The following is a 57,671-nucleotide window of genomic DNA, read 5'->3' as shown; positions in this document are numbered from 1 at the left end:
AGAGGTGACCGCCTATAGAGGTACACTTACGGAACCGGGGAAGGACAGCCCTTACAGGGAACGGTCCGTGGAGGAGAATCTCCGGTTATTCAGCGGGATGAGAGAAGGGATGTACCCCACCGGCTCCCGGGTGCTGCGGGCCAAAATCAATATGGCTTCACCTAATATCAATCTGCGTGATCCGGTGCTGTACAGAATTATTCATGCGGAGCATTACCGTACAGGGGATGCGTGGTGTATTTATCCGATGTATGATTTCGCCCACCCGATTCAGGATGCCATTGAAGGTATTACCCATTCCTTATGCTCGCTTGAGTTCAAGGATCACCGGCCGCTCTATGATTGGGTGCTGGAGGAATTGGGTGTTGAAGAAGCGCCCCGGCAAAGGGAGTTCGGCAGGGTCAACCTGACGGGTGTCGTCACCAGCAAGAGATATCTCAGAGCACTGGTGGCGGGGAACTATGTGGACGGCTGGGATGATCCGCGGCTGCCCACTTTGCGGGGGCTGCGGAGACGGGGCTTCACCCCCGGGAGCATCAAGGGCTTTGTCCATGAGATCGGGATGGTTAGGAACCAGACGATGGTGGATTTCTCCATGCTGGAGCACTGCCTGAGACAAGATCTAAAGGCCACTGTGCCGAGTATTATGGCCGTGCTCGAGCCGCTTAAGGTCGTAATTACCAATTATGAAGCGGAGGAGACAGAGTGGCTGACCCTTGCCAATAATAGCGAAAATGCGGAGCTGGGCGAGAGAGCGGTGCCGTTCTCCGGTGTGATCTACATGGAGCGTGAAGATTTCATGGAGGAACCTTCTCCGGGTTTCCGCAGGCTGACTTTGGGCGGCGAAGTGCGGCTGAAGGGGGCCTATATCATTAGATGTAATGAAGTGATTCGAAATGAAGCTACCGGTGAGATCAGCGAGCTCCGCGGTACCTACGATCCGCTGACTAGAAGCGGCGGAGCCCTTAGCGGACGCAAGGTGAAAGGCACCATCCATTGGGTCTCGGCCTGTCACGGTATACCGGCGGAAGTGTATCTGTATGAAAAGCTGCTGGAGGACAACGATGGCCCCAAGGCAGAAGGTGAAACCTGGGAGGCGTACTTGAATCCCGATTCTATGAAGCTTATGAAGAATTGCCTGCTGGAGCCTTATGCGGCTAATGCTAAGTCTGAGGACAAATTCCAATTTATGCGCCAAGGCTACTTTTGCGTAGACAACAAGCTGACCTGTGAAGATCGGCTGGTGTTCAACCGCATCGTTCCGCTGAAGGATACGTGGAAGGGCGGGAAATAAGCGGCAACACATGCGGTAATTCACGCAGCAACACAGTTTCTTCACAACCCCTCTTTATAATGAACTCAGCACCCTGAATTCTGGAGGAGGTAGAGCGATGAACTGGTCCTGGTTAGTTACACTGGTCTGTCCACTAATGATGATCTTCATGATGTTCGGCATGCGTGGAGGACATGGGCACGGCATGCATTCACGGCGGCAGCCAAAGGTTGAGGAGCTGCAGCAGGAACTGAATGAGCTGAAGGCGCAAAATGAAAAAATGCGGGCAGATCTTAACAGTATTATTTCTTAACGGCATGAAGAAACAGGCATAAAGTAACAGCGGGCGAGTGTCAGGGTAATCCTGAACCTCGCCTGTTTCCTTTTGAGAGAATGCTTTTTCGCCAAAGCCTCACTATCCGGGGCTTTTTTTCATATGAATAACGTAGCCTAATTTTACTTGTTAAGCATGAATGGTAGGCAGATTGGGTTAATAATAGGGTATGGAAATGATGCCAAGCATTTGTTTGCGTAAATGCATTTACATTTTTCACAACGCAGATTATAATAAAATTAAATTAAATGTTGCATCAGGGAAACTTTCGTGTGTATAGACAACTTTTCCGGGCAAGAGGAGGGATTGAAAATGATGGAGCAAAACTTAGCAGAAACACCTCCAATGATACACAGACGTAAAAACAAACTCACTGCACAGGCAGTGCTAGACGGGGATGTCAAAGGACTTAAAAGACTCCTTCCTTTCCTGGGCCCGGCTTTTATCGCTTCCGTAGCCTATCTGGACCCCGGGAATTTCGCCACCAATATTACGGCAGGTTCAAAATACGGTTATCTGCTGTTATGGGTAATATTTGCATCCAATCTGATGGCTGTTCTTATTCAGTCTTTATCTGCCAAGCTTGGCATTGCTACTGGTAAAAACCTGCCCGAGGTGGCACGGGAGAAATTCCCGAAGGGTGTATCGATTTTCTTGTGGATTCAGAGTGAGCTGGTGATTATTGCTACGGACCTGGCAGAGTTTATCGGCGCGGCTCTCGGACTGTACTTATTATTCGGTATTCCGATGCTGCCAGCTGCACTTATCACCGCTGTCGGTTCATTCGCCATACTTGAACTGCAGCGGCGCGGGTATCGTACACTTGAGGCGGGAATCGCCAGCATGGTGCTTATCGTCGTTCTGGCTTTTGCGTTCCAGGTAATCATGGCAAAGCCGGACGCCGGGGCGGTTGTCGCCGGGATCTTTACTCCGCAATTCCAGGGTGTGGACAGTATTCTGCTGGCTGCGGGTATCCTTGGTGCCACGGTAATGCCGCATGCGATTTATCTGCACTCCTCGTTGACACAGAGCCGCGTGGTCGGAATCGATGACAAGGAGAAGAAACAAATCTTCAAGCTGGAGTTCATCGATATTCTGATTGCCATGCTGATTGCGGGTGCGGTCAATATGGCGATGGTGATCGTGGCTGCCGCGTTATTCTTCAAAAACGGCTTAGTGGTCGAGGATTTGGATATTGCCTTCGAGCAGTTCCGCCATTTAGCCGGACCGGTTACTGCGGTATCCTTCGGATTGGGCCTGCTGATTGCCGGACTCTCCAGCTCCTCGGTAGGGACAATGGCCGGTGATGTGGTCATGCAGGGCTTCATTAACAAAAGAATCAATCTCTACCTGCGGCGGGCGATTACGATTATTCCTCCGCTGGCCATCATTGCCTTCGGCATCAATGCTACAAGCGCGCTGGTCATGAGTCAGGTCGTTCTCTCATTCGGGATTGCTTTTGCCCTAATTCCGTTGGTGATCTTCACGAGCGACCGCAAGATCATGAACGGACTGGTGAATCACCGGATCACTACAATCCTGGGCTGGATTATCTGTGCGCTGGTTGTATCGCTGAATCTGTTCCTGATTGTGGAGATGGTTATCTGAGAGGGTTGACGGAGCATGGAGCATTCATTTCGGTAATGCTAAGTGGAAAAAATACCACTGATTGAGTATTCCTAGTGGCACTTATTGAAACAAGTGGAAAAAGTCCAACTAAAATTTCTGATTCGGCTGGATAAAGGCCCTTTTGGAGATATCCCGCTAAAGTAATTGGATTTTTTCCACCTAAAGCTGGGAAAAGAATAATATTTATATTAATAGGTGGACAAATTCCACTTAAGCTTCATCACTCGCTTTGGTGAGGGTCTTGAGGCTAATTCTGTACAGATTTCCGCCCTTGTAAGTACCCATTTTGAATAGCTGCAAGCAAATAACGGGGGCCTCCTGAGTAGGAGGACCCCGTTATTTATGTTTGAGCAAGGATTACCCTGTCTTGTTATTGTTATTGCTTCACGATATCTTGTACAGCTTTGTCGAGCTTTTCCAGAAGCTGATCACGATTCAGCTGTCCGCCCAGGTATTCCTGCATGGCTGCACCGAAACCTTGGGTTACACCGTCAGGGAACATATCCCAGTTCCAGCCGAGTGCGGAGGCGGATTGTTTCTGCACAGCAACGGCAACCTGACCGATGTCTGCGGCATCGGCTTCCACATTCGTTTCGGCCGGAATGAATTTGAATTCCTTGGTCAGATACTTTTTACCCGTTTCCGAAGTTACAAGCCAGTTGAGGAAGGCTTTGGCTTCTTCCGGATGCGCAGACTTGCTGTTCACCACATAGTTGTTAGGCACACCTACGAGGATTGTTCCTTCTTTGTCGCTGATCGGAAGCGGCAGGAGGCCGAGGTGCATCGCTGGGTCAATTTTGTCGATATCCCCTTGTGTCCAGTTGCCCTGCAGCATCATAGCCGCTTTGCCGGATGCAAATTCAGCAACCTGGGTAGCATAGTCTGTAGTCATTTTGTTATCCTGTGCGTTGTCGAAAATAACATCTACCAGGTTGAGCCATTGCTCGAAGACCGGGTTGCCTTTGATAGTTGCCTTGCCGGCTTTGACATCTTCGATGAATTTCTTAGGATCCGGCTGGTGAGCCAGGCCAACGTTAACCAAGTGAATCCCCATAGACCACCATTCATTAGTAGCTTCAAAAGGCGTGATGCCTGCAGCTTTCAATTTGGCCACTGCATCTTTCAGCTGGGGAAGTGTTTTGGGTTCTTCGGTAATCCCTGCTTTAGTGAACAGGTCCTTGTTATAGATCAGTCCGTAGCCTTCAACGTTCATCGGCATGCCGTACAGCTTGCCGTCCACGGTTGCCGGCGTTTTGGAGGTTGGAATCAGATTGGCTGCCCAAGGCTCATTCGACAAATCAGTGGCACGGTCCATATAAGGAACCAAGGCTGTGTAGCCGCCGTTATTGAAAATCTCAGGTTCGGAGCCGGAAGCAATCTCCGCTTTGAGCAGTGCGCCGTAATCTTCACCGCCGCCATGCGTTTCCACTTCAACCTTAACGCCGGTTTCTTTCTCATATTCTTCAGCGAGTGCGTTCAGCTGCTCGGCAATTTCAACCTTGAACTGGAACATTTTGATCGTTACATTTTTGGCCGGAGCTGCGGTCGCCGCTGGTGCCGCTGTCTCTGTTCCTGAATTGACAGCGTTCCCATTACTTGCTGAATTATTATTGCCGCCATTACCGCAACCTGCGATAATAAGTGTGCAAACGGTTGCGATAACAAATGCGAACTTTCTTTTCATAGTATAACCTCCCTGGTCTAGTGTTTCCTGCAACTTGATCGTAATGGATATACGTTTGGACTTACACTTAATATTTTGCTCGAAAAGGTGGATATTGTTGCAAAGGAGTTATCCCTTAATGGAGCCGGCGGTCACACCTTCAACAATATAACGCTGCAGCGACAGGAAGAACAAGAGAATTGGCGTAATCGCCATAACCAGACCCGCGAGGGCAAGATCCCACTTCTTGGTGTACTGGCCGAAGAACTTGGTCACTGCCACCGGCAATGTGGTCAGATCCTTATTGCCTCCAATCACTAGCACCGGAAGCAGGTAGTCATTCCAGATCCACAGTGTGTTCAGGATAATAACAGTTACGATAATAGGCATCAGCAGCGGGAAGACGATTTTGAAGAATACTCCATACGGGCTTGAGCCGTCGACCCGGGCCGCTTCCTCCAGCTCAATGGGCACGCTCTTGATGAAGCCGTGGAACAGGAACACGGACAATGGCATCCCGAAGCCGAGATAGCAGGCGACAATGCCGTACAATTCACCGCGCAGCTCCAGTATGCTGGTTACCCGGACCAATTGCAGCATCAGGGACTGGAACGGGATGATCATGGCCGATACGAGCAGCAGGAATACAAAGGAATTGAAACGTGAAGGCTTCCGGACAATCTGGTAAGCAGCCATGGCGCTGAACATCACGATGAAGATCACACTCAGGACCGTAATTTGCAGCGAGTTCCAGAATGCCTGCGGAAAGTTGATGGCGTCCCATACCTTTGAATAATTATCCCACTGGTAGACCTGGGGGAAGGATGCGGCATCCGTCAGGATTTCCTTCAATCCCTTCACCGAGTTGCTCAGCACCAGGTAGAACGGAGACAGGAACACAAGAGCCAGAAGAATGGCGGCGATTTCCAGAATGAAGTTACTGAGACGGTATCTGCTGTTCTGCATTATGCCGACACCTCCTTACGTTTAGTGATCCAGACCTGAGTGACAGTGATTAGGGAGACGGCGAAGAAGAAGAGCAGGGCTTTGGCGGTGCCGAGTCCATAACGGTTGTTGATCAGCGCTTCTGCATAGATGTTATAGGCGAGCGACTGGGTGGAGGTACCTGGTCCGCCTTTGGTCAGTGACAAGTTGAGATCGAACATTTTGAAGGCATTCGAAGTGGTCAGGAACAGACAAATGGTGATGGCGGGCATAATCAGCGGGACATAGACGCTCTTGAACAGCTGTGGAGCTCGTGCACCGTCGATTTTGGCCGCTTCGATCAGGTCCTTTGGAATTCCGGCCAATCCGGCGATGTAAATGACCATCATATACCCGGCAGTCTGCCAGACGAACACGATGACCAGACCCCAGAATCCGGTGCCCGGTGTACCCAGCCAAGGGAGCTTAAAGAAGGAAATGCCGGTGATGTCGCCAATCGTGGCGAAACCTTTGGTGAAAATAAACTGCCAGATGTACCCCAGCAGAATACCGCCGATCACATTGGGCATAAAGAAGATGGTACGCAGTACCTTCTTGGTCTTCAGCGTCGTCATCAGCAGGAATGCGAGCAGGAGTGCCAGCACATTAGCTGCGATCACGGATACGAGGGTGAAGCGCAAGGTGAACAGCAGGGATTCCCAGAATTTGTCGTCATTCGTAAAAATCCGTTTCCAGTTGGCTGCACCCGTCCAGACCGCTTTGTCCAGATCCAGCCCGTTCCAGTCGGTGGAGGAGTAATAGAAACCAAGGATGAAGGGTGTGACCACAATGGTCAGGAAAAAGAGCAGGGCGGGCCAGAGGAAAATAATTTGCTGTCCCCAGCCTCGTTGCAGGCGCAGAGCTTTTCTCATATGGAGTCTCCTTTGTAAGTTAATCTACGGGTTCACACCTTCATTATAGGAACAGGCAGGAATGATCAACACTCAATTTGATGATGATAAAAGTGGATTATATTGCAGCGGATGCTAACCAAATTTCCAGGAGGCCTAATCATGTTCAAAAACAGCATCCGGACCCGGCTGATGGCGCTTGTGCTGCTGGCCTCGGTGATTCCGTCGGCCATTTCAGTTACATTTTCTTATCTGTATACCAAGCAATCGGTTACCGAGCAGTCGGTGAAGCAGAACACGAAGCTGCTGACCCTCGGGGAGGCTAATCTGAGCAGCTACTTCAGCGGTATGAATCAGCGGGCCCTGTCGCTATATAGCGGGATCAATGTGCCCAGCTCTTTTTATACCACACTGCTCACCTCCAAAAGCCAGAAAGATGTTCCGCCCGGCACCGCTGTTCCCGATACCCGGGCAGTGATCTCCACCCAGATGTATAACCTGTTCCTCTCCGACCGGAACACCTTTCAGATTCATCTGTACGTGCGGGCGGCCCAACAGTCCAATCTGCTGCTTGGCGGGTATTTCCGCCGGGAGGTAAACAGCCGCTATGCCCTGGAGAAGCACCTGGAAGGAACGTACCGTCCTTACATTGAGGTTACACATATGGATCATCAATACGGCATGAAGTCCGGGTTCCCTAATTTGAAGCCGGGGATTGAACCGGTATTTACTGCCCATTTCCCCATATACAAAACCCCAAGTGCGGAGGTTCTGGCGGATCTGTCGGTCGATTACCGCCTTACAGAGCTGGAGGGGATCGTCAAATCCATGTACAATTCCGATACGGAACGTCTTTATGTGCTGAATGATCAGGGTCAGGCACTGTTCGCCTCCGACTCTGAATGGATTGGCAAGTCGTTCAAGGCAGGCTGGAGCCAGCTTCCCGGAAGCAAGGGCAGCGGCCATTTTACCTGGAAGAAGGATGGATTTGAGGGGATTGTCATGTATCGGCATATAGAGGACCCTCTGTTCAAGGGCAGTATTATCAAGCTGGTTCCCTACGAGGATCTGTATGGCGATGCCAGAATCATCACCCGGTTCAATGCCGGAATTGGCGTATTGTTTCTGTTCGTGGGCGGAATCAGCGCGGTGCTTATCTCCATTGGCTTCACCAGACCCATCAAGAAGCTGATCTCTTTTACCCAGAAGGTGCAGATTGGGCAGCTCGATGCGCATATGGATGTGGAACGGGAAGATGAATTCGGCCTGCTGACGCGCAAAATCACCGGCATGACCCGGACGATCAATGATCTGATTCTCAAGGAATACAAGCTGGAGCTGGCGAATAAGACCAACCAGCTGAAGGCCCTGCAGGCCCAGGTCAATCCGCATTTTCTGTATAATGCCCTGCAGTCTATCGCCAGTTTGTCCTTGCGGTACAATGCGCCGAAGGTATATGATCTCATCTATTCACTTGGCAGTATGATGCGTTATTCCATGAATACAGAACGCACGCAGGTGCCGCTCCGCGACGAAGTTGAGCATGTACAGAACTATGTTATTCTGCAGACAGAGCGGTTCGGGGAAGAGAACCTGCGCCTTGATGTGGATGCTGAAGAGGAAGCACTGGAGGTAGTGGTGCCCAAAATGATTTTGCAGCCTATCGTGGAGAATATCTTCAAGCATGGCTTCGCGGACGGCATCCAGGGCGGGCTCATATCCATCGCCTGCGCGGTGGATACGCAGGGCCGGTTAGTGCTTGCCGTCAAGGATAACGGCAAAGGGATTGCAACGGAGCGGCTGGAGGAAATCAATGCCTTACTTGCAGGCAATAGAGGAACAGAGCAGGAAGAGATTGGACTGTACAATGTGCTGGCCCGGCTCCGTTTGCAGATGAGCAACGGGGCGGAGCTGCTGCTGCGCGACAATGTGGACGGAGGCCTAACGGTCACGCTCATGATTCCGCTGGACAGCATATAAATCACTTACACAAAGGAGCGGCGGGTAATGAAGGTGCTGATAGTCGATGATGAGAAGCATGTTAGAGAGGCAATCCGCTATTTTGTACCGTGGGAGAAACATCATATTACCCATATCTATGAGGCTACCAACGGGCAGGAAGCGATGCGGATCATGCAGGAGCATCAGCCTGCAATTGTCTTCACGGATATGCGGATGCCGCTCATGGATGGAGCGGAGCTGCTGGAATGGCTGCACACCCACTATCCGCATACGAAGACCATTGTGATCAGCGGTTATCAGGACTTTAACTATGTGAAGCCTGCGATTGTCTTCGGCGGAACCGATTATTTGCTGAAGCCGCTGAACAGCAAACAGCTGATTGCTGCGGCCGAACATGCCTTCAAGCTGTGGCTGGAGGAGGAGGAGGGCCGGCAGCAGGCGCAGCGCCAGAATATGCAGTTAAATGTGCTGCGTCCGCTCTACTGGGATAAGGTACTCTCGGACCTGGTGGCTGGGCAGGCTTCCTTTCAGGAGCTGAAGCATTCACTGAGCGAAGAACTCGGCATGCCGCTGTTTGTGGCAGAGTGCAGAATTGCGGTCATCTCGCTCCAGGGAGCGGACTGCCGGCTACTGCAGCGATTTCACGGCGATGTGGGACTGACTTCTTTTGTACTGGCAAATGTCTGCAATGAGGTGCTTGCTCCGAAGCAGATCGGCTTCGCCTTCCGCAGCTGGCAAAGGGGGGCGAACCTTGTCCTTCTGTTCTGGGCGGCGGTTAAGGAAATGGAGGTAGAGCTGGACCGCATTAATGAGTCCATCAGGCAGACCTATGGTGTGCAAATGGATATCGGGCTCAGCCTTCCTGCAGCCTTTCCGGAAGGGTTGCAAACCGCATTCTACCAGGCAGGGCAGGGTCTGAACGAGCGGAATCTGCTGCAGAGGGAAGGACGGATTCACCTGTACCGGGAGCATTTGGAGGAGAGTGGGCCTGTAAGGGACTACGCCTCCGAGGCTCAGCTGGACAAGCTGAGAGTAGCGGTGCTCTCTGGAGACTTGGACAAAATAGGGCGGGTTGTAGAGGAATGGTCTGACCTGTTGTCGGGACTGCCTCTCCTGACGGAGAGCCGGTTCCTGCAGCTTCAGCAAGAGATTGCGGAGGTCCTGAAACGCTGGCGTCCGGATGAAGAGATTTCGTTAGACATTTGCTATGACAGCGAGGGTCTCTTCTCTGTGGAGAATTGGAGGGATCAGCTCAAGGCGGTGATTCAGCGTTTGTCCAAGGGGAACACCCAGGCGCCGGATAGCCAGCTTGTGGAGGAGATCAGGCATTATCTTCATCAGAACTATGCCCGGGATATGACGCTGCAGCATATTGCGGAGCGGTTTTTTATCAGCAGGGAGAATGTATCACGGAAGTTCAAACAGATCACCGGGGAGAATCTGTCAGATTATTTGACCAACCTCCGGGTAGACAAAGCCAAAACGCTGCTGCAGAATACGAATCTCCGGCTGTCACAGATTTCGGAGCTGGTCGGGTATGAGGATGAGAAATATTTTAGCCGTGTCTTCAAAAAGTCAACCGGGCAAACGCCCAGGGAATACCGTAAGCAGGGAGAGTCCTTCTAGCAAACATTTCAGGCTGGGCCTTTCAGCTTTTTTCAGCTTTTAACCGATAGTATAGGTATAGCAAATATACATATTTATTCGGTCGATTCGGGAGGACGGGGCATGGAAAGGTATTTAGGCAAAAAAATAAAAAATGACTTGATCAATGCCTATGGGGTAACAGTAATCCCTGCGAACAGTGTTCTGAATCCAGAGCACCTGGAGCTTATCCGCAAGCAGAAGATTAATGTACTTGACATCATCTTTGCAGGTGAGGCGGGGCAGGCACCTTCCTGCAAGGAGATGGCATATAACGTAGTGAACGTATCCAAGAATTTGTTCGAATCCGTTAGAATCTCGCGCAAGGTTCCTCTGGCAGATATCCGCAAGGAGGTCGTGCCTGTTGTTCAGGAAATCTCCCGGAATTCCGATATTTTTGCGCTGTTCAGTGCGATTCAGGGCAAAGATGACTATACATACCAGCATAATATTGGAGTAGGTGTATTATCTACACTTATCGGCAGATGGCTTAACATGAGCGAAGCAGAGCTGTCTGTACTGTCATTGGCCGCGACTCTTCATGACATCGGCAAGCTGAAGATTCCCACGGAGATATTGGACAAACCGGGCAAGCTGTCTCCTGATGAATATGAAATCGTCAAAAAACATACCATTCTGGGTTATGAAATGCTAAAGGAGACTACTGGGGCCAATTCCCATATTACACTGACAGCACTTCAGCACCATGAGCGGAATGACGGCAGAGGCTATCCGTTAGGTCTAAAGGAAGAGCAGATTGACTCCTACAGCAAGATCGTAGCTGTTGCTGATATTTTTCACGCCATGTCCTCCAGACGCCCTTATCATGAACCGGTTCCTTTCCATATCATTGTCGATCAAATGAGAAGGGGAAGCTTTGGTGCGCTTGACCCGAATATTGTATCCGTATTTCTTGAGAATATCGTGAAGCGCACCGTGGGCCGCGAGGTGGTACTGACAGACGGGCGGATCGGTGAGATAGTCTACTTGAACCCCCATGATATTGAAACCCCTTTAGTGAAGGTTGATGACGAGTATATAGACTTGAGTAAGCTGAATACCCTTAAGATTAAAGAGATCAGCATCGAGTAACGCGTAAGATTGCTGTGTTTTTAGTCAAAATAGTCTGCCAGCCCATCGGCAATCGCCTTGGCAGCCTTTTTCTGATAAGACGCTTTGCGGACGATGGACTCGTCGGAACGGTTGGTCAGAAAACCAAGCTCCACCAGCGTTGCCGGGAGGCTGTTCTCCCGCAGAATATGATAATCCCCGAAGGATAGCCCATTGCTCTTCAGGCCAATCCCTTGCCTTAGCCGGTTCTCAATGGAACGGGCCAGCCGCAGATCATTATTCTCCGAGTAGAAAAAAGTGAGGGTCCCCGATACCTTCTTCGGAGAAGAATTGTAATGAATGCTGACAAAAGCATCTGCCCGCAGCTGCTGCCCGATCTGTACCCGCCTGGCGAGGGAAGGTTTCTGGTCTCCCCGTGTACGGGTCAGCTCCACCTGTGCTCCTTTGGCTGTCAGATAATCCCGCACATAAAAAGCGGTCTGCAGCGTCAAGTCCTTCTCCATTGTGTCAAAGCTTGTGCCCAGCATACCGGGATCACTTCCGCCGTGTCCGGGGTCAATGACGATAAGCTTTCCGCGGATGCTCCCGGAACTCCTGGCATTATTGCTCCCTCTGCCCCAGCTTGTACTTCCTCCGGCAATATATTGACCGGATACCCAGCCAATCTCTCCGCTCGTGGTACGAATGCGTGCCCAATCTCCTTGACGAAGCAATACAGTAATAGAATCCCCTTCTTTCAAAGATCCCAGCACGTGATACCCGGTTCCCGGACCTCCCCTGATCCGTAGGGAAGAGGCGGTGACGTGCGCACTTCCGCCGGCACTGCCAGAGGGTTTGGCCGAGGTCTTCACGGAAGCTGCTGCTGCAGTGGTCCCCGCAGCAGCGGAACTTGTTCCGCCGGTTCGTTTGAGATAATATCCGGCGACCCAGCCGGACACGGAACCCGCCCGTACTTTGAGCCAGCCGTGCTGCTCTTCTGTTACGGTGACCAGCGCTCCGCTTTTTAGGGAGCCGGTCACAGATGCGCTTGCGGCCGGCTCACTGCGCACGTTCAGGGAAGAAGCGTAGACCTTTGCCGTATAGGTTCCGGCAGCATGGACTGATTCAGTCTGCAAAGTAGTGGATAGTAATAAGGTGACAGCCAGCATGGATGCAGATATTGTTTTTTTGAAATGATTTGAATTTATCTGTATTGGTTTCACGCTATAAATTTCCCTTTCTTGTTTCAGGAATAGATTAAAGGTTTATTACCCGCTCCGAAGGAAGAGAAACCGCAGATAGTCAAAATTTAAATTGAAAACTGTCTCTGTTCCAGGTCCGCAATCACCTGTATAATTATTACATATCGGGGAAGACGACAAAGGAGTGCCGACGTGACCAGACCGAAATTATTTATTGGATCTTCCAGAGAATCCATCCGTTACGCACGGGCGATACATGAGCAGCTGAAACGGGAAGCCCAGGTCAATCCGTGGTATGCCAATGCTTTCCGGGCAAATGAATATACCATGGAAGCGCTGGAACGAAATCTTGATGAGAGTGATTTTGCCGTATTTGTGTTCTCGCCGGATGATGTAGCCAGGATCCGCGGTAAATATTATTATGTGACCCGTGATAATACTCAGTTCGAAATGGGCTTGTTCTGGGCCCGGCTGCGCCGGAGCCGCGTGTTCTGTCTGCTTCCGGACCAGGTGCCTGTCCGCAAGGATTTAGTTCCGGGAGAGAATATTGAGGAGTATCACTTGCTGTCGGATCTATCCGGCCTCACCCCGCTGGAATACGAATGGCAGCATGAGAACCCGGTGGCAGCCGTAGATGTCAGCTGCGGCAAGATTATCGACAGCATTCAGGAGCTGGGAAGCTTCCGTGATCCGCAGAGGGAGCTGGAGCATCTGAAGCTGGAACTTAGGCGGAAAGAAAGTATCCTTCACTTTTTCTGGCAATATAATAGTAATGTGTCTACTCCCGATGACAGGGAGAAATATCAGGCGCTCAGCGAGGCGGTCCGCAATTCCTTTCTGCCGCCCAAGCATTGCCGGGTGATTGGGGCAGCTATGTGGCAGGTCCGAGAGCAGGAGGGACTGGTGCAGGTGGGCGGTAATGTGGGGCGCGGACATTCCTATCCTTTTTCAATGACTGAAGAAAAGGGCTCCCGTCCGGGTGTGGTGGATGCTTTTTTGGCCAAAGAATGGACCTTTTTGCAGCGTACCGAAGTTGCTGAGGTATATATCCTATGCTATCCTTTAGGTGAGAGGCATGTCCTTTCTGTTCATTTTTCCGGAAACGACGGATTGTCTGCGGATGATCTGACCGAGGTTGTATCGTACAACCGGGATTTGTTCCGTACCGTCAATCATTTAGTGGGAGGGGACTGACACGATGAAGAATATGAAGAATGCAGTCAGTTTATCCAGTGCTGTCCGCCGAACCGCGAACAGCAGCACCGGCAGTGAAGGCGGCAAAGGCCGCATGAAGCGAAAGACAGGAGCGGGAAGGCCCACTAAGCTGTCACCTTCGACCATGAACGTATATATTGCGCCTTCTCTTGAAGGCGGAGACGACGAATACAAGAAGCTCATCAGCGGGAAGGTTGACAATACCAAGCCTTCGTTTGCTTAACCGGTGCTTCACCAGGATAGGTCCCCAGTACATACTGGGGGCTTTTTTTATTTTTCTTTCATAATTTCGTCATGTTCCCTTTAGGATTCGATTCTAGAATAGGGTTTATAGAAAACAGATAGGGAGTGTTCAAATGGCGAAGATATTGATTACAGATGACGCAGCTTTTATGCGGTTGATGGTGCGTTCGGCACTGGAGGGCAAGGGACACGAGATTGTGGGTGAAGCTGTGAATGGAGCGGAAGCAATTAAGCTCTACCAGCAGCTCAAACCGGATGTGGTCACGATGGATATTACCATGCCGGACATGGATGGCGTTACTGCAGTCAAGAATATTATTGCTATAGATCCCGCAGCCAAAATTATTATGTGCAGTGCCATGGGACAGACGGTGATGGTTATGGATGCCATGAAGTCCGGGGCGAAGGATTTTGTGGTCAAGCCTTTCCAGGCAGATCGTCTGTTACTGGCGGTAGAAAATCAACTGTAAAAAAAGGGGGGGAATTCCGATATGAAACATATAGAAGCAAATCATCTGAATACGGTTCTTGCGGGTATTGAGAAGGTGCTGGTTACACATCTTGGGACTACATTTCGTGCGGGTGTTCCATCGATCGAGCAGCCATATGTGAATACGGAGAATGTATCTGTAATGGTTGGAATGACCGGGGATCTTCGGGGAGAGATCATTCTCAGCATGGACGATGAGGTACTCAAAGGCATAGTCAGCACTATGTTCGGCTTCAGAGTAGATGTGATGGATGATATGGGATGGAGTGCTTTTTCTGAGTTTGGCAATTGGGTGGGGGCCGCGTGCTGTACGGCTTTTCATGAACAAGAGCTGAACACCAATATTACACCACCCGTTATCCATGAAGGAAAAGGAAGCCTGCGGACAAGCAGCAAATTTGTCAGCATCCCTGTATATACGGGAGAACTGACGATCATGGCACACATAAGTCTGGGTGAATGATGAGCGGGCACAAGTCGGTCCATAAATGGGGAGAGCTGTTCATGAATCAATTAAAGATGATGCGCCTGTACATAGGGCTGTCATTAATATGTGTCCTGGTGATGGGACAGCTTGCGAACTGGATGAATCCCTCTGATGCCGCTATGGATATAGTGGAAGTGACTGTTCTGACCATCGGTGCATTGCTTTTGGCCGCCACCTTCTTCTCGAAGAAGGTGCAGTCGAACCCGGAACCACTCCTGTTTGGATATTTGTGGTTTATATCTGCCGCTGCCTTTGTATCCTTACTGCAGAACCAATATGACTCGATGCTGTTAATTACGATCCTGATGATGTATTTCGTGGTAAGTCAGACGATCTCTTCCCTGAGACGGCTGCAAATCTATATGGTTTTGATTTTACTTGAACTGATCTTGTTCTTCTTCTTCACAGGGGATATCAAAAAGACGAGTTTTGCACTCGTCATCTTTCTTACAGCAAGCATTGTGATCTATCTTTCTACGGGAAAGCGCTTGCAGATAATTAGGGAATATGAAGTTACAGAGCAGGCGCTGCGTGAGACCGTTGCTGAGAAAAACTTATATGAACGGGCTATGCATGACGTGGGAACGGGAGTCATTATTGCGGAAGCTTTGGCGCACACACCGGTCATTTACACCAATGAGGCATTTTCACAGATAACCGGTTATTCGGCGGATGAAGTTCTGGGACGCAACTGCAATTTCTTGCAGGGTAAAGATACGAAGGAAGAACATATTGAGCAAATCCGCAGTGCGCTTCATCAGCAGAACCGGATCCAGCTGGAAATCCTGAATTACCGCAAGAATCATGAGCCCTTTTGGAATGAGCTGTCGATTACCCCGCTCCGGGATGAGACGGGGACGGTCACCCATTTTATCGGCATCCAGACAGATGTCACGGTCCGCAAGCAGCTGATGCTCAGTGAGCAGCAGTCGCGCACGATGCTGGAACAGGTGATGCGTTATTTGAAGGATCCCGTATTGGTGATGCGTGTCGAGCAGTTCAATCTGCATCCCGTGATGATGAATGATGCAGCCCGTGAGCTATATGAATCGCTGGATCGCACAGATGTTGCCAAGCTGTTGGCGTATCAAGAGCAAATTTTAGCCTCGTTATATGGGCATGAGACTGTTGAGCGGGAAATGGAACTCACAATTGCCGGGGATATAAGAGCCTACCGGGTCAGCATCAGCAAGCTTGAAGATATGGTCATGCTTACCTTTACCGATATAACGTCCCATCGGGAGAGTGAACGCCAGCTTCTGCTGAATAAGGAGGCCCTGGAGCATACCAACCGTGCAAAGGACCAGTTCCTGGCGATGATCAGCCATGAGTTCCGGACGCCGCTCAATGCGATTCTTGGCATCGTACAGCTCCAGGAGCAGGGGCATCTTCCATCGGAAGAGCTTCTTACCTTGAAGCATTCCTCAGAGCACCTTTTATTTTTAGTGGAGCGGGTGCTGGACTATTCTGCTATGGAGAATGGGGCAGTGCATATAGACCAGCGGCCCTTCAATCTTCAAGAGCTTATTGTGGACCTGTCTGCGAAATATGAGGAAAAGCTGGGCAAGAAGGGACTGGAGTTCCGCCTGACCGCTGATCAGCTTCCGAATGTGCCGGTGATCGGTGATGCCCGCCGTACTGCACAGATTATTCAGACCCTTCTCGATAATGCCGTGAAGTTCACACCTTTTGGAGTGGTCGAACTGTCCGCGCATGTCCGGCCAATGCTTGACCCGGCGAAGCTTCTCCTGATGATCAAAGTCAAGGATACCGGAATTGGCATTTCAGAGGAAGCGGGAGATGACATATTCAAGCCGTTCTTCCAATCAGACCTGTCCTCCACCAGAACATATGGCGGTCTGGGAATCGGACTGGCGTTCTCCCATAAACTCACAGAACTTTTGGGGGGGAGATTGTCGTATCAGAGCAAAAAAGGAGAAGGCACGGTGTTTACAGTAGAGCTGCCTTTTAACCTGTTGTCAGCTGATCATTCGGAAATAGAGTTTGCGGGGAAGCCGCGTCTGCTATTGGCAGAGGACAATATAGATAATCAGCATTTGTTCATTGCGTTTGTGAAAAAGATAGGCTGCCGTGTTGATGTGGCCGTAAATGGGCTGGAGGCCGTGCGCATGTTCACCGAAGGGTATTATCATATGGTCTTTATGGATATTCAAATGCCTGTCATGGATGGATATGAAGCCACTAGGCAAATCCGCCAGTGGGAGAGACAGGAAGGACTGAAGCCTGCTGCTATCGTGGCGTTGACGGCCCATGCTTTTGCCGAGCATCGTCAAGCGTCCACAGAGGCGGGCTGTGATGACTTTTTGGAGAAGCCGGTGTTTATGCAGCCGTTGTTTGAGACGATCCGGCGGTATGGTTATGCCGAGTTTAGTGAGAGTGGGGGATGAATTTATGGAATCTCCATTCCGGGTATGGATTGATGAGGACATCGCAGATCTGATCCCGGGGTATATGGGGCGCCGAAGAGAGGACTTGGCTAATCTCTCAGCCCTGCTGGAGCTAGAGGAATTCGAAGGCATTGCGTTTATCGGGCATTCGATGAAAGGCAGCGGCGGCGGGTATGGATTGTTTGCCATTTCAGAGATGGGCCGTGACCTGGAGCGGGATGGGGGGCTGCGGAACGGCGTGCTGGTTAAGAATTCTCTGGATCGGCTGGAACATTATTTGAACCATGTGGAAATTTTGATTAAGCCATGCGAACGCTAGGAAACGGGGAATAACGATGACTAGAGAGAAGACTGTATCTATTTTTGAATGGATATGGAAACCGTATATTAAAACTTCAGTTATTCCGTTATTACTTGTGGAGCTGGTTTTTATCGGAATTTATTTTGTGACGAATAACTGGTCGCGGGAACGGCAAGTTCTCAGCATGAAGAATGAAGTCTTCAATGAAATGCAGATTCTTGCTTCCCAGGAAGCTGCGATCATTGACGGGCAAACGCAGCGGATTCTGACAGATGTGAACCTATTTCGGGATGCGGTTTCGCATACGCTGGAGCAGGGGGCTCCGCTTGGGGAAGCTGACCGTGAACGCCTGGTTACAGATGGAGATGGGGCATATTACTCCGCAGCCGACAGTACAGCGGGTGGAGCTGCAGTTTTTTACAGCGGTGTGTATACTGTTGGCGGGGAGCAAAAAAACAAGGTGGCCAGTCTGCTGGCGCTGCAGCCTCAGATGAAGTCAATGATCGCCAGGGAAAAGCTGGCATCAGCGATCTATTTCAACAGCTTTGATTCCCTGAATGTGATCTATCCCTATATGGATGTAAAAACGCAATATCCGCCGAAAATGAATATTCCTGAATATAATTTCTATTATGAAGCTGATGAGGCTCATAATCCTGATCATAAGGCTGTCTGGACGGATGCCTATCTGGACCCGGCCGGAAATGGCTGGATGGCCTCCTGCATTGCCCCTGTCTATAACGGAGCTGTTCTGGAGGGGGTAGCCGGCATGGACGTCACCATTGACACATTCAGAAGCGAAATTCTTGGACTGGAGATTCCTTGGAACGGGCATGGATTTCTGGTAGACGATAACGGGAGTATTCTTGCCATGCCAGACCAGGTGGAGCAATTGTTTGGGATTCAGGAACTCACCTCACATCAATATACAGAGACGGTCAAGCAGGATACCTTCAAGCCGGCGGAATTCAACCTCTTTGCCCATGATGATCTCAAGACGATAACATCTGAGCTTACTTCGTCCAATCAGGGGTTAGGTGAGGTTGACCTGGGTGGACAACAGCATATTCTAGCCTGGTCTGCTGTGGAGAACACACGCTGGAAATTAATCATTCTCGCAGATGAAGACAACATTCTGGCGAATACCAACCACCTGAAGCATGAATTGTATGAAATCGGGATGTATATGGTCTTCGGACTGTTATTCTTCTACATTATTTATTTTGTGCTGCTGAACCAGCGTACGAAAAAAATGAGTAAAAGAATGTCCGAACCCCTTCAGAAGATCAATGCCATTGCACTGGACATAGGACAAGGACAATATCATCAGGAAATACCGGATATCCATGTGATTGAACTGAGGCAAACGGCTGAGATCCTGACTCAGGTCGGCCATAAATTGGGGGCATCCAATAAGGAACTAAGGGAAGCCAAAGATGCACTTGAGAGCCGCGAGGCCAATATCAATGCGATGATTCAATCTGTAGATGATATGATTTCCGAGATTGATGAGGCCGGTACGATCATTAAGATCTGGTCTGTAGACAAGAGATATGATATTAAGCTGGCGAAGAATTACGAAGGTAAGCATGTCGACACACTGTTTAATCCGCAAACCACCTTGCGTTTTATGGACCTGCTTCAAAAAATACTGGCTACAGGAGAAACAGTTGGCCTGGAATATGAGATATCTACAAGTATAGGGCCCAGATGGATGCAGGCGATGATTTCGCCGATTCATAATAAACACGAACCGGTCCGCAAAGTCGTTATGATCTCCCGCGACATTTCCGACCGGAAGATGATTGAAGAATCGATGCGCCACTCGAAAGAAAGTGCAGAGAAGGCCAACCAGGCCAAGTCTGAATTTCTGTCCAGTATGAGCCACGAATTGCGTACCCCAATGAATGCAATTCTCGGCTTTGCACAGCTTCTTGAATATGACCATACCGAGCCGCTGACGGCTTCACAGCAGGAGAATGTAGGCGAGATCATCAAGGCAGGAAAACATCTGCTTCAATTAATCAGTGAAATACTGGATTTGTCCAGAGTAGAGTCCGGCCGGCTGGCCTTAAATATAGAGACTATTCCTGTAGGCGAAATTCTGGAGGAATGTTTTTCGTGGATACAGCCTATTTGCAGTCTGAATGCGATCCAGTTCCATAACGAAGCGGTATCTATGTACGGAGAATTGATCGTATGTGACCGCATCCGTATGAAGCAGGTGTTGTTAAATATTTTATCCAATGCAGTGAAGTACAATGATAAAGACGGTTCCATCAGCGTCAAGGTTCACCCTGCTGAAGGGAACAGGCTAGCCATTGTGGTTGAAGACACGGGGATGGGAATAAGCGAAAAGGATATGAAGTTGATTTTTGAGCCCTTCCACAGGGTTCAGCAGGGCAGGCAGATTGAAGGTACGGGGATTGGCCTTACGGTCTCCAGTAGGCTGCTGGAAATGATGGGCGGAGAGATCATTGCGGAAAGTGCTGTTGGTGTCGGCAGCCGATTCGAAATATTAATTGCCAAAGCTCATCCCCATAGTGAAGAATAGGGCCGTTTCTAAAGAAACACCAAAGGGTGGCCGATGCTGATGAACGAGGGATTGCACATGTTAAACTCAGATACCCTATATCCGGAGCTATACAAACAAGGGAAAATCATGATTATTGATGATGTCCGGGCAAATACACTACTGCTCCAAAAGCTGTTTATTCTAGAAGGGTACTCGAATATCTCTGTCATTAACGAGCCGCAAAGGGCGGTTCAGGCGATCGAAGAAGAGGCTCCTTCGGTACTGCTCCTGGATTTGAATATGCCTGAGGTCAGCGGTTTTGATATTCTAATGCAGCTCAACGAGCGGAAGTCGCCCTTGTTGTCTTCCGTCATCATTATTACAGCTTATCAGGATTCGGCACTCCGACACCGTGCGTTGCGGCTGGGGGTGAGCGATTTTATAACCAAACCGTTCGATCCTGTTGAAATATTGCTTAAGGTACAGCATCTGGCAGAGGCGAATGATCAGCGCAGGCTGCAGGAAGAGCAGAACATGCGGGTAGAATTGCTTTTGCAGGAGCATATTTTTGAGCTTGAAGAGCTCCGGCAGGAGTATGTCCAGCGGATGTTTCAGACCATGAGCCAAAAGGACAATGAAACAGGAAAGCATCTGCTGCGGATCAGCAATTATGTATATGTGCTGGCAAAACGGATGGGGCTTGGGGAAGAGACTTCACTGAAGCTGAAGCTGGCAAGTGCACTGCATGATATAGGGAAGATCTCCATCCCTGACCGTATCCTGCATAAGGAAGGGAAATTAACTCCGGAAGAGTTCGAAATCATGAAAGAGCATACGACCAAAGGTGCAGAGCTCTTATCAGGCAGCCGTAACGAAATTCTTGTAATAGCGGAGAGTATTGCGCTGACTCATCATGAGAAATGGGATGGCAGGGGCTACCCGCAGGCTTTGAAGGGGGAGGGGATTCCGCTGGAAGGGCGGATCACCGCAGTATGCGATGTATTTGATGCGCTCACCTCGAAACGTCCCTACAAACCCGCATGGACTGTGGAGGACTCTATGGCAGAGCTCCAGCGGCAAAGCGGTATACATTTTGATCCAGAGGTTGTCCGGGCCTTTGTTGATGTCTATGATGAGATGATTTGGATTCGCGAGAGATGGCAGGATTGAACAGAAAGAAAGCTGGTCTGGCGACATATAGCCGCAAGCCAGCCCTGTACATATAAACAGATTAGACTACAAATTTATAGCCAATTCCCCATATGGTCTTGATCATTTTATGATCGGGATCTATTTTTTTGCGGATGTTTTTGAGATAGACGGTTACGGTGTTAATGTCCCCATTGTCTTCATAGCCCCACACGGCATTGTAAATCTGCTCTCTGCTGAGCACAAGATTCTTGTTGCGCACCATATACAGCAGAATCTCCAGTTCTTTTCCCGATAAATGAATGAGTTCTCCGCCAATAATCACTTCATAGGTTTCCCCGTTAATCGTTATATCATCAAACTGAAAGATTTTCTGGTTCGAAGCCGCAGGTTTGGCCGTGCGAAGTTCGCGCCGGAGGTGAGACTTAATACGTGCCGTCAATTCGTCCATGCTGAAGGGTTTGGTGATATAGTCATCGGCCCCCAGCTCAAGCCCGAGCACTTTGTCAATCTCGCGGTCCTTAGCGCTTAGCAGCAGAATGGGGGCGCTTACGAGGTCGCGGATCGCCTTACAAATATCGAGTCCGTTCATGGAAGGCATTACAATATCCAGAACGATTAGCGAAAAAGAATGAAGCTTAACCAGCCGGATTACTTCTTCACCCTCTGAGACCGGAAACACCTCATAGCCTTCCAGTTCCAGACGCTTTTTCAGAAGAATAAGGATATCTCGGTCATCGTCCACTACAAGGATTTTAGGCTTATTCATAAAGGGATAACCTCCACAGCGATGCTCATATCTATGATTTTATCACATCTTCTCTATAAATTTTTATATTTGAATCACTTTATCACTAGATTTGTTTGATAAAACTAGGTTGTACAGCAATAAGGGGTGGTCCCCCGGGAGATGTGGTGATCGCACATGGATATGAACCAGTTTTTGGAAGTGTATATGGAAGAAGCCGATGAGCAGATTCAAATCATGGAGGAAAAAATGCTCCTGCTTGAACAGGGGAGCTGCGATGCCGAAACGATACAATCTCTATTCAGAGCAGCACATACCCTCAAAGGTTCTTCAGCAGCCATGGGGTTTGACCTTATTAAGAACGTAACGCATGAAATGGAATCTTTACTGGATCTGATCCGGAATAATCAACTGGATGTGACCCTTGAACTGGTAGAGCTGCTCATTGATAGTCTGGATATCATCAAGCTTCTCAAGGAGGAGTTGTCCTCGGGTTCCGGTGAAACGGTCATTGACGGGATTTTGTCCAGAATTGCATATTTCCGGATTCATGGCTCAGCATCTGACTCTAGCATGGAGGCATTGCCAGAACCCTTTAAGCTTCATCCGCTATCACTGACACTGGATGAGCGTTACCGCTGTCTGGAGGCGCAGGAGCAGGGAAAGGCTATTCTGGAGGTTGGTATCGAGCTGGTGCAGGATTGTCAGATGAAAGCTGCCCGGGCAGCGATTATTCATCAACGTATTGCCGATCTTACCGATATTGTGAACATGAGTCCTCTGATGGACGAGTCGGCTGCGGAGCAGAATGAGGTTCAATTCCAATCGCTCCAATTCCTTTTGATCTCCGACTTAACGGACCATGAGCTGCAGAAGAAAATCGCTTCACTGGTTGAGGTGGCGGAGGTCCGCATTCAGAACATGGAGCTGGAGGAGCCAGGGGGGATTTCTTCTGCTATAGTTCCTGAAACAGACGGAGAGCCTGCTTCAGATGAGATAGTCTCCCCGCTTACAACAGATAGCGCTTTACCTGCCCTTGTCCAGCCGGTAGATAAGAAAAAGACGCGCTCCATCCGGGTAGATGTGGAGAGACTGGAGCATCTGATGAATCTGGTGGGAGAGCTGCTGATTGACCAAGTAGGCATCAAACAGGCTGGCCGGATGCTGAATTTGCGGTATCGCGGAGATGAGGAATGCAGCAAGCTGGCCGGGCAAACCGATCATCTGGGCCGGGTTATCCATGAATTGCAGGAGCAGGTGATGAAGATCAGAATGCTGTCCGCAGAGCAATTATTCAGCCGGATGCCCCGTATTGTAAGGGATCTGTCCAAGCCGGATTTATTTTTGAAAAAGATAAATTTGCTCATTCAGGCTTTACGCAGGTCGTATCCACTACGGTACAAACAGCCAGAATCGCCGAATGCCCGATCCAGATTGAAGCGCGGGTGAAGCATATCCGTATTCCAGAGGATTCACCGCATTTTGCTATTGTCGAAACGCAAAGCACACAGGTACATGTCCATAAGGAACTGGTTGCTGGCGAACATCATATTCATCCGGCAAGCTGGAACCCGCTGATCTACAATTTCCGCCATTACTTTGGATTAAGTGCAGAACTTGGTAAATCATACCGGTCGGAGAAGTGAAAATTAACAGGGTTAAAGTTCACGTACGGGCGAGATGCCGCTGCTCTTCTTGGCAATCTCTCTGCGCACAACCGGGGCTACCTCAGTAGCCAGCAGTTCAATCGCCGTAGCCACCTTATTGAAGGGAATGCCGCCGATATCCAATTGGGTCATGAAGCGGTTGTGGCCGAACAGCTCGTGCTGGTAGAGGATCTTCTCAATAATCTGCTGCGGGCTGCCGACTGCCAGAGTGTTGACCGGAGATACGAAGTGACCAAAATCGCTGCGGGAGACGCGGTATTCCGGGTTACGGCTTGGACTGATGGCATTGCGGTAGCTGTAATAATAAGGATAATACTCGTCCAGCGCCTGTTGTGATGTCTTGGCAATGTAGCCATGGCTGGTGATGGCGATCTTCAGGTCTGCTGCTGAATGACCGGCTGCAACCCCGCTCCGCCGGTAAGTATCGGCAAGATTCTGGAAAGGCTCCGGACTGCCGCTAAGAATGGCGACGGCCATGCCTATACCAAGACGTCCAGCCTGTTCAGCGCTTTCGGCGGAGCCCCCGATGCCAATCCAGAGCGGAAGCTTCTGCTGCAGGGGACGCGGGGCGATCTCGGCATTGTGCAGCGGGGATCTGAAATGCCCTTTCCAATTCATGACTTCCTGCTGATTGAGCTGCAGCAGCAGCTCCAGATTCTCGGTAAAGAGCTGTTTGTAGTCTTCCAGTTCATAGCCGAACAGCGGGAAGGATTCCAGGAATGCCCCCCGTCCGGAGATGATTTCTGCGCGTCCGCCGGACAGCAAGTCAAGGGAAGCAAAATCCTCAAACACCCGCACCGGGTCAGTAGTGCTTAGCACGGTAGTTGCGCTGGTCAGCTTGATCCGCTTGGTCACTTGGGAGATGGCGGCGAGCACAACGGGTACAGAGGAGATCACAAAGTCCAGCCGGTGATGTTCACCCACCCCGAATACATCAAGCCCCGCTTCATCAGCAAGCTTGGCGGCCTCGATGACTTCATTCATACGCTGCTGAGGGCTGATCCGCTGCCCTGTGTGGCAGTCGGTTACAATATCCCCCAAGGTGTAAATGCCAAATTCAAATTCCGGTAAGGTTTCTTCTATAGTATTGTTGTCCATCGTTCAAACCCCTTGTTTTTAAGTATTATGTTTTCCTATCCGATGTAAGGAAGAATATAAGTTATTGTAACACAATAACTTACAAAATGTAAGTACATGAGTGTAAGTTTGCAGCTGTATTGGAATTCATGATTTTGCTTAGGATTAGTGTATTGGATTTTTCCGTTTTCATCCATGAACTGCTGCTGTTCTGGGTTTGATTTAAATTTTTCGTGAAAAGGTGATCCAAAAATATAAACTCTGCGATTCATTAGACTAAGCAAGATTTAGCGCATGCGCTGATGAGAGAGAGTTTCTCCAATTTGGCCCCTTTACATGAGCCCAGGCTCACCCCATTCCAAGGAGGTAAGAAGATGAAGCTGAAGAAATTGCTAGCCCCTGTACTTAGTTTGTCCCTGATGCTGCCGGTGATGGCGAGTGCGGCAGCCGCCCCGCCTCAAGCTGTTGTGGATACCCCGGCCGCCCAGCTCAGAGCGAGTCTTGACTACCTGCTGTCCGAGCATTTCACCCTTGCAGTTACTGCAATGACCAAAGCCTATGACGGTTCCAGAGATGCTGCCGCCGCTTATCAGGCACTGGACCAGAATGCGCTGGACATGCAGCCGGCGATTACCTCGCTCTACGGCGAAGCCGGAGGTACGGAATTTGAACGGATCTTCCGCCAACATAACAAATATACGGATGATTTGGTTAAAGCCGTCAAAGCAAATGACACCGCTGCCCGTCAAAAGGCAGAGCAGGAGGTTCAGGGCTTCGTCACAGAGTTTGCTGCTTTTCTGAGTACCGCAACTGCCAGCAAACTTCCGCAAACAGCGGCAGAAGAAGCAATCCGCAGTCATGAAAATCATGTACAGCAGGTATTGGATGCTTATGTAGCCGGTGATTATAACAAGGCTTATACGACCTATCGCACAGGTTTTCAGGAAATGTTCACGATCAGCAAGGTGTTGTCTACAGCAATTGCCACGCAAATGCCGGATAAATTCCAGAACACCCGTCCGGATACCAAGGCTGCTGACCTCCGTTCAGCGCTGAACAGTGTAGCTGCTGAGCATTTTGCGCTCTCAGTACTGGAAATGCAGAAGCAATTCGACGGCAAAGCCGACTACCAGGCTCTCATTAACGCCGAAGCGGGCAACACCGCTGATTTCAAAGCGGCTGTTGCCTCGATCTACGGTGCTGCTGGCGGGGATGCTTTTGAACAGATTTGGGTGGGCAACCATATCACTGCCCAAAGCGATTATGTGAATGCGGTGAAGAACAATGATGCTGCCGCGCGTGCAGCCGTTCTGGCACGGATCGACGGCTTCACTATGGAACTGGGCAAATTTCTGGGTACTGCAACGGCCGGGAAGCTGCCGGCAAGTGCGGCACAGACTGCACTGAAGGCCCATGAAGGCCAGGTGCAGAGCACGTTGGACCAGTATGCAGCCGGAGATTATACGGCTTCGTATACCACAAACCGTGCAGGCTATAAAACGATGTTCGGCGTAGGATTGGCCCTGTCGGGAGCGATTGTCGCACAGTTCAACGACAAGTTCCAGGAAGCGGCAGTTCCGGCCGGCATGACCACGGTATGGATGAAGCTGAACAGCAAAGAACTGAATATTAACGGAATCGTAACGATGATGGATACAAGGCCTTCGAATATGAGTGGTACCACATATATCCCGCTGCGTTACCTTGGTGAGGGCATTGGAGCAAAAGTGAAATATGATCACCAGACCCGCACCGTATGGGTAATGGCAGGCAGTGATACGTTGAAGTTCTGGATTGACAGCAATGTAATGGAAGTCAATGGTATGCAAAAGTCTGTCGGCGCCAAAGTCATCATTAACAAAGACGGCAGAACGATGGTTCCCCTTCGCTTTATTGCTGAACTTCTGCAATGGAATGTGACCTGGAACCAGACGGAAGGTCTGATTACGCTGATGAAAGAGATGTAAAACAAAGGAGGAAATCCTCCTAAACGACTCTCCTAGCCCGGATGTGCGTGAACCTGTTCAGCTTGCTGCTGGGAGGCGCATGGCCTTCGGGCTTTTTTTTTGCCGCCAAGGAAGATATGATAAGCTTTAGGACAAGCCATGCGAAGTTTACGGGAGGCATTATGGAACAGCAAGGGATTTGGGCAATAAGTATTTTTCTGCTTACATATGGGCTGATTATTTCGGAGAAGGTTCACCGCACGATTGTGGCGATGCTGGGAGCCTTGATTATGGTTGGGGTAGGCATTGTCTCGCAGGAAACAGCGCTGGAGCATATTGATTTCAATACGCTTGGCCTGCTGGTAGGAATGATGATGATGGTGGGTATTACTGCCGAGACCGGCTTGTTCAGTTATGTGGCGGTAAAGGCAGCCAAGGTGGCCAAGGGTGAGCCTAGGCGAATATTAGTGGCACTGGTAGTGGTGACTGCACTGGCCTCGGCGTTTCTTGATAATGTGACCACGGTTCTGCTCATGGTGCCGATTACCTTCAGCATTACGAGACAGCTGCGAATTAATCCAATACCGTTTCTGCTATCGCAGATCGTTGCCTCGAACGTGGGCGGAACGGCGACGTTGATTGGAGACCCGCCGAATATTATGATCGGCAGCGCCGTGAAAGAACTGACGTTCATGGCGTTTATTAACAACCTCACTCCAGTGATCCTGATTATCATTCTGGCATATTTGCCGCTGTTCCTGCTCATGTTCGGCAAGCAGCTCAAGACCTCACCCGAGCTGCAGCAGAGGGTCATGGAGATGGATGAACATGCGATGCTTAAGGACCGCAAGCTGCTGCGTAAGTGTCTGTGGGTACTGGGACTGACCATTCTGGGCTTCTTCCTGCATCAGTCGATACATCTGGAGTCGGCAACAGTGGCGCTGGCTGGAGCTTTTGTACTGCTTCTTCTGACTGGGGGAGAAAAGATGCTGCTAAAGGCTTTTAAGAGTGTGGAATGGATTACGATATTTTTCTTTATCGGTCTGTTTGTGCTCGTGTCCGGTCTGGTGGAGACGGGGGTAATCGCAGAATTGGCAGGCAAAGCGATGGAGCTTACCGGCGGGAATCTGGTGGCCAGCTCGATGCTGATCTTATGGCTAAGCGCGCTAGCCTCGGCTTTTCTGGACAACATTCCTTTTGTCGCAACGATGATTCCTCTGATTCAGGAGATGGGAACGCTGGGTATCCATAACCTGGAGCCTTTATGGTGGAGTCTCGCACTCGGGGCATGCCTGGGAGGGAATGGGACGTTAATCGGCGCAAGTGCGAATCTTATTGTAGCAGGCCTTGCGGCAAAAGAAGGACATCCGATCACCTTCATGCGATATTTGAAATTCGGCTTTCCTCTGATGCTGCTGTCGATTGTAATCTCAAGCGTGTATATCTATCTGAGGTATCTGATCTAACCTTTGCCATTTAATTAGTATTCCAACTGATCTGGTTAATTTTACTGTATACGCAGAAGCTGGATAATATTATACTTAAGAGAACTGGCCATTTCTTTCAGCAGGCGGAGTTCTCCCCACACTAACAAACACATACACAAAAAATAATGCTGGGGGAAATTGAATGAGCACTACGGAACTTACTAGCCAACTATCCAGTTATACAGGAAGACTGCTTCGGGAGCGTTTCGGGAAAGGACCCGAGTCTATACATGCATCTATTGGGAAGCAATGCATAGCCCTGCATATACGTAATTTTATCGGGCCTGTGGAGCGGTTTCTGCTGAACAAGGAAGAGGAGCAGGCTTTCCGGTACACACGTGAACTTTTAATGAAATCGCTGCTTCCGGAGCTTTCAGCGTACCTGAAGGACATGATGGCTATTGAGGTCGGCGAGCTTTTTTATGATTGGGGGATACATAACGCTTCAGGAATGATCGTTGCGCTCACCAAGCAGGATGGAGCAGAGATTGACGATTATGCTGGACGGGATGAGGTTCATGCCCAAATTAACGAAGTAAGCAGAAAGGTGCAGAAGGAACCGGTACATACCGATTCCTGGTGGCTGGGCCCCCGCACCCTGATTATTAAGCGTGAAGGTATTCTGATTCCTTTGGAGAAGGAATTAATTGGCCTTGGTTATGAGAACACGCTCAAAACAACCAAACGCAAGATGGAAAAACGATACTTGGAGGATACCACCACGATTGCGCCGATGCTTGGCAAAGAGCTTGCCGACATTTATGTGGATTGGGATTTCGACAAAGATACCAGCGTAATAGCCTATACTTTTCTATAATCACCATCATATGAGGCGGAAATGAGTCGGACATGAGAATGAGCCGAACATGAGCCGGAGAAGGGGGATTTATCCCCTTTCTTCGGCTTTTTATTTTTTTTCTGCTGTTTCATAGGGGGAGTTACGCTGGACATTTAGGGGGACATGCTGGTGGAATATAAGCAGACAGTGCTGTACGTGGAAGATAATCAACTCAATATGGCTTTAATGCATCATATCTTCAAAAAAAATCTGCCCTCCGTACTTCTGCTGAAAGCTGAGACGGCAGCGCTGGGTCTACAGATCGCCCGGCAGACACTGCCGGATCTGATTATTCTGGATATTGGCCTGCCCGACCTGAATGGATATGAAGCGCTGGACCGGCTGCAAAATGATGAATTAACAAGTCTGATACCGGTGCTGGCGATCAGCGCCTTTGCCCAGAGATCTGATATCGAACGGGCTCAGAATGCAGGATTTTCCGGTTATATGACCAAGCCGTTTCAGGTTAAAGCCCTTACTGAGGCTGTGGAGAAGCTTTTAGCCGGGATTGACTGATGCTGCACACAATTCAGGGGAGAAGGAATGGATCAGCGATAGGTGGAGAACTGGGGAGGACTCTGCCCTGAAGACCGGTTTTGTTCAACTGAACCAGCTTAGATTACCATTTGACATTCACCCGATAATACAAGATATTAATACTGAAGATTTTAACTAAAATTCTTGCGTTTGATACTCCACAAACGGGCGGTGAAATTACATGTCAAAACAACATGCAGAAGCGTATTCCCACTTTGGATATGCATGCAGAACGGGAGTGGTTGGAGTAGCTTTCCTTTCCATGGACGAGCATTGGACCAGCGTAAATCCGGCGGTAACCTCGCTGCTCGGGTTTACGGAGGAACAGCTCCTGGGACAGCATTTCAGAGAGCTTCTATACGGGGATTCACTAGGGAAATATATAAAGATGGCAGGTGCTCTAGACGCTGGAGAGGCACCCTTTTTGGAATGCGAAATTAACTTATCCGCCGCCTCCGGATCACCGGTGCCGGTGCTGCTCCATATGACGCTTGTGAGTGATCCCCCGACAGGGAAAAAACTGTATTATCTGCTGCATTTGGCGGAGCTGGCTGCTGTAGATAAAAGTGATGAGCTGAGTTCTCCTGCGGACATGCTATATAAACAGATTGTGGCCAATATTTCCGATGTGGTCTATTTTGCAACACCGGACAGTATTTGCAGGTACTGCTCGCCTTCGGTAAGGGAGGTGCTCGGCTACGATCCCGAACAGCTGGTGGGCCGGGATATCCGCGGGCTGATCCATCCTGATGATCTTAAGGGGCTTGATTTCCCTGAATCTCAAGATTATCAGAGGGTTCAGATCCGGATTCAACATGCCGACGGCCGCTATTTGTGGATTGAGTTCACCCTTCGCCTGATTGAGGAAGAGGGATCTCAGCACAGCGTACTCGCTGTCGGACGGGATGTGACGGAACGCAGGATTGTGGAACAGAAGCTGCAGGAATCCGTCGAAAGATATACATCCCTTAAAAAGTATAACCATGATGCGATTATTTCCCTTGACCTTGAGGGTAGAATTATTAACGGGAATGAGAAAGCCTGCCAGCTTACCGGCTTCAGCATTCCGGAGCTGGTTGGTATGAATGTGGGCCGGATTATCGGGGAAGACCATCTGGAGGAAGTGATCACTTACCCCCAAAAAGATAGTTCTGCTGAGGTGAACATCAGCCATATCTGGCATCGGGAGGGGCATTCTGTTGAGGTGCTGACGACTATTGCCCCGATTATTATCAATAACATCACAGTAGGATTCTATATTATCGTTAAGGATATTACCGAACAGAAGAAGCTGCTGATTGCCAAAGAGTCCGCCGAAAAAACAAACCGCGCCAAAAGCGAGTTTCTGGCGATGATGAGCCATGAGATTCGTACGCCCATGAACGGTGTTATCGGGATGACGGACCTGCTGCTGGATATGTGTGAGCCGGGTTCACAGCAAAGAGAGTATTTGGATATCATCCGTCAAAGCGGCGATACCTTGCTAGCAATCATTAATGATGTGCTGGACTTCTCCAAAATCGAGGCAGGCAAAACCGTTCTTCATGAAGAGCCGTTTATGCTGATGGCCTGTGTAGATTCTGTGCTTGAGCTGCTGCAGCATAAAGCGGACAAGAAAGACCTGAAGATTGACATGGACATCGGCCCGGACGTACCGCACCATCTGATTGGTGACGGTGACAGGCTGAAGCAGATCCTGCTTAATTTGGTGGGGAATGCCGTGAAGTTTACTTACAGCGGAGGGATAAAGGTAAGGCTAAGGACAGCAGCAAGAGCCGAGGGAAAGGTGACGCTGGAATTCACAGTGGCCGATACCGGTATTGGAATTCCCGAGAGTTCCCGCAGCCGGCTGTTTGAGCCCTTTTATCAGCTTGATCATTTCATGAACCGGCGCCATGAGGGGACAGGATTGGGACTAGCCATTACCAAGCAGCTCGTGGAACTGATGGGTGGCACAATCGCTCTGGATACTTCAGTGGAGTCAGGATCATCCTTTGTGTTCACAGTCGTGCTGTATGAAGAAACAGACAGACAGACTGGTACAGAGACTGGCAAAGAAGGGACTGAACCGCTTTCGGGCGAACATCCCTTGCGGATTCTCGTGGCTGAAGACAATGAGATCAATCAGATCGTATTGCGTAAAATTCTGGAGAAGCGCGGGTATTCCGTTGATGTTGCGGGAGACGGGCATCAGGTCATGCAGATGGTCCGCGGGAAGAGCTACGATCTTATATTTATGGATGTGCAAATGCCGCGAATGAATGGTCTGGAAGCCACACAGGCGATCAAAGAAATGCTGCCGCCGGAGAAGCAGCCGGTCATCATTGCCGTTACTGCCAATGCGCTCAAGGGAGACCGCGAGTTATGCCTGGCTGCCGGAATGGATGAATATATCAGCAAGCCGCTGAGAAGTGAGACGGTAAGCGCAATGGTAGGTAAATTTTTCTGAAGCAGGGCTGCGGAACCGTATGCAATCCATTATACTGCGTTAAAGCTGAGATGCGGTGAACGGATATCTTGCATGTGTTATCTATTTTGTTTAAGATAGCAGAAACTGGTACAAAAGTGTTGCCAGCCATAATGAAATGATGATGACGAAGAGAGTAAGCGTGAGAAACGGATCTTAACAGGGAAGGCGTGCCGGAGACTGAGAGCACCCTCAAGAGACGATTTGCGCTGAAGTTCACTTCCGAGTTGGCCCCTGAAGTACACTGCTGCAGCAGGTATGTGTAGGATGGCCCGCGCTCCGCGTTACCGGGTATAAGACAGAGTTGATTCCAGCCTGGCTTGAAGGTGTTTTTTGCCAGAGCCTCAGATTGGATTGAATTCTAAATTAGGGTGGTACCACGGCTCCTCGTCCCTTGCGACGGGGGGCCTTTTTGCGTTCATATTCTAAATTCAGCTGACAAGAAGGAGTGGAAGGTAATGAGCAACGCGGAACTTAATGGGCTGAGAGCCCGCCTGGATGAGATCAATGGACAACTGCTGGAGCTAATCTCCGAGCGGGCCCAGGTCGTGCAGGAAATTGGAGCGGTAAAAGAAAAACAGGGTGTGCCAAAGTTCGATCCCGAACGGGAAAAACAGATGCTGGAGAAGCTGGTGGCAAGCAATAAAGGTCCTTTCACAAGCGGAACGATCCGCACCCTTTTCAAGCAGATTTTCTCCGCATCTCTTGATCTGCAAAGTACGGAGCATAAGAAATCGCTGCTGGTGGCCCGGAAAAATCACGCGGAGGATACGGTTATCGTTCTGCCGGGTAATGTTACAGTCGGCGGATTATCATCGTTGATGGTGGCAGGTCCTTGCTCCGTGGAGAGTGAACTGCAGACCCGTACCGTTGCTGCCGCTTTGCAGAAGGCTGGTGTAAAGGTAATGCGCGGCGGAGCCTTCAAACCCCGTACCTCCCCTTATGATTTCCAGGGACTTGGAATGGATGGCCTGAGAATTCTGCGGGAAGCAGCTACGGAGTACGGTCTTCTCACCATTAGTGAAATTGTAGACCCCCGCCATATTGAAGAGGCCCTTGATTATGTGGATGTGATTCAGGTTGGCGCACGGAATATGCATAACTTCGAACTGCTCAAAGCAGTAGGCGAAGTGAACAAACCAGTGCTGCTGAAGCGCGGACTATCTGCTACGCTGGACGAATTCATTCATGCGGCGGAATATATTATGTCCCGGGGCAATATGGAAATTATGCTGATTGAACGCGGTATCCGCACCTATGAGAAGGCGACCCGCAATACGCTCGATATTTCAGCCGTGCCGATTCTCAAGCAGGAATGCCATTTGCCGGTGCTGGTCGATGTGACCCATTCAACCGGACGCAAGGACATTCTGATCCCTTGTGCTAAAGCTGCTCTCGCTGCTGGAGCCGACGGCATCATGGTGGAAGTGCATCCTGATCCGGCTACTGCGTTGTCCGATGCCGCACAGCAGCTGAACATTGAGGAGTTCAATACGTTCTTCAATGAAGTCAAAGCTTCCGGGTTATACCGGTAAAACGCCGTATCTGTTAGACTTGAAAAATTTGAATATATAGAATTTGGACGGATAGTGTAGTTAAGACGAGGATAACGTAATAAACAACGCTTACAAGAGCAGATTGAACTTTTGTGGAGGTTATGGAGGGTCAGGTACAATAAGTAGCATTGGAGCTGCACCGGACCGGGGCTTATACAGAAAGTGCCTCATCCCATAACAGTCACAGGAGGAACAAAAGATTTGAAGCAGCTTAGTTTGAAGAATGTGTGGTTTTTGAACACGAGGAACGATATTTTGTCAGGGATGACGGTGGCTATTGCCCTGATCCCGGAAGCGATTGCCTTTTCTATACTTGCGGGAGTCAGTCCCATGGTAGGCTTGTACGCTTCGTTCTGCATTGCGGTGGTTACGGCATTTGCGGGTGGAAGGCCTGGTATGATTTCGGCAGCTACGGGAGCTATGGCTCTTTTGGTCGGTAGCCTGGTGTTGAACCATGGTATAGAGTATTTGTTTGCAGCTACCGTACTGGCCGGAATCATTCAAATCCTCATGGGGATGCTGAAGCTTGGGAGATTTATTACCTTTTTGCCGCAGCCGGTGATGACCGGTTTTGTGAATGCGCTGGCGATTCTGATTTTTATGGCGCAGTTGACGCATTTCAGCGGACAAGGGTGGGTAATGTATGCCCTGGTGGCACTCACGCTGCTTATTATCTATACGGTTCCCCGTTTCACTAAGGCGGTGCCTTCGGCGCTAGTTGCGATTATTGTGGTGTCCGTGCTCAGCATTGTTCTGGATCTGGATGTGAGAACCGTAGGTGATATGGGAGAGATCACGTCGGCTTTGCCAGTGTTCCACCTGCCGGCGCTTCCATTTACCCTGGATACGCTGCTGATTATTTTGCCTTATTCGCTGTCGCTTGCCGTAGTAGGACTGCTGGAGTCATTGATGACCGCGACCCTGATTGACGATATTACCGGCACCGGGAGCGATAAGAACCGTGAAGCAAAGGGTCAGGGTCTCGCGAACATAGTCACCGGCTTCTTCGGGGGCATGGCTGGCTGCGCGATGATCGGCCAATCTATGGTGAATATGAAATCGGGCGGCCGCAGCCGGCTGTCGACCCTGGTGTCCGGGATTTTTCTGCTGTTCCTGATTCTGGTCCTGGGCGATGTGGTGAAGCAGATTCCCATGGGCGCTCTGGTCGGGGTGATGTTCATGGTATCCATCAGTACCTTTGAATGGAAATCACTAACTTCATTGACGAAGGTTCCGTTAAGCGATGCTCTGGTTATGCTCGTCACCGTGGTTACGGTGGTTGTCACTGATAATCTCTCGATTGGTGTATTGTTCGGTGTCCTGCTCAGTGCCCTTACCTTTGCCTGGAAAATCGCCTCCATCCGTATGACTATTCATACAGCGGCGGTCTCTACCCGGTATACGGTGCATGGTCAGCTGTTCTTCGGCACAACAAGCCAATTCATCCATCATTTCATGGTGGACAGCGATCCGGAGCAGATTATTATTGATTTCACCCATTCGCATGTATGGGATCAGTCCGCAGTAGATGCAATGGCCAAGATCATATCCAAGTATCAAGACATTGGCAAGACAGTAACCATTACCGGTTTGAATGAACAAAGCGCTCTGCTGGTAAAGCGGATCGGATTGTCGCCTCTGGCGGTCATTAAATAAATAATGTTAATTTTAGAGGTTTTCTCCAATGCGGGCTACCTGGCTGCAGAGAAGGCTTCTTTTTTATCTTTTGAACGGAAAAAGGATTTTCAAAAAAGTTGTCGAAATTTTCCGGTAGAGGGACATTTGTCATTGCAAAAACAGGAATGCCCTACTTTATTAATGCGATTGCCATGCGCGAAAGGGAAGGCCTCTATGTTTTCTTTTATCGGAAAAAGACTCATTGCCCGCATCTTCTGTATCATGACCGCAGTCATCATCTGTATCGCGGCAGGGAACATAGCCATTCAATGGGTGAATACCGGCTCGACTGTGAAAGGTACGATCAGCAGCTACAACATGAAGATTGCCAGTCAATATGTAGCGCAGATTAATGCCGGACGCTATAACCATTTTTTGGCCGATCCGCACGAGACAGATCTGTATTGGTCACTCCGGGAGGAGCTTGATCAGTTCCGCAAGTCGATTGGCGCCCGGTATGTATACTTTGTCAGGCTTGATGAGGCGAATCAGCCGCTGCTGATGATTGACGGCAGACCAAAGGGAGACCCGCTGGCCTCGCCGATCAATGAGAAGACGGATATGCCGGCAGCTGCGATCAAGGCAGTACTGGCCGGAGAGAGCGCAAGCACACCACTGATCAAGAGCCCCGAATACGGGGATTATATATCGGCATTTGCTCCAATGAAGGATGATCAGGGGAAATGGGTCGGGGCTTTGGGTATTGATACGGATGTCGCTGTCCTCAGCTCCTTGACCCGCGATGTTCTGTTCCAAAGCCTGCCGCTCTACGGCATCATCCTGTTCCTGTCCTTAGCGGCACTGGGCGTCATGGTCTGGTTCATCTCCCGGGCTTTGCGCCCGCTGCGCACCATTACGGAAAGTGCCGGCTTCATGGCTGAAGGAGATCTGGCAGAAGCGGCCCGGATACTGCATGCCCATCCGGTGAAGTCCCGGGATGAGATCGGAACGGCTTATCGGGTCATGCTCCGGATGTCAGAGGATCTGAACGCCAGGGTCAAGGGGATGGTGTCTAACGTCTCTGCGACCTCCGATTATCTGTATGGTACCTCTGAGACATTTGCCCGGAATGCCGATGATGTACTGCGGATGAGTGAGACGGTCAACGGCAAAATAGGGGATATCTATGCCGGTGCAAGCTCACAGACGGAGGGGGCGCAGAGCAGCGCCATGGCAATGGATGAGATGGCGCAAGGCATTTCGCGTATTTCGGCATCGGCGGCCTTCGTCTCCGAATCCGCGGTCAAAGCGCTGGATATTGTGGAGTCCTCCCAGGCATCCATGAATCAGATGAACCGGCAAATGAAGTCGATCTCTGAATCCACCGGGGAGACCCTGGATATGGCACTGCTGCTGCAAGGCTATGCGGATGAAATCGAGGGGGCGCTGGCTGCAATAAGACAGTTCGCGGACCAGACCAAGCTTTTGGCGCTGAATGCTTCGATTGAAGCAGCGCGTGCAGGAGAACATGGACGGGGCTTCACCGTCGTAGCCGGTGAAGTGCGGAAGCTTGCCGAGGGTTCTGCCGCTTCAGTGGAGCAGGTCGCCGATTTATTGATTCATATCGGTAAAGCGTCGGCAAGCATTAGTACGCAGATGACGGATGCCTCCAGGGAAGTCAAGGAGGGGACTCGAATGTCTGCCGAAGCGGAAACGGCCTTGCTGCAAGCTTCCGCCGCCTTTCGTGAGGTGGCTGAGCAGATCATTGATGTATCGGCAACCACAGAACAGTTGTCCGCAGGTTCAGAAGAAGTGGCTGCAACGGTAGGCAGCATGGCTTATATTGCCAGCGGCGTATCGGATCAGACCCGGCAGATCCGGGAGCTGACCGATCTTCAATTGGAGAAAATCAAAGAGATATACAAGGCTTCAATGGTGATCAGCGCGAATACGAATGATATGCGGGAAGCCATCCGGCAGGTGAAAGTATAGGCAAAGTCTTGTTACTATGTATAGACTAAATGGACATACGCCCTCTCAGCTTTCCAAAGTGCCCTACTATTGGTATGATTACAAGGAATGCGAACGTCTACTACCGATTATCATGGAGGAATTAATAATGAGCGAAAACACATTATCCGGGATCATTGACCATACGCTGCTGAAGGCGGATGCCCGTAAAGAAGATATCATCAAGCTGGCGGAAGAGGCCAAAACCTATACATTCGCTTCAGTTTGCGTAAATCCGGCATGGGTTGCTACTGCCTACGAGGTGTTGAAGGACACGCCTGAAGTGAAGGTCTGCACGGTTATCGGGTTCCCGCTGGGCGCTTCGACACCGGAAACCAAGGCATTTGAGACTACGAACGCGATTTCGAACGGTGCGGGAGAAGTGGACATGGTCATCAACATCGGAGCATTGAAGGATGGTGACAATGAACTGGTGAAGCGGGATATCGCTGCAGTAGTCGATGCAGCACGCGGTAAAGCACTGACCAAAGTGATTATTGAGACCTGCCTGCTTACAGATGAAGAGAAAATCCGCGCCTGCAAGCTCGCCGTAGAAGCCGGAGCTGATTTCGTGAAAACTTCGACCGGATTCTCCACAGGCGGTGCGACTAAGGAAGATATTGCATTGATGCGTGCGACTGTAGGTCCTGATATCGGTGTTAAGGCTTCCGGCGGTGTGCGCAGCGCAGAAGATGCGCTGGTTATGGTTGGAGCAGGCGCAACCCGTATCGGCACCAGCGGCGGAGTGGCTATTGCCAAAGGCGAACAGAGCCAGAGCAACTATTAATTGTATTTAGTATCAAAAAAAGCGGCTGCGGCGTCATTGTATCAGGGACGCTGCAGCCATTTTTTTATGAGATGAGAAATAAGCGGATTTCTCTAGGAAATGAGAAGGTGGAGAAGAGGCTATTGACGAAGATGAATTACCCTGTTATTGAAACAGATAGACTGAGGTTAAGAGTACTTACGCTGGAAGATAATGAGGCTGTATTCCAGCATTTCTCGGATGAAGAAGTAACGCGCTATATGGATATTCTGCCCTGCCGGGATATTGCCGAAGCTGATGAAATAATCCAGTTTCACATCGACGATTCGGGCTGCCGCTGGGGAATATTCGATAAGCAGCAGGAGCGAATGGCGGGAACCTGCGGATATCATTGCTGGAGAACTGAACCCTCAGGCACAGCGGAAATTGGCTACGATCTGTCCAGAGCCTTCTGGGGCAAGGGTCTGATGACGGAAGCACTTAATCCGGTGATCCAATTTGGATTTGAACAGATGGGGCTTGAGGTCATCGAAGCTACAGTTGATCCCGGAAATGACAGATCCATACGCCTGCTGATGGCGTTGGGGTTCTCTAGAGAGGCCGAGCTTGTGGACAATCTGGTATATTTCTATTTGCGGCGAAATCAATTAACCGGATGACTACTTTTGCCGCTTACGCAGCTTCATCAGAAGATGGAATTCCGAAGGAGAGCCTTAAGTATGGCTTCGATAAATTTGAGAGCGCTTACCAAGGCGGGCTGCTGCGGATCACAGTTTTTCTCAACTGAATAAAACACATTGGAATAATGAGATATTTTTCTTCCCAAATAACATGGTTTGTGAGAGAATAGGAACAATTCTTAGTTGTTAAGGTTTACCATCACACAGATCAAGGGAGGAAAACCCATTGTCAGAAGACCGCAAGCTGTCATTTGAAACGTTAGCCGTGCATGCAGGCCAGGAGATTGATCCCACTACCTTCGCACGTGCAGTGCCGCTCTACCAGACCACGTCCTACGGATTCCGGGATGCCGAGCATGCCGCCAATTTGTTCGCTCTGAAGGAGTTCGGCAACATCTATACCCGTCTGATGAATCCGACCACCGATGTTTTCGAGCAGCGTATTGCTGCCCTGGAAGGCGGGGCGGGTGCGCTTGCGACAGCTTCCGGGTCAGCGGCAATTTCTTTTTCCATCCTTAATATTGCCGGGGCCGGAGATGAGATTGTCTCTTCTGCCAGCCTGTATGGCGGTACTTATAATTTGTTCTCCACTACACTTCCTAAGCTGGGAATCAAGGTGCACTTTGTGGATTCCGATGATCCGGAGAACTTCCGCAGTGCGATTACGGACAAGACAAAGGCCCTGTACGCCGAAACCATCGGCAATCCGCAGGGGAATGTGCTGGATATCGAAGCAGTGGCGGCTATCGCCCATGAGCATGGAATCCCGCTGATTGTGGACAATACGTTCCCAAGTCCGTACTTGCTTCGTCCTATTGAATTTGGTGCAGATATTGTTGTCCATTCTGCTACCAAATTTATTGGCGGACACGGTACCTCCATCGGCGGGGTGATTGTGGACAGCGGCAAGTTTGATTGGAAGGCAAGCGGACGATTCCCCGGCCTGACCGAACCTGATCCAAGCTATCACGGACTGGTCTATACGGAAGCTGTAGGACCGGTTGCCTATATCATCAAAGCACGCGTACAATTGCTGCGTGATTTGGGTGCAGCGATCTCGCCGTTCAACTCCTGGCTGCTGCTGCAGGGCCTCGAAACCCTTCATTTGAGAATGGAGCGTCACAGTGAGAATGCACTGAAGGTAGCCCGCTATCTGGAGCAGCATGAAGCTGTGGACTGGGTCAGCTATGTGGGACTGCCAAGCCATCCATCGTATGAGCTGGCCCGGAAGTATCTCCCCAAGGGGCAGGGCGCTATTCTCACTTTCGGAATCAAGGGCGGAGCGGCTAACGGGGTCAAACTGATCGAGAGCGTGAAGCTGTTCTCCCACTTGGCCAATGTCGGTGATTCCAAATCGCTGATTATTCATCCGGCGAGCACCACGCATCAGCAGCTTTCGGATGAGGAACAAAGTGCCGCGGGGGTTACCCCGGAATTAATCCGGCTCTCCATCGGTACAGAATCCATCGACGATATTCTATATGATCTGGAGCAGGCCATCGCAGCCAGCCAACAATAAGTCAGAGTGTGTACAGGCCGCTATCCCAATACGCAATCGTTCATCAATCGGTGAGCGGCGTGAGGGGATAGTGGCCTTTTTCATGAATTTTGTTGCCCTAATTAATTGGTAACGCTTGCATATTTTGCTGCGGGTTCCCGTATTTATAAGATGAAGTATGCAGACGATGCCGGTGGCGGTATGAAGTCCGGGGGAAGCCGGCAGCAATCCAAAGCTAAAAAGGTGGGTGCGGAAATGAAGGGTGAACGCGAGCAGGAGCATAACCGGAATAAGGAAGAGCGTCCGTTCAAGTATCTTGCCGGAGATCGGGCAATTGGGGTAGAAATGAGCCAATCTGCGTCTGTGGCTTCCGCAGCTGCAGAATTTATTGCTGAGGGAGAGCGCGCAAGCTTACTCGAGCCTATGCACCGTGCTTATTTTAGACGTCCGGGTGAACGGCCGGCTTTTTTGGTGCTTCGGGATGGGCGCGAGGAGCGGACGGTTCTGCGGGAAGAACCCGGAGTATTACCTGCGGGCCCCTGCCTGATCCGCAGCGGGGAGTGGCTGTTTGCTCCTGAGGTGAACGAACTCTATGCGGGCTGGCTGTTCAGCGAAACCGCCGAGCAGGAGGAACGGATTCTGCAGCGGATCTATTATCGGTTGCGCGCGTCAGCTGCAGCGCTGCTGGAGTCGGCGGACGGGGCCTGGGCCGCCGTGATGCTGCCCTTCATGCTGGAGCTGGCCGATCAGCCGGTCAGGCAGGCTGCGCTGCAGGATGCGCAGCTTGAAGCGCTTTTTGCTGCGGTCGCGGAGCGCCAGCGCCTGGGCGGCGACTGCCGCGTGGACCTGCTGGCGCCGTATCCCGCCAGCGCAGCCGAATTCGCGGCACAGCGCGAATTCATCGAGGGCGTGGCCGAACAGACCCTGGGCCACGCTTACGCGGCAGCGTGCCGCATCGGGGCGATGATTCCGCCCGATGTGGAGCACGCCGCCGCGGGGGAAATCGCGCGCATCGCCGATTTCCTGGTGCTGGATGGCGCGGCAGGCGAAGCCGCGCCGGAAGACGCCGCCGGAGGCTTCGCCAAGGCGGCGGAAGAGATCCTCGCCGCCGTGCAGCGCGTGAAGCCGGCGGCGGCACTGCTCGCCGCGGGGGCACCGGCGGCGTATGCGCTGGCCGATCTGTACCGGATCGGCTTCGGCGGGATCTTTTGCAGCGCGGGCCAGCGGACAGAAGCGCTGCTGCGGGCAGCCTGCCTGACCTGGATGGCCCGGCAGGATCAGGCCAAGCCAGCCGCCGGAGGATGGCTTAGCAGCTAGTCCAGCAGTGTGTTGATAACACACACTTAGAACATCAGCCAGGCCTGGAAATCTGATGTTCCCGATTTCCAGGCCTGTACCTCTCCATATATAAAAACAGGAAACCCGATCTCTTCTGCGCCGTGCGAGAAGGAACCGGGTCTTCTGTTATTTAGGGAATTATGATCTGCTGCTGGAAATAATAGCGGAATCGTCCAAAGGGCGGGTTCTTGCTTCAACAACGGCAGAAGTACCGTTGTTGAAGCACCGCCGGTGGATCTGCTCTGTAACAACGGCAGAAGTGCCGTTGATGAAGCGCCGCCGGTGGATCTGCTCCGTAACAACGGCAGAAGTGCCGTTGATGAAGCGCCGCCGGTGGATCTGCTCTCTAACAACGGTAGAAGTGCCGTTGATGAAGCGCCGCCGGTGGATTTGCTCTGTAACAACGGCAGAAGTGCCGTTGTTGAAGCGCCGCCGGTGGATCTGCTCCGAAACAACGGCAGAAGTGCCGTTGTTGAAGCGTCGCCGGTAATCTGCTCTGTAACAACGGCAGAAGTGCCGTTGTTGAAGCGCCGCCGGTAATCTGCTCCGAAACAACGGCAGAAGTGCCGTTGTTGAAGCACCGCCGGTGGATCTGCGCTTTAACAACGGCAGAAGTGCCGTTGATGAAACGCGGCCGGTAATCTGCTCTGTAACAACGGCAGAAGTGCCGTTGTTGAAGCGCCGCCGGTGGATCTGCACTGTAACAACGGCAGGTTGGTTTGAACCGGCGTCACGTTAACTGAGGTGTGCTGAACATTACCTATTCATAACCATAGGAATGCCTCACGCATCAAATATTCCTATTTTTGATCCCTGTTGCTCCGCTCCAGCTCCTGCCGTATCCTGCGTTAATCCAGCCGCACCGTAGTACCTGCGGATATCTGGCGGGGCTGGTCCTCTGCTGTGATCCATACATCCATTGCTGACGGATTATAGACGATGGCTTGGGAAGCGGAGAAGCGCAATCCCCGGACGGCGTACAGATAGTCGGCAATCTCGATATTGGTGGCATACCAGATCTCCTGACGACCGCCCATCAGGCTGGCGAACTGATCCAATTCCTCCCAATTGTGATTGTCGTTGAATTCATAGCTGTGCCCCCAGACATATAGGAGCTGCATCCGCGAATGTCGGGGCTTCTCCTCCAGGAATCGTTGTCCAAGCGGCAGCATATCACGGTGATGACAGGTGGGGTGCCATGTCAGCAGATTATCCGGCAGGTTGAAGCCGCCGTGGGATTGCACAGTGCGGGAATATTCGATTCCCAGTGCAGGAAGAACGCTCAGCACCTCATCGCTGTAATCACCAAATGGATAGGACATGCCTCTCACGGGATAGCCCGCAAGGGTTTCCAGATGCCCGCGGTCCTTCAGAATTTCTTCAGCAATACCCGCCCGGGGGGTCATGGAGAGAAACGGATGAGTGCTGGTGTGTGCGGATATTTCATGACCCTTATAGAGGGAGGACACTTCTTCTCCGAGGATATAGCTTTCCTTGCCGAAAAACCCTGAATTCAAATGAAAGGTGCCCTTCAGACCCTGCTGATTCAGTATCGCCACAAGCTGTCTGTCATAGATTCTGCCGTCATCCCAGCTCGTTGTTAGCGCTTTAGTAACACCGCCCGGAAAAAGATCAAGCTTGACTCTCATAACATTTCAACCTCCTGATTATTCAATACCTTCATTATGAACAATGCCAGAGACGGCGGCTATTAGCAAGATTCTTGTACATAGACGGCCTGCAATTACGTAACTACACTAAGATCACGAATATGGCAAAACAATTAGCAGAGTGCATTCGGCAGGATATTTTGGGGGAGGAACATTATGGTAACAGTGGCACGGGCGGTACTCGAAGGGCATATCTCCCGCTTAATTCAGCGGATGAAGGAAATGAAAGGTTCTATTCAGGAGACAGCACCTATTGGCATTATCTCAATGGACAACTGGGAATGGCCGCAGGGAGTGGCGCTGTTTGCGTTGTACAGCTACTACCGGGAAACGGGCGATGAAGGGATCATGGAAAATCTGACCCGCTGGTTCGACAGCAAGCTTGACGGCGGCATCCCCGCTAAGAACGTCAACACCATGTGCCCGATGCTTACTCTAAGCTATCTTGCAAAACGGGCTAGCGAGCAGAATGAGAGGTATAAATACCTCTGATCTGACCGTAAACGGGCTAGCGGGCAGAATGAGAGGTATAAATACCTCTGATCTGGCCGTGAACGGGCTAGCGAGCAGAATGAGAGGTAGAAATACCTCTGATCTGGCCGTGAACGGGCTAGCGAGCAGAATGAGAGGTATAAATACCTCAGATCTGACCGTAAACAGGCTAGCGGGCAGAATGAGGCAGGTACACCCTTAATTTGGGAGCAATGCTGTTACCTACAGCAATGAGATTCTGGACTCACCCATTAGGGTGGGTTTGTTCTTGCTATAGAACATTTGCTTCAGCGCTCCTCCTCAGCCTTGCGCATGGAGCTGATTCAGGTGTTGCAGTCACAGCCCCGCCTTATGCACCCGATATTCCGAAGGCGAGCACTGGAACACTTTTCTGAATTGCCTGGAATAGTAGTTGTGATCCCGGAAGCCGCTGTCCATTGCCACCTGAGAGATGGACAGCTCTGGATTGCGCAGCAGCGTGCAGGAGTAGTCCAGCCTTTTGCGGATAACGTAATCCATAGGCGTCGTATGATAATTCCGGGTGAATACACGGAGGAACTGGCGCTTGGACATATAAGCCAGATCGGCCAGATCCTGCAGGGAAACAGGCTGCAAAAAATGCTCCTCAATATAGGTGATCGCCTCCCCGATCCGCAGCGCCTTGTTCTCGGTCCCGCCGCCATTCTGCCGGTAATACCGTGACAGCGTGCCGACGAGCGCCGTGAAATAGGTGCGGATCATCAGCCGGTAGCCGTCAACTTGCCGGTCGTGCTCCTCCAGAATCCGGTCGAGCAAAAGATTCACCTCATCAAGCTGCGCGGGCTGCAGAGCGAGCATGCCTTTGAAGAACATTTCCTTGCGGAAAAAGGGCTCCAGATAAAACAACGCCTGGAATCCCGGGAGAAGTTTAAGCTCTGGCAACTGTAGCAGCTGGTCGGGATGGAACATGACATTGACGTATTGAATATTCTGCACATTTTTGTAGCCGTGGGAGATATCACTGTGTATAAAAAACACCTGACCCGCAGAAACGGGATACTCCTTTCCTTCAATGATATGAATTGCGCTACCCTCCAGAATGACCACCAGTTCCGAGAAATCATGGCAGTGCACATAATAATCATGTGTCAGCGGGCATTTTTGAATACGGAAAGTGAAGCCGGGTTCGAGTCCCAGATCCCGTGCATAGAGTTTTTTTGTCATGTCGTTATTATGCTAAAGATGGTCCTGATCGTCAAGGAAGCAGCCCGCCGGATGCGCTACTCTGAAGAAGAAGATGACATAAGGCTGGAGGGTGACTATGCAGCGCTGTTTATATAGGGCCGAGTGCAGGGAGGGCGGGTTTCCAGAGCTCTATTTTCAATCCCGGCTCCCATTGCTGAATGAACGAATGGAAATGCTGGATATCTCGCGGTTAAGCGTATTCCAGGAAGGGAATGAGCTGTTTCTTTATTACGAATGCGGCGGAGAGCGGCATGAACCGGAGCGGCTGTTTGCAGATGCGGAGGAGCTGCTCAAGGTCTGGCCGGGAGGACAGCAGCCCAGATGGTGGGTGCCCATGATGGACATTTTTCACTACCAGCAGCCGGTTTCCGGGCAGCATTGGAAGCGCAATCAACAGGAGAGTGCTCCCTTTGGACGGGTGGCGCTTTTGAAGCCGGAGCAGGTTTCAAGCTATATCTATTATCACTACCAATATCAGGAGGAGCGTCCGGGAGACGGTGACAAATACGGAATCATCGGACTTCATGAGAACCTGCTGTTCTTTTATGCCGAGCAGCCCAGTACGGTGGAGCCGGCGCCTTATGCGGGAAAGCTCGCAACGAATCTCAGGCCGGATCAATGGGGAGAAGTGATGGACCCGCATTTTATGAAATGGATGGATGCTCCGGCTGACCAGGAAATTTGGAAAAAACTCACTATCGTGCTTAACGTACCGGTCCCTGCCGGCAAAAAGGAGAGTGAATAGAGGATGCACACCTCGTTATGTTTAAACGGTGAATGGGATTTCATGCCGCTCTACGATCAGCCGTTCTGCCGGACACTTCCTGAGAGACTGGTGTATGAAGCCCGCAAGATCCAGGTTCCTTCAAGCTGGCGCCACAGCTATCCGCAGCCGTTCGGGAGAAGGTTCGGGGAAATCGCGGAGTACGGGTTCGCCCCGCTGGATGTATACGGCTATCCAAGCGAATGGGATGCAGCGGAGGCCGGTGTGCTGCACCGGTCCTTTCAGATCCCGGAGGACATGCTGGGGCAGCGGGTGGTGCTGCGGTTTGATGGAATGATGCAGAAAGCGGCTGTATATCTGGACCGGGAGCGGATCGCCATCTGGGAGGACGGGTATCTGCCCTTACGGCTGGATATCAGCTCCAGGGTGAAGCCGGGTCAGGAGCAGCACCTGCATGTGGTCTGCGGAAGCTTTGATCAAACGGTGCTCCCCTCCGGGGATAAGAAGATTACGGGACTTGCGGGCTCCTGGTTCGGCAGGATTTCAAGGGGGATATGGCAGGATGTATTCCTCGAAGGTTATCCCTCTGTAACGCTGGAGGATATCACAATCCGTACCCTTTTCCGCCAAGGTCTCCTGGAGGTGGATGCGCTGATAGGTATGGAGCCTGCTACCTCAACGGAGGATTCGCTGCGGGTCATCCTTAAAGTGAAGGAGCATCTAACGGGCACCTTGCCTTTGGATGGAGAAGGGGCGCTGCCGGTTCTTGAAGCAGAGGCTGGTGCAGCAGTGGTGTCTCAGGAGGCTGTGAAAGGCCGGCAATTATGTGAGAACACAGATCAACGGAAGTGGCAGGAAGCCCGGTTTGTGCTGCCCTGGCAGGATGCCAAGCTGTGGAGCCCGGAGACTCCGGTTCTGTATGCGCTGGAGCTGGAGCTTCGGGCAGGGGAGGAAATCCTCGACCGCCGGACCGAGACGTTCGGCTTCCGGGAATTCTGGTGCGAAGGCCCGCAGTTTATGCTGAACGGAATTCCGGTCAACCTGCGGGGAGACTCCTGGCATTTCCAGGGGGCGGCACAGCAGACAGAGGACTACATCCGCAATTGGTACCGTATGTGCAGACAGGCTGGTGTCAACAGCATCCGGCTGCATGCCGAGCCATATCCTGCGGATTATTTGCGGATTGCCGATGAGGAGGGAATGCTCATCGTCGACGAGAGCGCCATCTATGGCTCTGCCAAAACAATGGACGCCGCCCATCCGGATTTCATAGCCAATTGCAAGGCTCATGTACGGCGGCTGGTGCAGCGGGATAAAAACCATCCTTCCGTCATCCTGTGGAGTGTACAGAACGAGATGCGCTGGGTGGACGGGCGGGATGACTACAAACCATACATTCCGGGTCTGATAGATATTATGAGAGATCTCGATTCCACCCGTCCGATTATGGTGGAAGGGGATAACCGCCTGCTCTCCAAGGAGCTTACAGAAGTGGAGAGCCGCCACTATAACATTGACGGCACGATCTCCCAGTGGGACCGCACAGTCCCGCTTACCTTTGGAGAGCATGGCAGCTGGTGGTACATTTGCCCGCAGAACAGCAGCATGTATACGGGACTTGGCGTATATCGCGATACAGACGCGAGTGCTGCCGGCCTAGCACAGAAGGAGCGGCTGTTCATAGAATACGCGCGGCGACAGGGGGTATCCGGCATCGCCACCTTCAACTTCGCCCATTATTTTATGCGGGCAATGCCTGACCGGAATATTTTCCTGCCGCCTGCCGATCTGACAACGCCAGGCCCTAAGCCTGCGCTTATTCCGGCATACTCGCTTTCACTGAATAACGGGCAGCTGCCGGAGGAATATCCGGCCTACCGGGTCAATCCAGCCTTTGCGGTCATGTCGGAGGCCTTCAAGCCGGTAACGATGATTGCTGCCGAGTATAACCGCTGCTTCTTCGACGACTCGAAGGTCCGCCGCAGCTTCGATGTCTATAACGATACGCTGGCGGAACAAGCGGTGACCATTGAATGTACTGTGCAGCAGGACGGGCGGGTGGTGCATACACAGAATTTCGGGTTCCGTCAAGAACCTGCCGAACGCCGGAATATCCGCCTGGAGTGGATGCCGGATGCCGTCGCCCGCGATGGGGAAGCAGTGCTCACAGCCAGGCTGTTCCACGGCGGAGAGCTGAAGCATGAGCTTAACCTTAGGTACCGGCTGCTGTCCGGCAGCTTTAAGACCAAGCCGGTGGTAGTAGAACTTCCCGCTGTATATATTGGCTCTGAAAGAGACTATCAAGCGATCTGCGTTCTGGTCCCCAACCTGATCCGGGTGGAGGCAGAAGCCATAGAGCAGTTGCCGGGCGGCATCCTCTTGATCGTCGGCAGTAAAATGCAGGATGGGGACGGGGAGCTGGACCGTCAGCTAAGAGCTTTTGTACAGAAGGGCGGCAGGCTGCTGCTGCTGGAGCAGCTTCATCTTTCGCTTGGCAAGCTTCCGCTGGTCCGCAGAGAATTCATCCGTGCCCATGCGGGGGATTATGGACATCCCGTGCTCCAAGGTCTTGGAGATGAGGATCTCATGTTCTGGCATGAGGAGCTCCGCGAGGAAGGGCCGGTGCCGATCATTAAGGCTGCCTTTGAAAAGCCTGTAGCAGGAGATTTCACCCTCCTGCTGGAGTGCAGCAGCGGTGATTTCGGGGACGGCGGAGACCTGTGGTCACCACTTCTGGAATACCGCAGCGGAGCAGGAATGTTCCTGGCCAATCAGCTGGAGATTATGGACCATATCCAGCAGATTCCCCAGGCCTGTCTGCTGCTGCGGAATCTGCTCCAATACGCGGGCCGCGCCGATTACGCGGCTGCGGCACCGGTGCCCGCTGCGGCATGGGTCCGCAGCGGCGGGGCGGCGGAAGCTGTGCTCGGCAAGCTTCGCCTGAAGGGCACAAGGCTGGATAGCGCCGAAGGCTTATCCAGCCTGAATCCCGGCCTCCTCGTGGTGGAGGCCGCACTGCTGAACGGCCCGGGCGCGGCGGAAGCCGTCCGGCAGGCTGCAAGTGCCGGCAGCAGAGTGCTCGTGCTGCCGGCAGAACCCGGCGGACAGGAGGCGCTTGCCCGCCTTCTGGACCGCCCCGTGCGCATCGCACCGCACGGGACGTACCACCTGGAGGCGGACTACGCTCACGCCGCCGTCCGCGGAATCAGCCCTGTCGACCTGTTCGGGTTCGACAAAGTGCATCTCTCGCCCCGGGACGTAGTGAACCGGGAGCTGGCGGCGTACAGGCTGGAAGTGCCGGACGCCGAGGTACTGTGTACCAGCGTGGAGGGGACCGCCTGGAAGGATTATTTTGCCGGGCAGCACACCGGAGAATACAGCAGGCTGGCGCTGGTCGAGCTGAACCGCGACAAGGCCTGCGAGCCTGGAGCCTTTCTGATCCGGCTGACCGCTGGGGAGGGGGAGATCATCTGCTCGCAGCTGCTTATGGACTCGGACAGCGAGAAAAGCCTGCGGCTCTATACCCGCCTGCTTGCCAATCTCGGAGCGGAATTCACAGACGAACTGCTGATCCGCGATAAGGGTGATGCGGAATGGGCGGTGGAAGCGGCAATGACACTGTACTGCCCGCCTTATGTGGATTACCAGGCCATGAAGGAATACTACACCGATCCGGAATTTTCCTTGAACAATCTGGGGGAAGGCCTGTACGGCTGGATGAAGAAAAAAGAACGGCGCGAAGGCGGAACTCTGCTGATTCCTGACCCGGCAGGACGTCCGCTGTTCCTGAGCTGCTTTGTGCATCTTCCCGAAGCGGGTACAGGGACTTCATCCGTCCGCACCGGCTCCCTGCGGGTGAAATCGGACTGTGCATTTGAGATATATATGAACGGTCAGCAGGTTGCCGCACCGGAGAAGGAGATTGAACTGAGCTGCGGAACCAACCGGCTGATTGCTATTGTGCAGGGAGGCGAGGAGGACATTGCTTTTGGCATGGTCTTCTTGAACAGGGACGGAACGTATATGAACGATTTGGAGTTCCGCATGACGATGGATGAGGTTGAGCCCAAGTAAACATTGCGAACCCGAGAGGAGCCATACCAATGATGAAGCAATCCGGACCCTTAAGTCCAGCCGGACAGTCAGGCCGCGAAGAGCTTGAGAAGACTGCACCAGATACCCCCGGGGAAGCTAAGCTTACCCGCAAGGAGGAGCTGGACGCGTATTTCTCGTTCCGTGACGAAGCGAAGGAAGTGGAGTTCAAGCGTCATGATATGCCGACGCCATGGATGAATTACTTGTCCAACGGCACGTTCCACACCATGCTGTCCCATGCGGGCGGTGGAGTCGCTTTTTATAAATCGCCCCAGATCTGGCGGATTACCCGCTACCGTTTTTTTCATCTGCCCACCGACCGCTCCGGTCCTTATATTTATCTTCAGGATGCCGGAACAGGCAGTTACTGGTGTCCTACCTATGAGCCTGCTTTCCAGAAGCCGCAGGAATGGAAAAGCAGCCACGGTCTGGGCTATACCCGTTTCGAGGCGAGGGAGGATGGAATTTCAGCACAGACGGTCTATTTTGTCGGACCTTATGAGAACTCATTAATCTGGAATTTGACGCTGACCAACAACAGTCCCGGGGTGAAGATACTGAATGTATACGCCTACGCCGAGTTTGGGATGATGGAATTCATGCGGGAGCTGCAGTGGCAGTGCTACAACAAGCATCAGGTGTCCGTGCAATATCACCCCGGGGAGGCACTTGTCTACAAATACGGTGTGGAAAATCAGCCGAAGCCGGACGAGACACCGCTGGTGTATATGATGTCCGATGCGCCGCTGTACAGCTATGACGGTGACCGTGAAGAATTTATCGGCAGCTACCGGAGTGAGTCCAATCCTGTTGCCGTTGAGCAGGGAGGCTGCAAGGGCTCAACACTTCTAGGCGGGGACCCCTGCGGTGCGCTCCAGGTACAGGTGACCCTGCAGCCCGGCGAAACCCGCACCGTGAATTTCTTTCTCGGGACGGCGATGAACGAAGCAGAAGTGGCGCGGGCCATCGCCCATTCGCGTGAGGAGGATTTCGTCGCCCGCTCTTATGCGGGGCTTAAGGAGAACTGGGACCATTATCTGGGCGGATGGAATTGTGAGCTGCCGGATCAAGATGCGCAGCGGATGATCAACCTATGGAATCCGTATCAGGCACAGCGGAACTTCCTCTTTTCACGCAATATCTCCTTCTATGCCACCGGTACCTTCCGGGGAGTGGGCTTCCGCGACACAGCCCAGGATATATTAGCTGTCGTCCCGCTTGATCCCGAGGCGGCAAAAGAGAAAGTCCGTTTGCTGCTGGGGCAGCAATATCAGGATGGGCATGTGAACCATTATTTCTTCCCGAATGAGGGATGGGACCCGGTGACCAGCATTCATTCCGATGACCATCTGTGGACGGCGCTTGCCGTATGGGATATTCTCGCGGAGACCGGCGATGCAGGGTTTCTGTTGGAGGGCCTTCCCTTTTATGACGGCGGTGATGCCACGCTATATGAGCATTTGAAACGTGCCATCGATTACACTGCCTCTCATAGGGGACCCAACGGCTTTCCGCTAATGCTGCGCTCGGACTGGAATGACCAGCTTTTCCGGGTCTGCCGCCAGGGCAAAGGGGAGAGCATCTGGACTGCGATGCAGCTCGGAACAGTGCTTCTGCGCATGAAGGATCTGGCTGTGGCCTCCGGTCATCCGGAGCATGTGGCAGACTATGAAGCTCTGTATGAGAATCAGAAGCAGCTGGTGAACAGTCTGGGCTGGGATGGGCGCTGGTTCCGGCGGGCGGTGATGGATGACGGGCGTTTCCTGGGGACAGACGAGCATGACGAGGCCAAAATCTGGCTCAATGCGCAAACCTGGGCCACCCTGTCCGGCATGGCCGACCCGGATAAAGCCGTGCAGGCTATGGACAGTGTGCGTGATATTCTGGATACAGAGCTGGGTATTAAGAAGCTGCATCCTTCCATCACGACCTTCCCGGATCCTGCGGACCCGCTGACCAATTATAATAAAGGCACGGGGGAGAATGGAGCGGTCTTCTGCCATGCCAACACCTGGGCCATTATTGCCGAATGCCTGCTGGGAAGAGGGGATCAGGCCTACAAATATTACCGCCAGCTGATTCCTAACGTCGCTATGGAGCAGGCCGGGTTATGGCGTTACAAAGCAGAGCCGTTCGTCTATGCCTCCAATCTGTTTGGACCTGAATCCGACAAGTTTGGACTGGCCAACGTTTCCTGGCTGACCGGTACTGCCGCATGGATGTATATCGCCGCAACCCAGTATATTATGGGGATTAAGCCTGTATTGGAGGGACTGTCCATTGATCCATGCATTCCCTCGGAGTGGGAAGGCTTCAAGGTGAGCCGGAAATTCCGCGGCTGCCTGTACGAGATTTCCGTGACCAACAGCTCTCACAGCTGCAAGGGGGTAAAGGAAATCCGTGTCGATGGCCAGCGGCTGGAAGGTAACTTCGTACCCGCCTATCCGGGAAAAGCAGCAGTGAAAGTAGAAGTATTGTTATAGCCTCCATAAACTCACGCAGAAGGCAGCCCGGCATTTAACCGGGCTGCCTTTTACATATATAAAGTTAACTCTATATAGCTGTTCACCCTATTAAAGATTAATAGCCTAAAAGGAAGGATTACGCACCCGGGGCCCAAGAATAAGCATCACAAATTAGGTCTGTCTGCGGCTTTACTTTTTTGCGGATCGTGATATATTATAACTATAAGTTGCACTAAGGAAATAAAATTGTACAATGGCAACAACGATTATCATTCTCATTTACCATGCTGTCCCGGCTAAGCCGGGGCAGCATGTGTCATTTTAAGGGCCTTAAGAATGGCTCTCATTCTCAGCCAGTAGTTCAAAAAAATGAATCAGGAGTGTGATTTACTTATGCAAGCTACATCCAAACACCTGCCTAAATCCATGTCACAGGGAAAAAGCGCACAGCAGCCGCGTACTCCGCAGCCGCGCCGGTTCGATCCCAAAGCCATGCTCCACAATTCCGAAATGCAAGCTGCACTTGGCAGCGGGCTACTCATGCTGATCGCCTGGGCCGTCAGTGGCTGGTCGGAGGTATTCTCGATTCTTCTGTATGTGGTGTCCTACACGGTTGGCGGATGGATCAAGGCGAAAGAAGGCGTGGAGACACTTATCAAGGAACGTGATCTGGACGTGAACCTTCTGATGATTGCTGCCGCACTGGGCGCTGCATCAATCGGGTACTGGAATGAAGGCGCGATGCTGATCTTTATTTTTGCGCTGAGCGGGGCTCTGGAGAGCTATACGATGGAGCGCAGCAAGAAGGATATCTCATCACTGCTGGCTCTGAAGCCGGCCACCGCCGTTCGTATTGAAAAAGGGGTCATGAGTGAGGTAGCGATTGATCTGCTCGCTGTAGGAGATCTGCTGCTTGTGCGTCCGGGTGAGCTTATTCCGGCAGACGGCACCGTCTACCGGGGAGAATCGGCGGTCAATCAGGCATCCATCACAGGTGAATCCCTGCCTGTAGAGAAAAGTACGGGCAGCGAAGTGTTTGCTGGAACGATCAATGGGGAAGGCCCGCTGTATATAGAGGTGACCAAGTCTGCGGAGAACACCTTGTTTTCAAAAATTATCAAAATGGTAGAAGAAGCCGAAACCGAGGTGCCTGAATCACAACGCTTCATCAAACGGCTGGAGTCCATCTATGCCCGTGTAGTGGTTGCTGCGACGATCGCGCTGATTGCACTGCCGCCATTTATTCTGGACTGGAGCTGGAGCGCTACCTTCTATAAAGCAATGGTGTTTCTTGTAGTGGCTTCTCCTTGCGCCTTGGTTTCATCCATTATGCCAGCCATGCTGTCGGCAATCTCCAAAAGCGCCCGTAAAGGCATTCTTTTCAAAGGCGGCGTTCATTTGGAGAATATGGCAAAAACCTCGGTAGTTGCTTTTGACAAGACCGGGACTTTGACTGCTGGACTTCCGCAGGTGACTGATTTTATAGCCGGAGAAGAGTATGACCGCAATGAGCTGCTGAGGGTCAGCGCGTCGATTGAGAAGTTGTCCCGCCATCCGCTGGCGGAGGCCATTGTCCGCAAGGCAGAGGAAGAACACCTCGTGCTGCATGTGATTGAAGAGAGCACATCCGTTACCGGCTGGGGGATTGAAGGGTTGATTGCAGGCCGGCTGTGGAGAATCGGCAAGTCCAATTTGCTGGATGAGCGCAATGAACTCGAGGATGAGCAGTGGAGATCGCTCCGCAAGCAGCTGGAGAGTGAAGGCAAGACAGTATCGCTGATCCTCGACGGCGAACGGATTGCCGGGATGATTGCGCTCCAGGATACGGTGCGTCCACAGGCGGTAGCGGCGGTTCGGAAGCTGCAGCAGCTTGGTATTAAGGTGGCCATGCTGACGGGTGACCGCGCGGCGACAGCAGAAGTAATAGCCGGGCAGACAGGTGTGGATCTTGTATTCGCAGGACTGCTGCCTGAGGACAAAGTGACGCACATCAAAGCACTGCGTGAACAATACGGTAATGTGATTATGGTGGGGGACGGGGTGAATGATGCTCCGGCACTCGCTACTGCCACAGTTGGCATGGGGATGGGCATGAACGGAAGCGGCGCAGCACTGGAGATTGCCGATGTGGTATTGATGAATGACAATATTGAGGAAATCGCCTCAACGATTAAGCTGGCCCGCCGTACCCAGCGGATCGTGAAGCAGAATATGATCTTTGCCGTCACGGTCATAGCTACCTTGATGCTGAGCAACTTTTTACAGGGAATTGCCCTTCCGTTTGGAGTCGTTGGCCATGAAGGCAGCACGATCCTTGTCATCCTGAACGGACTGAGACTTTTGCGTTGAAAAAGGTCTGGAATCCCTATTTATACCCATTCCCCAAAATAGATTGCTTAAAATTGAATTGTTCACGAAATAGAGCGATTACATCGTGTCTGGCATATTGACAGATTCCCTTGAGATGAGCATAATTAGTACTACATTATAATAATTTTAATTAAGGAAATATAGAGCGGTGCCTTAGCCGTCCATCTCAAGGAGGATATAGTCATGTATAAATCAATTATTATCGGAACCGGCCCTGCCGGATTGACTGCGGCCATCTACCTGGCCCGTGCCAATCTGAATCCATTGGTTATTGAAGGGCCTCAGCCGGGCGGACAGCTTACCACCACCACGGAAGTGGAGAATTTTCCGGGATTTCCCGATGGCATCATGGGTCCGGAGCTCATGGATAATATGCGCAAGCAGGCTGAACGCTTTGGTGCCAAGTTTGTTACAGGCTGGGTGAACAGTGTAGAGCTTGGGGAACGCCCTTTTAAGCTGAATGTTGAAGGGATGGGCGCGCTGACTACGGATACTCTGATTCTCTCGACAGGTGCAACAGCTAAATACCTGGGCATTCCGGGTGAACAGGACAATATCGGACGCGGTGTCAGCACTTGTGCAACCTGCGACGGATTTTTCTTCCGGGGCAAAGAGATCGTGGTGATCGGTGGCGGCGACTCAGCTCTTGAAGAGGCGGGCTTCCTGACCCGTTTTGCTTCCAAAGTAACCCTTGTGCACCGTCGTGAAGAACTTCGTGCCTCCAAAATCATGCAGGACCGGGTCCGTGATAATGAAAAGGTTGCCTGGGGCTTGAACCGCACTCCGCTGGAAGTAACTTCCGGCGATAGAGGTGTGAACGGAATTAAAGTGCTTAACAATGAAACCGGAGAAGAAGAGTTCATTGAGGCCAGCGGTGTGTTTGTCGCTATTGGGCATCATCCGAATACGGCATTCCTCGGCGGACAGATTACAACGGATGCAAACGGCTATATCGTCACGAATCCAGGCACTTCCGAAACTAATATTCCCGGCGTCTTCGCTTGCGGAGATGTACAGGATACCCGTTACAAACAAGCGATTACCGCAGCGGGCAGCGGATGTATGGCGGCTATGGATGCTGAGAAGTACATTGAGAGCCTGGAGCACAGTGCAGTTATTTTGTAATATGCCCTTGGTATTGCAGGCACCACGGTGCTATAATATAGTAAGCTGATGTTTTAGTGTAAGTCGATAAAGCTTTTAGGAGGAGATTAGAACATGGAAAACGTAATTGTATACACCTCGACCAACTGTCCCCATTGCCGTCAGGTCAAAAGCTTCCTGAGTGAGAAGGGCGTCTCCTACGAGGAGCGCAACATTGAACAAAATGATGATTTCGCCCAGCAGGTGTGGGATATGGGGATGCGGGCTGTACCTGTAACCGTCATCGGCGATTTCAAAATCGTCGGCATGAATAAAACCCAATTCGATAAGGCGTTGGCTACTGTATAATCGTCAGATCAGGTACTCCTCTGCTTGAGGAAACAAGGGCCGCTTCCGCGCTGGAGGCGGTTTTTTGTATGAATATTTAGATAAGGAGGCGATAGAGAATGTTGATCAGCTTAATCAATTATTGGGACAGGAATGCTGTAGAGCGGCTACTGGCAGAGTGCATGATGGCAGACGATGAGCGTGTACGGGAGGAAGTGGACCGCTATCTTGCTGAAGATTCACGGGAACTGCAGGGCACCTTCATAGATGGTGAACTGGCGGGATTGATCGGCATCCGGCGAGGTCCGGGAACGGAAGCGGAAATCCTGCATATCGCCGTTCAGACCCGCTGGCGGGGCCGTGGAATTGGTGCTGCAATGATCGGAGAACTCCGGAAATGCGGTGGCATCGAAATGCTTCAGGCTGAGACAGACCGGGAAGCTGTGGGTTTTTATAGCCATTGCGGATTTAAGATTAGCAGTTTGGGCGAAAAGTACCCGGGGGTGGAGCGGTTTAGCTGTAAATATACATAATGATTTGAAAAAGGGCATAGACAGCTATGCCGCAGGTAATAAGCAGTATTCCTGATTTTTTTTTCGACTGGAACAGGCGAAGAACGCCGAGGCTAATGAGTGGAGCGATGATGAGCAGCAGCAGCAGCACAGTGATGAACATCTGCGCCGAAATATCAGACGTATCAACATAAGTCATGGACTCTCTCTCCATTCAGAAAAAAGGATTGTAGTGACATTTGTCACACTTTTATCCCCTATTATAAAGGATTGATCTTCCTTTTTCTGTACCGCTGCCCCTATAATTGCGGCAATTTTACGTCAATTTTGCCTAGAGTGTTACCCGGATGTTCCCAAGGAAATGCATCACTGCCGAAAAACCCGCTCCGACCATGGTCCCGCGGCTGCCCAGCCGTGAAAAGATGATTTCGAGCTGCTGCTTATGATACGGCAGGGTCCGCTCGGCAACCACTCTCCGCAGCGGCTCGCCCAGCCAAGGCTCGGCTTCCGATAGAGCCCCGCCAATCACGATCAGCTCGGGGTTAAAGCTGTTAATAAGATTGGTAACACCGATCCCGAGGTATTCGCCGATGGTATTGAAATGGCGCAATGTGTCTTCCTGCCCCTCCAGTGCATGCCTGACCAGCTCGGATGTGCTGCGGGCAGGCAGCGCCAGCCCGGGATTGTCGTAAGTTTTCTCTGAAGCGTATAGTTCCCAGCACCCCCGGCTGCCGCAGCTGCAGGGTTTGCCTTCCGCCTCTATGGTCATATGGCCGGTCTCTCCGGCATATCCGCGTGCCCCCTTGTACAGCTCTCCGCCGATAATAATTCCAGAACCAATCCCCGAGCCTGCACTGATATAGAGCAGATGGCGCACATCACGCGCCGCTCCGAAGTTCAGCTCCCCTTGAGCGCCTGCATTCGCTTCGTTGTCGATCGTCACCGGAACTTCGAAAGACCGCTCCAGAATGCCCCGCAGATCTACCATTTCCCAGCCCAGATTGGGTGCGAACAGTACCACACCGTGCTCATCCACCATCCCCGGCACCCCAACCC

The 57,671-nt window shown here is 51.4% G+C and carries 47 protein-coding genes (1 of these 47 running past the window's edge); 36 read left to right on the top strand and 11 right to left on the bottom strand.

Annotation, left to right across the window (positions count from 1 at the left end; translation table 11 throughout):
- From A3849_RS08655 to A3849_RS08645, 3 genes are all read left to right on the top strand, one after another.
- Positions 1-1,294, top strand: the 3' portion of a protein-coding gene (locus A3849_RS08655) for a glutamine--tRNA ligase/YqeY domain fusion protein (protein WP_074111048.1). It extends 392 nt beyond the left edge of the window; only the last 1,294 of its 1,686 coding nucleotides appear in the window; the start codon falls outside the window, past its left edge; the stop codon is at positions 1,292-1,294.
- 97 nt (positions 1,295-1,391) lie between these two features.
- On the top strand, positions 1,392-1,586 hold the full coding sequence (locus A3849_RS08650; protein ID WP_074111047.1) for a DUF2933 domain-containing protein: 195 nt from the start codon (positions 1,392-1,394) through the stop codon (positions 1,584-1,586).
- A gap of 366 nt (positions 1,587-1,952) precedes the next feature.
- Entirely contained in the window at positions 1,953-3,215 is a 1,263-nt protein-coding gene (locus A3849_RS08645; protein ID WP_178382645.1) for an Nramp family divalent metal transporter, read from the top strand.
- Positions 3,216-3,612: 397 nt separating this feature from the next.
- Here A3849_RS08645 and A3849_RS08640 read toward each other — a convergent pair whose 3' ends face one another.
- The 3 genes from A3849_RS08640 to A3849_RS08630 form a co-directional block, all read right to left on the bottom strand.
- On the bottom strand, positions 3,613-4,920 hold the full coding sequence (locus A3849_RS08640) for an ABC transporter substrate-binding protein (RefSeq protein WP_074111046.1): 1,308 nt from the start codon (positions 4,918-4,920) through the stop codon (positions 3,613-3,615).
- A gap of 108 nt (positions 4,921-5,028) precedes the next feature.
- A complete protein-coding gene (locus A3849_RS08635; protein ID WP_074111045.1) occupies positions 5,029-5,865 on the bottom strand; it encodes a carbohydrate ABC transporter permease in 837 nt (278 codons plus the stop codon).
- Complete coding sequence (locus A3849_RS08630; protein ID WP_074111044.1) at positions 5,865-6,755, bottom strand: carbohydrate ABC transporter permease; 891 nt, start codon at positions 6,753-6,755, stop codon at positions 5,865-5,867. Before A3849_RS08630 ends, A3849_RS08635 begins: the two co-directional genes overlap by 1 nt.
- Before the next feature lie 141 nt (positions 6,756-6,896).
- On the opposite strand from A3849_RS08630, the gene A3849_RS08625 reads away from it, so the two are divergent.
- The 3 genes from A3849_RS08625 to A3849_RS08615 all read left to right on the top strand — a co-directional run bounded on the left by A3849_RS08625 (position 6,897) and on the right by A3849_RS08615 (position 11,432).
- Complete coding sequence (locus A3849_RS08625; protein WP_074111043.1) at positions 6,897-8,714, top strand: sensor histidine kinase; 1,818 nt, start codon at positions 6,897-6,899, stop codon at positions 8,712-8,714.
- 27 nt (positions 8,715-8,741) lie between these two features.
- On the top strand, positions 8,742-10,322 hold the full coding sequence (locus A3849_RS08620; RefSeq protein WP_074111042.1) for a response regulator: 1,581 nt from the start codon (positions 8,742-8,744) through the stop codon (positions 10,320-10,322).
- Between the two features lie 102 nt (positions 10,323-10,424).
- Positions 10,425-11,432, top strand: a complete 1,008-nt coding sequence (locus tag A3849_RS08615) for an HD-GYP domain-containing protein (protein ID WP_074111041.1) — start codon at positions 10,425-10,427, stop codon at positions 11,430-11,432.
- Between the two features lie 20 nt (positions 11,433-11,452).
- Here A3849_RS08615 and A3849_RS08610 read toward each other — a convergent pair whose 3' ends face one another.
- Positions 11,453-12,613: an N-acetylmuramoyl-L-alanine amidase family protein gene (locus A3849_RS08610; protein ID WP_256700704.1), complete on the bottom strand. Its 1,161-nt coding sequence runs from the start codon at positions 12,611-12,613 to the stop codon at positions 11,453-11,455.
- A gap of 171 nt (positions 12,614-12,784) precedes the next feature.
- Here A3849_RS08610 and A3849_RS08605 point away from each other — a divergent pair, with 171 nt between their 5' ends.
- From A3849_RS08605 to A3849_RS08570, 8 genes are all read left to right on the top strand, one after another.
- Positions 12,785-13,786 carry a TIR domain-containing protein gene (locus A3849_RS08605; RefSeq protein ID WP_074111040.1) on the top strand — a complete coding sequence of 334 codons (1,002 nt, stop codon included), beginning with the start codon at positions 12,785-12,787 and terminating at the stop codon, positions 13,784-13,786.
- 4 nt (positions 13,787-13,790) lie between these two features.
- Entirely contained in the window at positions 13,791-14,030 is a 240-nt protein-coding gene (locus tag A3849_RS08600; RefSeq protein ID WP_074085027.1) for a hypothetical protein, read from the top strand.
- A 133-nt stretch (positions 14,031-14,163) separates the two neighbouring features.
- Positions 14,164-14,520 carry a response regulator gene (locus A3849_RS08595; RefSeq protein ID WP_074111039.1) on the top strand — a complete coding sequence of 119 codons (357 nt, stop codon included), beginning with the start codon at positions 14,164-14,166 and terminating at the stop codon, positions 14,518-14,520.
- Between the two features lie 21 nt (positions 14,521-14,541).
- On the top strand, positions 14,542-15,003 hold the full coding sequence (locus A3849_RS08590) for a chemotaxis protein CheX (RefSeq protein ID WP_074111038.1): 462 nt from the start codon (positions 14,542-14,544) through the stop codon (positions 15,001-15,003).
- 41 nt (positions 15,004-15,044) lie between these two features.
- On the top strand, positions 15,045-17,435 hold the full coding sequence (locus A3849_RS08585; protein WP_178382642.1) for a PAS domain-containing protein: 2,391 nt from the start codon (positions 15,045-15,047) through the stop codon (positions 17,433-17,435).
- Between the two features lie 4 nt (positions 17,436-17,439).
- Positions 17,440-17,754, top strand: coding sequence for an Hpt domain-containing protein (locus A3849_RS08580; RefSeq protein ID WP_074111036.1), 315 nt, complete (start codon positions 17,440-17,442; stop codon positions 17,752-17,754).
- Positions 17,755-17,770: 16 nt separating this feature from the next.
- A complete protein-coding gene (locus A3849_RS08575; protein ID WP_074111035.1) occupies positions 17,771-20,290 on the top strand; it encodes an ATP-binding protein in 2,520 nt (839 codons plus the stop codon).
- Positions 20,291-20,347: 57 nt separating this feature from the next.
- The gene (locus A3849_RS08570) at positions 20,348-21,421 is read left to right on the top strand and encodes an HD domain-containing phosphohydrolase (RefSeq protein ID WP_074111088.1); all 1,074 of its coding nucleotides are present in this window, start codon (positions 20,348-20,350) and stop codon (positions 21,419-21,421) included.
- 61 nt (positions 21,422-21,482) lie between these two features.
- Here the strand turns inward: A3849_RS08570 and A3849_RS08565 are convergent, their stop codons facing one another.
- Entirely contained in the window at positions 21,483-22,169 is a 687-nt protein-coding gene (locus tag A3849_RS08565) for a response regulator transcription factor (protein WP_074111034.1), read from the bottom strand.
- Positions 22,170-22,325: 156 nt separating this feature from the next.
- Here A3849_RS08565 and A3849_RS08560 point away from each other — a divergent pair, with 156 nt between their 5' ends.
- The gene (locus tag A3849_RS08560; RefSeq protein WP_074111033.1) at positions 22,326-23,597 is read left to right on the top strand and encodes an Hpt domain-containing protein; all 1,272 of its coding nucleotides are present in this window, start codon (positions 22,326-22,328) and stop codon (positions 23,595-23,597) included.
- The gene (locus A3849_RS33950) at positions 23,594-23,794 is read left to right on the top strand and encodes a hypothetical protein (protein WP_074111032.1); all 201 of its coding nucleotides are present in this window, start codon (positions 23,594-23,596) and stop codon (positions 23,792-23,794) included. The genes A3849_RS08560 and A3849_RS33950 overlap by 4 nt, the downstream gene beginning before the upstream one ends.
- A 12-nt stretch (positions 23,795-23,806) precedes the next feature.
- Here the strand turns inward: A3849_RS33950 and A3849_RS08550 are convergent, their stop codons facing one another.
- Positions 23,807-24,913, bottom strand: a complete 1,107-nt coding sequence (locus tag A3849_RS08550; RefSeq protein WP_074111031.1) for an LLM class flavin-dependent oxidoreductase — start codon at positions 24,911-24,913, stop codon at positions 23,807-23,809.
- Positions 24,914-25,266: 353 nt separating this feature from the next.
- On the opposite strand from A3849_RS08550, the gene A3849_RS08545 reads away from it, so the two are divergent.
- The 12 genes from A3849_RS08545 (at position 25,267) to A3849_RS08485 (ending at position 41,611) form a co-directional block, all read left to right on the top strand.
- Positions 25,267-26,859: a copper amine oxidase N-terminal domain-containing protein gene (locus A3849_RS08545; protein WP_074111030.1), complete on the top strand. Its 1,593-nt coding sequence runs from the start codon at positions 25,267-25,269 to the stop codon at positions 26,857-26,859.
- Between the two features lie 161 nt (positions 26,860-27,020).
- Positions 27,021-28,304 (top strand): ArsB/NhaD family transporter, encoded by a 1,284-nt coding sequence (locus A3849_RS08540; protein WP_074111087.1) that lies wholly within the window; start codon positions 27,021-27,023, stop codon positions 28,302-28,304.
- A gap of 163 nt (positions 28,305-28,467) precedes the next feature.
- Positions 28,468-29,142, top strand: a complete 675-nt coding sequence (locus A3849_RS08535; RefSeq protein ID WP_074111029.1) for a Na-translocating system protein MpsC family protein — start codon at positions 28,468-28,470, stop codon at positions 29,140-29,142.
- Between the two features lie 150 nt (positions 29,143-29,292).
- Complete coding sequence (locus A3849_RS08530) at positions 29,293-29,679, top strand: response regulator (RefSeq protein ID WP_178382641.1); 387 nt, start codon at positions 29,293-29,295, stop codon at positions 29,677-29,679.
- Between the two features lie 202 nt (positions 29,680-29,881).
- Positions 29,882-32,149: a PAS domain-containing hybrid sensor histidine kinase/response regulator gene (locus A3849_RS08520; protein WP_083613409.1), complete on the top strand. Its 2,268-nt coding sequence runs from the start codon at positions 29,882-29,884 to the stop codon at positions 32,147-32,149.
- A gap of 476 nt (positions 32,150-32,625) precedes the next feature.
- Complete coding sequence (locus A3849_RS08515) at positions 32,626-33,702, top strand: bifunctional 3-deoxy-7-phosphoheptulonate synthase/chorismate mutase (RefSeq protein ID WP_074111027.1); 1,077 nt, start codon at positions 32,626-32,628, stop codon at positions 33,700-33,702.
- 285 nt (positions 33,703-33,987) lie between these two features.
- Positions 33,988-35,379: a SulP family inorganic anion transporter gene (locus A3849_RS08510; protein ID WP_083613416.1), complete on the top strand. Its 1,392-nt coding sequence runs from the start codon at positions 33,988-33,990 to the stop codon at positions 35,377-35,379.
- A gap of 195 nt (positions 35,380-35,574) precedes the next feature.
- Complete coding sequence (locus A3849_RS08505) at positions 35,575-37,332, top strand: methyl-accepting chemotaxis protein (protein ID WP_074111025.1); 1,758 nt, start codon at positions 35,575-35,577, stop codon at positions 37,330-37,332.
- A 127-nt stretch (positions 37,333-37,459) separates the two neighbouring features.
- Positions 37,460-38,137: a deoxyribose-phosphate aldolase gene (gene deoC / locus A3849_RS08500; protein ID WP_074111024.1), complete on the top strand. Its 678-nt coding sequence runs from the start codon at positions 37,460-37,462 to the stop codon at positions 38,135-38,137.
- A 131-nt stretch (positions 38,138-38,268) separates the two neighbouring features.
- Positions 38,269-38,775: a GNAT family N-acetyltransferase gene (locus A3849_RS08495; protein ID WP_074111023.1), complete on the top strand. Its 507-nt coding sequence runs from the start codon at positions 38,269-38,271 to the stop codon at positions 38,773-38,775.
- A gap of 247 nt (positions 38,776-39,022) precedes the next feature.
- A complete protein-coding gene (locus A3849_RS08490) occupies positions 39,023-40,315 on the top strand; it encodes a homocysteine synthase (protein ID WP_074111022.1) in 1,293 nt (430 codons plus the stop codon).
- Positions 40,316-40,549: 234 nt separating this feature from the next.
- Complete coding sequence (locus A3849_RS08485) at positions 40,550-41,611, top strand: hypothetical protein (protein WP_143191764.1); 1,062 nt, start codon at positions 40,550-40,552, stop codon at positions 41,609-41,611.
- A gap of 159 nt (positions 41,612-41,770) precedes the next feature.
- Here the strand turns inward: A3849_RS08485 and A3849_RS32815 are convergent, their stop codons facing one another.
- Positions 41,771-42,331 (bottom strand): hypothetical protein, encoded by a 561-nt coding sequence (locus A3849_RS32815; RefSeq protein ID WP_178382639.1) that lies wholly within the window; start codon positions 42,329-42,331, stop codon positions 41,771-41,773.
- 149 nt (positions 42,332-42,480) lie between these two features.
- The gene (locus A3849_RS08475) at positions 42,481-43,281 is read right to left on the bottom strand and encodes a polysaccharide deacetylase family protein (RefSeq protein WP_074111020.1); all 801 of its coding nucleotides are present in this window, start codon (positions 43,279-43,281) and stop codon (positions 42,481-42,483) included.
- Between the two features lie 177 nt (positions 43,282-43,458).
- Between A3849_RS08475 and A3849_RS08470 the strand changes: the two genes are divergently transcribed.
- On the top strand, positions 43,459-43,794 hold the full coding sequence (locus tag A3849_RS08470; protein ID WP_074111019.1) for a glycoside hydrolase family 88 protein: 336 nt from the start codon (positions 43,459-43,461) through the stop codon (positions 43,792-43,794).
- Between the two features lie 336 nt (positions 43,795-44,130).
- On the opposite strand, the gene A3849_RS08465 is transcribed toward A3849_RS08470, so the two are convergent.
- Positions 44,131-44,997, bottom strand: a complete 867-nt coding sequence (locus A3849_RS08465; protein ID WP_074111018.1) for an AraC family transcriptional regulator — start codon at positions 44,995-44,997, stop codon at positions 44,131-44,133.
- A gap of 97 nt (positions 44,998-45,094) precedes the next feature.
- Here A3849_RS08465 and A3849_RS08460 point away from each other — a divergent pair, with 97 nt between their 5' ends.
- From A3849_RS08460 to A3849_RS08430, 7 genes are all read left to right on the top strand, one after another.
- Complete coding sequence (locus A3849_RS08460) at positions 45,095-45,763, top strand: hypothetical protein (protein WP_074111017.1); 669 nt, start codon at positions 45,095-45,097, stop codon at positions 45,761-45,763.
- A 3-nt stretch (positions 45,764-45,766) separates the two neighbouring features.
- Positions 45,767-49,816: a glycoside hydrolase family 2 gene (locus tag A3849_RS08455; RefSeq protein WP_074111016.1), complete on the top strand. Its 4,050-nt coding sequence runs from the start codon at positions 45,767-45,769 to the stop codon at positions 49,814-49,816.
- Between the two features lie 29 nt (positions 49,817-49,845).
- Complete coding sequence (locus A3849_RS08450; protein WP_074111015.1) at positions 49,846-52,320, top strand: GH36-type glycosyl hydrolase domain-containing protein; 2,475 nt, start codon at positions 49,846-49,848, stop codon at positions 52,318-52,320.
- A gap of 375 nt (positions 52,321-52,695) precedes the next feature.
- Positions 52,696-54,651: a heavy metal translocating P-type ATPase gene (locus A3849_RS08445; RefSeq protein WP_074111014.1), complete on the top strand. Its 1,956-nt coding sequence runs from the start codon at positions 52,696-52,698 to the stop codon at positions 54,649-54,651.
- A gap of 204 nt (positions 54,652-54,855) precedes the next feature.
- Positions 54,856-55,797: a thioredoxin-disulfide reductase gene (gene trxB / locus A3849_RS08440; protein ID WP_074111013.1), complete on the top strand. Its 942-nt coding sequence runs from the start codon at positions 54,856-54,858 to the stop codon at positions 55,795-55,797.
- Positions 55,798-55,890: 93 nt separating this feature from the next.
- Positions 55,891-56,124: a glutaredoxin family protein gene (locus tag A3849_RS08435; RefSeq protein WP_074085007.1), complete on the top strand. Its 234-nt coding sequence runs from the start codon at positions 55,891-55,893 to the stop codon at positions 56,122-56,124.
- A gap of 98 nt (positions 56,125-56,222) precedes the next feature.
- The gene (locus tag A3849_RS08430) at positions 56,223-56,636 is read left to right on the top strand and encodes a GNAT family N-acetyltransferase (RefSeq protein WP_074111012.1); all 414 of its coding nucleotides are present in this window, start codon (positions 56,223-56,225) and stop codon (positions 56,634-56,636) included.
- Here the strand turns inward: A3849_RS08430 and A3849_RS08425 are convergent.
- Positions 56,617-56,814: a hypothetical protein gene (locus A3849_RS08425; RefSeq protein WP_074111011.1), complete on the bottom strand. Its 198-nt coding sequence runs from the start codon at positions 56,812-56,814 to the stop codon at positions 56,617-56,619. The genes A3849_RS08430 and A3849_RS08425 overlap by 20 nt on opposite strands.
- A gap of 132 nt (positions 56,815-56,946) precedes the next feature.
- Positions 56,947-57,671, bottom strand: a 725-nt coding sequence (locus A3849_RS08420) for an ROK family protein (protein ID WP_143191763.1), incomplete at its 5' end; no start/stop codon positions are given.

This window comes from Paenibacillus sp. P46E, from assembly GCF_001909095.1.
GTDB lineage: Bacteria > Bacillota > Bacilli > Paenibacillales > Paenibacillaceae > Paenibacillus_AQ > Paenibacillus_AQ helianthi.
This window is presented reverse-complemented; position numbering and strand designations above follow the sequence as displayed.

What these genes read in the sequence shown, in the direction of transcription:
- A3849_RS08505 (WP_074111025.1), top strand. Translation starts at nt 35,575, where the DNA reads ATGTTTTCTTTTATCGGAAAAAGACTCATTGCCCGCATCTTCTGTATC.
- A3849_RS08570 (WP_074111088.1), top strand. Translation starts at nt 20,348, where the DNA reads ATGTTAAACTCAGATACCCTATATCCGGAGCTATACAAACAAGGGAAA.
- A3849_RS08620 (WP_074111042.1), top strand. Translation starts at nt 8,742, where the DNA reads ATGAAGGTGCTGATAGTCGATGATGAGAAGCATGTTAGAGAGGCAATC.
- A3849_RS08595 (WP_074111039.1), top strand. Translation starts at nt 14,164, where the DNA reads ATGGCGAAGATATTGATTACAGATGACGCAGCTTTTATGCGGTTGATG.
- A3849_RS08540 (WP_074111087.1), top strand. Translation starts at nt 27,021, where the DNA reads ATGGAACAGCAAGGGATTTGGGCAATAAGTATTTTTCTGCTTACATAT.
- A3849_RS08425 (WP_074111011.1), bottom strand. Translation starts at nt 56,814, where the DNA reads ATGACTTATGTTGATACGTCTGATATTTCGGCGCAGATGTTCATCACT.
- A3849_RS08495 (WP_074111023.1), top strand. Translation starts at nt 38,269, where the DNA reads ATGAATTACCCTGTTATTGAAACAGATAGACTGAGGTTAAGAGTACTT.
- A3849_RS08435 (WP_074085007.1), top strand. Translation starts at nt 55,891, where the DNA reads ATGGAAAACGTAATTGTATACACCTCGACCAACTGTCCCCATTGCCGT.
- A3849_RS08630 (WP_074111044.1), bottom strand. Translation starts at nt 6,755, where the DNA reads ATGAGAAAAGCTCTGCGCCTGCAACGAGGCTGGGGACAGCAAATTATT.
- A3849_RS08645 (WP_178382645.1), top strand. Translation starts at nt 1,953, where the DNA reads ATGATACACAGACGTAAAAACAAACTCACTGCACAGGCAGTGCTAGAC.
- A3849_RS08460 (WP_074111017.1), top strand. Translation starts at nt 45,095, where the DNA reads ATGCAGCGCTGTTTATATAGGGCCGAGTGCAGGGAGGGCGGGTTTCCA.
- A3849_RS08615 (WP_074111041.1), top strand. Translation starts at nt 10,425, where the DNA reads ATGGAAAGGTATTTAGGCAAAAAAATAAAAAATGACTTGATCAATGCC.
- A3849_RS08585 (WP_178382642.1), top strand. Translation starts at nt 15,045, where the DNA reads ATGAATCAATTAAAGATGATGCGCCTGTACATAGGGCTGTCATTAATA.
- A3849_RS08625 (WP_074111043.1), top strand. Translation starts at nt 6,897, where the DNA reads ATGTTCAAAAACAGCATCCGGACCCGGCTGATGGCGCTTGTGCTGCTG.
- A3849_RS08450 (WP_074111015.1), top strand. Translation starts at nt 49,846, where the DNA reads ATGATGAAGCAATCCGGACCCTTAAGTCCAGCCGGACAGTCAGGCCGC.
- A3849_RS08565 (WP_074111034.1), bottom strand. Translation starts at nt 22,169, where the DNA reads ATGAATAAGCCTAAAATCCTTGTAGTGGACGATGACCGAGATATCCTT.
- A3849_RS08590 (WP_074111038.1), top strand. Translation starts at nt 14,542, where the DNA reads ATGAAACATATAGAAGCAAATCATCTGAATACGGTTCTTGCGGGTATT.
- deoC (WP_074111024.1), top strand. Translation starts at nt 37,460, where the DNA reads ATGAGCGAAAACACATTATCCGGGATCATTGACCATACGCTGCTGAAG.
- trxB (WP_074111013.1), top strand. Translation starts at nt 54,856, where the DNA reads ATGTATAAATCAATTATTATCGGAACCGGCCCTGCCGGATTGACTGCG.
- A3849_RS08580 (WP_074111036.1), top strand. Translation starts at nt 17,440, where the DNA reads ATGGAATCTCCATTCCGGGTATGGATTGATGAGGACATCGCAGATCTG.
- A3849_RS08545 (WP_074111030.1), top strand. Translation starts at nt 25,267, where the DNA reads ATGAAGCTGAAGAAATTGCTAGCCCCTGTACTTAGTTTGTCCCTGATG.
- A3849_RS08635 (WP_074111045.1), bottom strand. Translation starts at nt 5,865, where the DNA reads ATGCAGAACAGCAGATACCGTCTCAGTAACTTCATTCTGGAAATCGCC.
- A3849_RS08485 (WP_143191764.1), top strand. Translation starts at nt 40,550, where the DNA reads ATGAAGGGTGAACGCGAGCAGGAGCATAACCGGAATAAGGAAGAGCGT.
- A3849_RS08515 (WP_074111027.1), top strand. Translation starts at nt 32,626, where the DNA reads ATGAGCAACGCGGAACTTAATGGGCTGAGAGCCCGCCTGGATGAGATC.
- A3849_RS08640 (WP_074111046.1), bottom strand. Translation starts at nt 4,920, where the DNA reads ATGAAAAGAAAGTTCGCATTTGTTATCGCAACCGTTTGCACACTTATT.
- A3849_RS08550 (WP_074111031.1), bottom strand. Translation starts at nt 24,913, where the DNA reads ATGGACAACAATACTATAGAAGAAACCTTACCGGAATTTGAATTTGGC.
- A3849_RS08475 (WP_074111020.1), bottom strand. Translation starts at nt 43,281, where the DNA reads ATGAGAGTCAAGCTTGATCTTTTTCCGGGCGGTGTTACTAAAGCGCTA.
- A3849_RS08510 (WP_083613416.1), top strand. Translation starts at nt 33,988, where the DNA reads ATGACGGTGGCTATTGCCCTGATCCCGGAAGCGATTGCCTTTTCTATA.
- A3849_RS08535 (WP_074111029.1), top strand. Translation starts at nt 28,468, where the DNA reads ATGAGCACTACGGAACTTACTAGCCAACTATCCAGTTATACAGGAAGA.
- A3849_RS08600 (WP_074085027.1), top strand. Translation starts at nt 13,791, where the DNA reads ATGAAGAATATGAAGAATGCAGTCAGTTTATCCAGTGCTGTCCGCCGA.
- A3849_RS08650 (WP_074111047.1), top strand. Translation starts at nt 1,392, where the DNA reads ATGAACTGGTCCTGGTTAGTTACACTGGTCTGTCCACTAATGATGATC.
- A3849_RS08560 (WP_074111033.1), top strand. Translation starts at nt 22,326, where the DNA reads ATGGATATGAACCAGTTTTTGGAAGTGTATATGGAAGAAGCCGATGAG.
- A3849_RS08575 (WP_074111035.1), top strand. Translation starts at nt 17,771, where the DNA reads ATGACTAGAGAGAAGACTGTATCTATTTTTGAATGGATATGGAAACCG.
- A3849_RS08430 (WP_074111012.1), top strand. Translation starts at nt 56,223, where the DNA reads ATGTTGATCAGCTTAATCAATTATTGGGACAGGAATGCTGTAGAGCGG.
- A3849_RS08520 (WP_083613409.1), top strand. Translation starts at nt 29,882, where the DNA reads ATGTCAAAACAACATGCAGAAGCGTATTCCCACTTTGGATATGCATGC.
- A3849_RS08455 (WP_074111016.1), top strand. Translation starts at nt 45,767, where the DNA reads ATGCACACCTCGTTATGTTTAAACGGTGAATGGGATTTCATGCCGCTC.
- A3849_RS08470 (WP_074111019.1), top strand. Translation starts at nt 43,459, where the DNA reads ATGGTAACAGTGGCACGGGCGGTACTCGAAGGGCATATCTCCCGCTTA.
- A3849_RS08445 (WP_074111014.1), top strand. Translation starts at nt 52,696, where the DNA reads ATGCAAGCTACATCCAAACACCTGCCTAAATCCATGTCACAGGGAAAA.
- A3849_RS08465 (WP_074111018.1), bottom strand. Translation starts at nt 44,997, where the DNA reads ATGACAAAAAAACTCTATGCACGGGATCTGGGACTCGAACCCGGCTTC.